The organism is Allobosea sp. TAF32 (assembly GCF_052113585.1).
In the GTDB taxonomy this organism is placed as follows: Bacteria; Pseudomonadota; Alphaproteobacteria; order Rhizobiales; family Beijerinckiaceae; genus Allobosea.
The window spans coordinates 399,129-456,270 of sequence record NZ_JBFRDM010000001.1; the positions used below are offsets into that span (position 1 = coordinate 399,129).

Sequence of the window (57,142 nt, forward strand, 5' to 3'; positions counted from 1 at the left end):
ACCGCGTCGAGGTCCGAGCCGAACTGGGCGAAGGCAGCCATCTCGCGATACTGGGCGAGCTCGCCCTTGATCTTGCCGGCGACCTTCTTGGTCGCCTTGGTCTGCGCCGAGGAGCCGACGCGCGACACCGAGAGGCCGACGTTCACTGCCGGACGGATGCCCTGGTAGAACAGGTCCGTCTCCAGGAAGATCTGGCCGTCGGTGATCGAGATCACGTTGGTCGGGATGTAGGCCGAGACGTCGTTCGCCTGGGTCTCGATGACCGGCAGCGCCGTCAGCGAGCCGAGGCCGGCGGCCTCGCCCATCTTCGCCGCGCGCTCGAGCAGGCGGGAGTGGAGATAGAACACGTCGCCCGGATAGGCTTCGCGGCCCGGCGGACGGCGCAGCAGCAGCGACATCTGGCGGTAGGCGACGGCCTGCTTGGAGAGGTCGTCATAGATGATGACGGCGTGCATGCCGTTGTCGCGGAAGAACTCGCCCATGGCGCAGCCGGCGAAGGGCGCCAGGAACTGCATCGGAGCAGCGTCCGAGGCGGTGGCCGCCACGACGATCGAGTACTCGAGCGCGCCGCGCTCTTCCAGAACCTTGACGAACTGGGCGACGGTCGAGCGCTTCTGGCCGACGGCGACGTAGACGCAGTAGAGCTTCTGGCTCTCCGGGGCGCCTTCGCCGTTCAGCGACTTCTGGTTCAGGATCGTGTCGAGCGCCACGGCGGTCTTGCCGGTCTGGCGGTCGCCGATGATGAGCTCGCGCTGGCCGCGGCCGATCGGGATCAGGGCATCGATCGCCTTGAGGCCGGTCGCCATCGGCTCGTGCACCGACTTGCGCGGGATGATACCGGGGGCCTTGACATCGACGCGGGCGCGGGTCTTCGCCTTGATCGGGCCCTTGCCGTCGATCGGGTTGCCGAGCGCGTCGACGACGCGGCCGAGCAGCTCCTTGCCGACGGGAACATCGACGATGGCGCCGGTGCGCTTGACGGTCTGGCCTTCCTTGATCTCGCGGTCGGAACCGAAGATCACGACGCCGACATTGTCGCTCTCGAGGTTGAGCGCCATGCCGCGCACGCCGGACTCGAACTCGACCATCTCACCGGCCTGGACCTTGTCGAGGCCGTAGACGCGGGCGATGCCGTCACCGACGGAGAGAACCTGGCCGACTTCGGTGACCGAAGCTTCCGAGCCGAAATTCGAGATCTGAGCCTTCAGAATGGCGGAGATTTCAGCGGGGCGGATGTCCATCAGCCGACCTCTTTCATGGCAAGACGAATTGAATTGAGCTTGGTTTTCAGCGAGGCGTCGACCATCCGCGAAGCCATCTTGACGATGAGCCCGCCGATCAGCGTCGGATCGACCTTGATCGAGATGTCGACATCCTTGCCAGCAACGCCCTTGAGCGCCGCGCGGATCTCGTCGACGCGCTTGGCCGTCGGCTCTTCGGCGACCGTCACCTCGGCGGAGACGATGCCCTTGGCCTCGGCGACCAGGCGCTTGTAGCCGGCGATCATGCCCGGCAGCGCGAAGAGGCGGCGCTTGCTGGCGACCAGCCCGATGAAATTGGCGGCGATGCCGGTGATGCCGGCCTTCTCGAGCACGGCCTTGATCGCGGAGACCTGCTCCTCGGCGGTGAAGGCCGGACTCTCGATCAGGCGAGTGAGATCGGCGCTCTCAGCGAGCAGGCCGTTGAAAGCATCGAGAGCCGCAGCGACGGTATCGATCGCACCCGTCTCCTCAGCCAGTTCGAACAGAGCGGTGGCATAGCGCTGAGCTACGCCCGACACCAATGTCCCCTGCGATCCGCCTTCAGCCACGCTTCCCGTCTCTCGTTTCAAGGGACTGCACCGGCGACCTTCCAGAGAAGGTGGAGTGCATCGTCCCGGCGCTGCGAGTATCTTAGGCGCAAAGTCGGCAAGACGACTTCGCGACCGAAATGTGGCGGTGCACTAGCATGCGGTTCCGGGCCACGCAATCGCTAGTTCGCCATCGTAAGCGGCGATTTTGCCACGGCTTTCAGCAATTCAAAGGAAGCTCTGTGGATCGACGTCGACTGCGACCCTGACCGAGCCCTTGGGGCGCGGCGCCCGTTTCAGCCAGCCGCGCAGGTAATCCTGCAGATTGATCTCGCGCGTCGTTTTGACGATCAGACGCACGCGATGGCGCCCCCGCAACACCGCAAGCGGCGCTTCCGCCGGCCCCAGCACCATGATTCCGTCTCCGGCCTCCGCACAGCGCGCCAGGGCACGGGCATGGCTTTCGGCCTCTGCTTGCGCGCTCGCGGAAACGATCAGCGCCGCCAGACGGCCGAAAGGCGGCAGCCCTGCCGCCTCCCGCGACGCCTCCTCTGCGGCATAAAAGCGCTCCGGGTCGCCGGAGATCAGCGCCTTGAGCACGGGATGCTCGGGGTCATGCGTCTGAAGCAGAGCGCGACCCGGCTTCTCGCCCCGTCCTGCGCGGCCCGTGACCTGCCGCAACGCCTGAAAGGTCCGCTCGGCCGCGCGCGGATCGCCGGAGGTGAGGCCGAGATCGGCATCGATCACCCCGACCAGCGTCATACCGGGGAAATTATGGCCCTTGGCGACGAGCTGCGTGCCGATGACGATGTCGAATTCGCCCTCGGCCACCGCCATCAGCTCCTGCTTCAGCCGTTCGGTCCCGCCGGGGAAATCGCTGGAGAGCACAATCGAACGTGCCTGTGGAAAAAGTGTCGCGACCTCCTCGGCCAGCCGCTCGACGCCCGGCCCGCAGGCGATCAGGCTCTCCGGCTTTTGGCAGGCGGGGCATTCATGCGGCCGGCGCTCGACATGCCCGCAATGGTGGCAGACCAGCGCGCGCCGGAAGCGATGGTCGACCAGCCAAGCCGTGCAGTTCGGGCATTGGAAGCGATGGCCGCAATCGCGGCAGAGGGTCAGCGGCGCATAGCCGCGCCGGTTGAGGAAGAGCAGCGACTGCTCCTTCGCTTCCAAATTCGCGTCGACCGCCTTGATCAGCGCACCCGACAGCCAGCGCCCGCGCTCCGGCTTGTCGCGGCGCAGGTCGACGAGGCCGAGCTGCGGCAGTTCGCGGCCGCCGAAACGCTCCGGCAGCTTGAGATGGGCATAGCGGCCGCGCTCGGCATTGACCCGCGTCTCCAGCGAAGGCGTCGCTGAGGCAAGCACGACAGGGGCATTCTCGATCCTGCCGCGCACGACCGCCATGTCGCGGGCGTGGTAGGAAACGCCGTCCTCCTGCTTGTAGGCGCTCTCGTGCTCCTCATCGACGACGATGAGGCCGAGATCGCTATAGGGCAGGAACAGGGCCGAGCGCGCGCCCGCCACCACCTTCGCCTCGCCGCTCGCGATCGCCGCCTGGAGCCGCTCGCGCCGCCGGCCGCTCACGGCCGAATGCCAGAGCCCCGGCTTGACGCCAAAGCGGGCCTCAAACCGGTCGATGAACTGCGCGGTGAGCGCGATCTCCGGCATCAGGATCAGGCTCTGCCTGCCCTGCCGGATCGCCTCGGCGACTGCCTCGAAATAAACCTCCGTCTTGCCCGAGCCGGTGACGCCTTCGAGCAGCGAAACACCGAACGTCTTCGCCTGCACCGACGCGACCAGCGCCTGCGCCACCTCCGCCTGTCCTTCGGAGAGTTCCGGCACAGCGTGTTCAGGATCAGGCCGCGCCGCGATCGCCTCGCGCGGCAGCGGCTCGACCACGAAGGTGCCGGCATCGACGAGGGAATCGATTACGGCAGCGCTGACCGAGGCGGCCTCGGCCAGCGCCGATTTCGCGATCAGCAATCCGCCCTCGGCCGCGGCGATGGCCCGCGCCCGCGCGGGGGTCATCCGTCCCGGCGGCGGCCCGGCAAGCCTGACGCCGAGCTTGGGCCGCTCCGGCGTATCATCAGGCTGGCGGCGCAACGCCAGCGCCAGCACCGAGCCCTTGGGCGCCAGCGTGTACCAAGCGACCCAGTCGACGAGCTTGCGCAGCGCCGGATCGAGCGGCGGCATGTCGTATTTGCCGGTGACCTTTTTGAGATTGCCGCCGCGCCCGCTGCCGATATCCCAGACCACGCCGACCGTCTCGCGGGGCCCGAGCGGCACCTGCACGACATCGCCGGGCTTTAGCGAGAGCCCTGCGGGCACGGCATAGCTATAGGCCTGGTCGAGCCCGAGCGGGATCAGCACGTCGACCGTGCCGCCTGCGATCATGTCCGCCGTCTCGTCCATGGCGGCAGTGTCTAGCATCGATTCGGCTGCTGTTAAGGCAGGAGCGTCATGCTCAGCTCGACCGACATGTTTCTGCCGAGCGGATTTGTGAAGCTTCACGCAAACGAAATGACGCAGGCGCCGATAAGGAGCGCCGGGAGCCCTTCCCCCGGATGGGAGAAGGGTAGGGATGAGGGCCTGCCGGCTCCGAAATGGTCTGCGGCGGTCCCGCTGCGCCTCCTGAAGAGGCCGCCTGCCCTCACCCCTGCCCTTCTCCCATCCGGGAGAGGGGTTCCCCGCGCCCTGACGGTTTCCGGGAGGATGGAAGCGACTGAGACAGAGGTCGGTCACATCCGGGCATGACGAGCAGCACCATGACCGATCTCGACAGCTTCCGGCGCGACTGGCTCTCCCACCTCTCGGCCGAGCGGCGTCTCTCGCCGAAGACGCTGGAAGCCTATGGCCGCGACCTCGGGCAGTTCACCGCCTTCCTGACGGAGCATCTCGGCGGCGCACCGGCGCTCGCGGAAATCGCCGCGCTGAAACCCGCCGATCTGCGCGCCTTCCTCGGCCAGCGGCGCCGCGACGGCGTCGGCAACCGCACGCTGATGCGCCAGCTCGCGGCCCTGCGTTCGTTCGCCCGCTTCGGCGAGCGCAGCGGCAAGCTCACCGCCGCCGCCTTCGCCGCGACGCGCGGCCCGCGCCTCGGCAAATCGCTGCCACGCCCGCTCGAACCCTCCACCGCCCGCGCCGTCACGCAGGCCGACACCCGCGCCGGCGAAGAACGCGAGCAATGGATCCTCGCCCGCGACGCCGCCGTGCTCGGCCTGCTCTATGGCAGCGGCCTGCGCATTTCGGAGGCGCTCTCGCTCGCCCGCGCACAGGCCCCGCAAAGCGCCGGCGAGACGCTGACCGTCATCGGCAAGGGCAGCAAGACGCGGATGGTGCCGGTGCTCCCCGTCGTCGTCACGGCGATCGCCGAATATCTGAAGCTCTGCCCCTGGCGCCTGCCGCCAGAGGGCCCGCTTTTCGTGGGCGCCAAGGGCGGCCCGCTCTCGCCCCGCATTATCCAGCTCGCTGTCGAGGGCCTGCGCGGCGCGCTCGGCCTGCCCTCCTCCGCCACGCCGCACAGCCTGCGCCATTCCTTCGCGACCCATCTGCTCGGGCGCGGCGGCGATCTGCGCGCCATCCAGGAACTGCTCGGACACGCCTCGCTCTCGACGACGCAAATCTACACGCGCATCGATTCGGCCCGGCTGATGGCGGCCTATGACGCCGCCCATCCGCGGGCCCGCGGCGGCTGACATCTTGCTGCCTTAACGGAAAGCCTTAAACAGCGCCGCCATATCGGCCCTGCAAGGTGATTCGTGTCCGGCTCCATCGAAACGCCCGAGGGCGGCAACAAGCGCATCGCCCTGCTGATCGCGCTGCTTGCGCTCACGCTCGCCTTCTCCGAGATCGGCGGCAAGAATGCCGAGCAGGAAGCCGTCGCCAAGAATATCGAGGCCTCCAATCTTTGGGCCTTCTTCCAGGCCAAGACCATCCGCGCCACCACCGTGCGCACCGCCGCCGAGGCGATGGAGGTCGAGCTCGCCGGCATTGCCGACGAGGCCGCCCGGCAGCGCCTGAGCAAGCGCATCGAAAGCTGGAAGCAGACCGTCGCGCGCTACGATTCCGAGCCCGAGACCAATGAGGGCCGCAAGGAACTCGCCGCCCGCGCCAAGGCGGCCGAGGCGCAGCGCGACATCGCCGCCGCCCGCGACGACAAGTTCGACATCGCGTCCGGGCTGATCCAGATCGCGATCGTGATCTCGTCCGCCGCGATCATCACCGGTGTCACCCTGCTCGCCTTCACCGGCGGCCTGCTCGGCCTCGCCGGCGTCGCGCTGATGGCGCTGGCCCAGTTCGCGCCCACCGCGCTGTTCTGAGGCTGCCGCGCCTCAGTAGTGGATCGCGCCGCGGATGCCGCCGCCGCAGGCGATGGCATCGCCATTGATCGCGACGCTGCGCGGCGAGGCCAGGAAGGCGACGATATCGGCGATCTCCGACGCGTCGACCAGCCGCCCGATGGTGTTGTTCGCCGCCATATCGGCTTCGACCTGCGCCTCGCTCTTGCCGCGGGCGGCGGCCCGCGCCGCGACGATGGAAGCGGTCCGCTCCGTCCGCGTCGTGCCGGGATGGACGACGGTGACGTTGATGCCCTGCGGACCCAGCTCATCGGCGAGGTTCTTGGTCAGTGCCGCCACCGCGACATTGCGCATCGAACCGATGGTCGAGCCGGTCAGACGGGCGGCGAGCCCGCTGATGTTGATGATGCGGCCCCAGCCATTGGCCGCCATATGCGGCGCGGCCTCCCGCGCCATGCGCAGGTAGCCCATCACCTTAACGTTCACATCGTCCCAGAACAGCGCGTCGGTGATCTCGGCGAGCTTCGGCGGCGGCGCCTGCCCGCCGGGCTTGGCCGCCGCATTGACGAGAATGTCGAGGCCGCCCAGCACCGCCACGGTCTCGGCAACCAGCGCCTTCACGGACGCATCATCGCTGGTGTCGACCGTACGGCCGACCACCTTGCGCCCGGTCTCCGCCGCGAGCGCTGCCGCTGCCTCGTCCAGCTCCGCCTGATTGCGTGCAGCGATGACGACGTCGACGCCCTCCAGCGCGAGCTGCCGCGCGATGGCACGGCCGATGCCCTTGCTGCCGCCGGTCACCAGCGCGCGCTTGCCTTCGAGCTTCAGGTCCATGACGTTTCTCCCTCTCCGCTCCAGTCTCAGGCGGACGGCCAGCGGATCGCCCCGCCGCGCATTTTTTCCCAGGCGCGCGCTATCCTGAGCACGCCGAGATCGTCGAAGCGCCTGCCGGTGATCTGCAGGCCGATCGGCAGGCCGCCCTTCGTCAGCCCGGCATGGACCGAGACCGCGGGCTGGTCCGACATGTTCGCCGCTACCGTGAAGCAGATATGCTCGAAGGGCTGCGCGGGATTGTTGACGGGCGAGGCCCATTCGGCCGGGAAGCTCGGCACGGGCGAGACCGGCGAGAGGATGAAGTCGTAAGGCGCTATCGCCTTCAGCGCGGCGTCGCGCATCGCCATCATCTGGCTCATGCCGCGATAGACTCGGGCGCCCGGCAGCGCCTTGCCGCCCTCGGCCCACTGGAAAATATAGGGCAGCACCTTGGCCTGCTTCTCCTGCGGCAGCGCGCCGATATCGACCCAGGCGCGCTGGCGCCAGAAATCATCGAGCCCGTCGAGCATCTCGCGGGTCAGATAGGGCTCGACCGGCTCGACGATGGCGCCCGCATTGGCGAAGGCCCTCGCTGCCGCATCGATGGCCGCTCTCGTCTCCGGCTCGACGGCGAGCCCGATCCCGGCATCGAGCTGCAGGCCAATGCGCAGCCCCTTCAGATCGATGTCGAGCGCCAGCCAGTCGATCTCCTGCGGTGGCAGGCTCATGCCGTCACGGGCATCGGGCCTCGACAATTCCCGCATCAGCAGCGCGGCGTCCTCGACCGTGCGCGTCATCGGCCCGGCGACACGGCCATAATAGGTCGGGTCGATCGGCACCCGCCCGAAGCTCGGCTTCAGGCCGACGAGCCCGCACCAGCCGGCGGGCAGGCGGATCGAGCCACCGATATCGGTGCCGACATGCAGCGGCCCATAGCCCGCCGCTCCCGCCGAGCCGGCTCCGGCCGAGGAGCCGCCGGGGTTCTTGCTGACGTCCCACGGATTGCGCGCGGGCCTGTGGAAGCTCGACACCCCGGAGGAGAGCATGCCGTAATCCGGCATCGTCGTCTTGCCGAGGATGACGAGACCGGCTTCGCGCAGCCGCGCGGCCGGCGGGGCATCATCGGCAGCGGGAGAGAGATCGTTCGCGGCCGTGCCGAGAGGCACCGGAACGCCCTTCGTCCTGATGTTTTCCTTGATCGTGCCGGGCACGCCGTCGAGCGGCAGCGCCTGCCCGTTCCGCCAGCGCGCCTCGGAAGCCCTGGCCTGCGTCCGCGCGCAATCCGGATCATAGGCATAGAGCGCATCGAGCTTCGGCTCGCAGGCCGCGATCCGCGCGATCACAGCCTCCGTCACCTCGACAGGCGAGAGCGCGCGTTTCCCGTAGGCGGCGAGAAGCTCCGTGGCGCTCAGATCGGCAAGATCGGTCATTCCCATGTCCTCGAAGTCACCGGCTGCGGCGCAGGCGCGGATCGACGGCATCGCGCAAGCCGTCGCCGAGCAGGTTGAACCCCAGCACGGTCAGCGCAATCGCGGCACCCGGAAAGATCGCAAGCCAGGGCTGCGTCGCCATGAAGGTCTGGGCTTCGTTGAGCATACGCCCCCAGGACGGGTTCGGCGGCTGCGTACCCAGCCCGAGATAGGACAGCCCGGCTTCGGCCAGAACCGCGAGCGCGAACTGGATCGTCGCCTGCACCACCAGGATGCCGGCGATATTGGGCAGGACATGATGCAGCGTGATCTGCCGGTTGTTGAGCCCGGCCGCCCGCGCCGCCTGGATGAAGTCCTGCGCCCAGACCTGTAGCGCCGCCCCACGCGAGAGCCGCGCGAAATAGGGCAGGTTCAGCACACCGATGGCGACGACGGCGTTGAGCATGCCGGGCCCGGCGATCGCGGTCATCATGATCGCTGTCAGCACGGCCGGGAAGGCGTGGGTGAAATCGGCCGTGCGCATGATGACGTTGTCGAGGAGGCCGTCGCGCCTGACCGAGGCGATCAGCCCGAGCGTCGTGCCCAGCACCATGCCGATGCCGACCGCGCCCAGCCCCACCGCGAGCGAATTGCGTGCACCGACCATGATCATCGAGAAGACATCGCGGCCGAACTGGTCGGTGCCGAACCAGTTGGTGGCCGAGGGCCCCTTGAGTCGATTCAGAATCGCCATCTGCGTCGGCGGATAGGGCGTCCAGACGTAGGAAGTCAGCGCCGCGGCGACGACGAGCACGGCCAGTACCGCCCCGATCACGAAGGAGGGCGCGAGCCACCAGTGCCGACGGCCGCCCGGCGCCTTGCCCTGAACCGCGCTCATGCCTGCCTCAAGCGCGGATCGATCAGCCCGTAGAGCAGTTCGACCGCGAAATTGATCAGGATCGCCAGAGCGGCGAAGAGCATGACGAGGTCCTTGACCACGATCAGATCGTGCTGGGCGATGGCCTGGAAGACGAGCCGGCCCAGCCCCGGCAAAGCGAAGACATTCTCGATGATGATCGCACCGGCAATCAGCACCGAGAACTGCAGCCCCAGGATCGTCACCACCGGGATCAGCGCGTTGCGCAGCGCATGCCGGCGCATCGTCACGCCTTCGCTGAGGCCCTTGGCGCGGGCGGTGCGGACGAAATCCTCCTGCAATGTGTCGAGCATCGCGGAGCGCGTCACCCGCGCGATGATCGCCGCCTGCGGCAGCGCCAATGCCAGCGCCGGCATGAGCAGCGCCTTCAGCGCCGTGCCGAAGCCTGCCTGCCAGCCCGGAAAGCCGCCGGCCGGCAGCCAGCCGAGCCCGACCGCGAAGACGAGCACGAGCAGAAGGCCGAACCAGAAATTCGGAATGGCCAGCCCGGCCTGGGCGAAGGCCATCACCCCGGCATCGGCCAGCTGACCGCGGCGGGAGGCGGCGAGCATGCCGAGCGGGATGCCGATTGCCATCGCGAGCCCGATCGCCATCAGCGCGAGCGGCAGCGTCACCGCCATTCGTTCGGCGATGAGTTGCGCCACCGGTACGCGATAGGTGTAGCTCAGGCCGAGATCGCCGCTGACGAGCCCGCCAAGCCAGAGGAAGAAGCGCAGCACCGCCGGCTTGTCCAGGCCCATCTCGGCATGCAGCGCGGCAAGAGCCTCGGGCGAGGCGTTGAGGCCGAGCGTCACCGCCGCCGGATCGCCCGGCAGCACCTCCAGCACGATGAAGATGACCAGCGCCGCCGCGAGCAGGGTCAGGGCCAGCGCGACGAACCGGCGCAGGATGTAGCCGATCATGGCGTTCTGCCGCCTGCCGCCGGCCTCACCGCCAGCGCAGCTCCGCCAGCGGCGTCACGGGCAATGGCCAGTCGGTCCACATGCCGTCGAGCGCGGCGTTCGCGACCGTGATCTTCGGCAGGATGAAGAGGAAGCCGTTGACCGCGTCCTGAGCCAGCATCCGCTGCGCCTGCTTGTAGAGTTCGTTGCGGGCCCCCTCGTCCAGCGTCCCGGATATCTTGGCGATCAGCGCCTTGAACTCGGGATTCCGGTACTGGAAGTAATAATCGTCCCGCGCATAGATATCGATGTCGAGCGGCTCGGTATGGGCGATGATGCTGAGATCGTAGTCCTTGTTGCGGAAGACGCGCTCCAGCCATTGCGGGAATTCGAGCGGCTCGATCGCCGCGTTGATTCCGATCTGCGCCAGCAGCGCCGCGACGATCTCGCCCGAGCGGCGGGCATAGGAGGGCGGCGGCAGTTTCAGCGTGCAGTTGAACCCGTTCGGGAAGCCAGCTTCCGCCAGCAGCGCCTTGGCCTTGGCGGGGTCATAGGGGTAGGTGCCGGTGAGATCGACATAGGCCGGATGCAGCGGCGAGAAATGGCTGCCGATCAGGCTGACGTCGAAGCCGTAGACGCCGAGCGCGATGGTCTTGCGGTCGAGCGCGTGGGCAATGGCCTGTCGCACCCTAGGCTTGTCGAAGGGCGGCTTGGCGTTGTTGGTGGCGAGGATGGTCTCGCCCTCGGTGCGGCCGATCGTGACCTTGAGCTTGGGGTCGGCCCTGAGCTGCGGCACCGCCTCGGGCGCCGAGAGATTGGTGTGGGCGTCGACATCGCCGGCCCGGAGCGCCGCGACCTGCGCCTGCGGATCGGACATGAAACGGAAGATCGCCTTGGCCAGCGCCGGCTTCTCGCCCCAATAGCCGTCGAAGCGGGCGAGTTCGAGCCGGTCGCCACGGTTCCAGCGCACGAATTTGAACGGGCCGGTGCCGACCGGATTGGTCTTGTTGTTGGAAGCCGTCGCCGGCGCGACGATCACGGCATCGCCCCAGCTGAGACCGTAGAGGAAATTCGCGGTGGGCTGCTTGAGCTTGATCACCACCGTCGCCGGATCGGGCGTCGCGATCTCGGCGATCGGCGTGAAGAGCTGGCGCTGGGCGTTGGTGGAATCCGGCGCGACAGCGCGCTCGAAGGAGAACTTCACCTGCTCGGCGGTGAAGGGCGTGCCGTCATGGAAGGTCGCGCCCTGCCGAAGCTTGAAGCGATAAGTGACGTTGTCGTCCGCGATCTCCCAGCTCTCGGCGAGGCAAGGCTGGAGCTTGCCGGTCCGGTCCATCTTCACCAGACCCTCGAAGATGTTCTGCAGGGTTACCTCGCGGATCGCCTGGGCGGCACCGGAGGTCGGATCGAGCGTCGGCGGCTCCAGCGTCTGGGCGACGGTGACGCTGTCCTTCGCCTGCGCCAGCGCGACGACGGGAAGCTGCGCCGCCAGCGCCGCCAGCCCCGCGCCAGCCAGGAGTTCACGCCGCGTCGTCATATCCATCGCTCCGATGCCGTTGCGGCGCGAGGATGGCGCGGGAGGCGCGGCGAGCGCAAGCCTGCTTCAGGCACAATCCCCGCTGGGCAGAAACCAGATCTGGCGCACTAGTATACCAGACGATTGACCCCCGTCGCAGCCGGCTCTAGAGCGGGATATGAAAAAGTGGGAAGCGGTCTTTCACATCGATCCCGCTCCGACATTGCGAAATCGATCACGCGACCGATGGAGACACCCATGTTGCTGCACGACGATCGCCTCTTCCCCGCCGATCCGGTGACGCGCGGCATTGCGCGCCGGCTCTTCGCCACCATCCGCGACCTGCCGATCATCTCGCCGCACGGCCACACCGATCCGCGCTGGTATGCCGAGGACAACGCCTTCCCCGATCCGGCCACGCTCTTCGTCAAGCCGGACCATTACATCTTCCGCATGCTCTATTCCCAAGGCATCCGGTTGGAGCAGCTCGGCATCGCCCGCAAGGATGGCGGCGAAGTCGAGAGCGACCCGCGCAAGATCTGGCGCCTCTTCGCCGATAATTGGCATCTCTTCCGGGGTACGCCGACCCGGCTCTGGTTCGAGCACGCGGCCTCGACCGTCTTCGGCGTCAACGAGCGCCTGACGCCTGAGAGCGCCGACCGGATCTACGACAAGATCGCCGCGAAGCTGGACGAGCCCGAGCTTCGGCCCCGCGCCCTGTTCGATCGCTTCAAGATCGAGGCGATCAGCACCACCGAAGGCGCGCTCGACGATCTCAAATGGCACGACATGATCCGCTCGTCCGGTTGGGGCGGCAAGGTCGTCACCGCCTATCGGCCCGACAGCGTGGTCGATCCGGAATTCGAGGGCTTCGCCGACAACCTCGAGAAGTTCGGTGAGCTGACCGGCGAGGATATCAGCAGCTGGACCGGCTATCTCGCCGCCCACCGCCAGCGGCGTGCCTATTTCAAGGAGCGCGGCGCCACCTCCTCCGACCATGGCCATGCGACGGCGCGCACCGCCAACCTCTCGGATGCGGATGCCGAGAAGCTCTACGCCAAGATCCTCAAGGGCAAGGTCTCGGCGAAGGACGCGGACCTCTTCCGCGGTCAGATGCTGACCGAGATGGCGAAGATGAGCCTTGATGACGGCCTCGTCCTGCAGATTCATCCAGGCTCCCATCGCAACCACAATGCCGCGCTGTTCGAGCATTTCGGCCGCGACATGGGCTGCGACATCCCGACCGAGACGAATTACGTCGAAGCGCTGAAGCCGCTGCTCGACGCCGTCGGCAACGAGCGCAATCTCACCGTGATCGCCTTCACGCTGGACGAAACCGCCTATTCGCGCGAGCTCGCGCCGCTCGCCGGCCATTATCCGGCGCTGAAGCTCGGACCGGGCTGGTGGTTCCTCGATGCGCCCGAAGCCATGCTGCGCTTCCGGGAACTGACGACCGAGACGGCCGGTTTCTACAACACCGTCGGCTTCAACGACGACACCCGCGCCTATCTCTCGATCCCGGCCCGGCACGATGTCGCGCGCCGCGTCGACTGCGCCTATCTCGCCAAGCTCGTCGCCGAGCACCGGCTGGAAGAGGACGAGGCGGCCGAAGTCGCCCATGATCTCGCCTACCGCCTCGCCAAGGAGGCCTACAAGCTGTGACCCGCCTCTCCGCTTCCACCCTCGCCGGCCTGCCGGCTTCCATCCGCCGCCCCGCCTATGACCGCGCCGCGCTCAAGCCCGGCATCGTCCATCTCGGACTCGGCGCCTTCGCCCGCGGCCACCTCGCCGAGTACACCGAGGACGCGCTGGAGAAGCGCTTCGGCGCGTGGGGCATCGTCGGCGCCAGCCTTCAGCGCCCCGACCAGCGCGACCGGCTGAAGCCACAGGACGGGCTCTATACCCTCCTCAAGCTCGCCCCGACCGGACCGGAGTTGCGCATCATCGGCTCGGTACTCGATGTGCTGGTCGCGCCGGAGAGCCCTTCCGTCCTCATCACGCGGCTGGCCGCGCCCGAAACCCGCATCGTCTCTCTGACGGTGACGGAGAAGGGCTATTGCCACGATCCGGCGACCGGCCGCCTCAAGGCGGATCATCCCGACATTCTGCACGATCTCGAAAACCCCGACGCGCCGCGCTCCGCAGTCGGCATCCTCGTGGCCGGCCTGCGGGTCCGCCGGGCCGAAGGCCGCGGCCCGTTCACCGCGCTCTGCTGCGACAATCTTCCCTCGAACGGCCATGTGCTGCGCGGCCTCGTCCGCGACTTCGCCGCGCTGCAGGATGACGAGCTCGCCGCCTGGATCGAGGCCAACGGCGCCTTCCCGGCGACGATGGTCGACCGTATCGTGCCGGCGACGACGGATGCCGACATCGCCGAGGTCGCCAAGCTGATCGGGCTGGACGATGCCGCCCCGGTCATCGGCGAGCCCTTCCGGCAATGGGCGATCGAGGATGTCTTTGCAGATGGCCGGCCAGATTGGCACGAGGTCGGCGCGCAGATGGTCTCGGAAGTCGCGCCCTTCGAGTTCATGAAGCTCAGGATGCTGAACGGCGCGCATTCCTCGCTCGCCTATCTCGGCTATCTCGCCGGCCACGAGACCGTTGCCGAGGCCAGCGGCGACCCGGTCCTCGCCCGCTTCCTCGAAGGCCTCTGGGCCGAGATCATCCCGACCGTGCCGGCGCCGCAGGGCGTCGTGCTGGCGGACTATGCAAAGGCCCTGCTCGCGCGCTTCCAGAACCCGGCGATCCGCCACCGCACCTGGCAGATCGCCATGGACGGCTCGCAGAAGCTGCCGCAGCGCCTGCTCGGCACCATCCGCGAGCAGCTGAAAGCCGGCGGCGGAATCGACCATCTCGCGCTCGGGGTGGCCGCCTGGATGCGCTACGTCACCGGCACCGACGAGAAGGGCGGCGCCATCGACGTCCGCGATCCGCTGGCGGCGGAGTTCAAGCGCCGCAGCGAGGCGGCCGGGCGCGATGGCAAGGCGTTGGTCGAAGCGCTCGTCGGCATCGAGGCGATCTTCGGGAGCGACCTGCCGGGCGACACGCGGTTTACAAAACCGGTCACCGCACATCTCGCTTCACTGTTCGACAAGGGCGCGAAGGTTACGGCGGCGAGCCTCGGCTGATCAGAAAAGCCCCCGGAAGCGCGGGAACCCCTCTCCTTTAAGGAGAGGGGTAGGGGTGAGGTACCGGCCGCTGGACCCGTTGAACGAAAGCCAGGCTGCGACAGCGGAAAGGAAACAGTCCAAACAATAACCGCCCTTGTCTGACTGCAAGAGCAGTAGAATCAGCTGACTACCCGCTGCTACACTCGGCGGCGATCTACATGCACGGGTTCATGACGGGCTCACGTGGGATAGACAACAGATTAGTCGTCTGTACGTTCAGCGTTTCCGGGCCCTTCTTTCGTAGGTCTTCGTACATTCTCGGCCCATACCCTATGCACATGTACCAACCGGATCGGAGTTTTTGAAGATTCTGCGCTCGTTCGGCCTCGATTTCGGCCCTTGTGACAGGGTGCTTGCTGTTCTTGATAATGAACTCATCGATGCGTTCCATGGACCGGTCAAGCTCCGCTTGAAACGCGGTGTCTTGTCCCTTGTAGCATTCCTGACCGACGGCTCTGATTGTTTCAAAGATACTCCAGGTGCAGAGAATCGCGCCTTTTCCCGAGTTATCGTAGCGGAGGACGCGATCGCCCTGCTGGAACATTTGGATGCCACCGGGTGAGGTAGCCGGCACTTCTTTCGACTTTTCGCCCTGGCTTTCCGGTGCGGCATGCGCAGGCGGCACTGGCAATAGAATGGCGGCAAGCACCAGAGCGAACATTGATCGTTGGCGCATAGGCATGTCCTTCTTCGCGGGCACCAGCATAGCGTGTAGCAGACTTGAGCCGCGAGTTGCATTTCTCACCTGCGCGATTGCCATTTCTCAAGCTCGCGGCCTCGCCCAAGGCTAACACCAAGGGCCAACGACGCGCCGCCGGCGCCCTCTCCCCTTGATCCGCCGCCCCATCCGGCGCCAGATGCGCAGGATGCTTCGCGCGCTGACCGCCCTCGCCGTCTCGATCCTGCTGGCCGCGACCGCCATGGCGCAGGAGCCGCCGCGCATCGCCATTCCCAACCTCTGGGACCCGCGCATCCGGCTCGACCGGCCGGAACCCGGCCCGCCGCGCGTGGTGCGCTTCCTCACCGACGACGACTATCCGCCCTTCCATTTCGCCGGACCGGACGGGGCGCTGACCGGCTTCTCGGTCGAGCTCGCCCGCGCCGTCTGCGACAGGCTCGCCTGGACCTGCACGATCCAGCCGCGCCGTTTCGACACCTTGCCGGATTCGCTGGCCGAGGGACGTGGCGACGTGCTGGCAGCCGCGATGAACCTGACGCCGGCGCTGCGGCAGCGCTTCGCCGCGAGCCATCTCTATTTTCGCGCCCCGGCCCGGTTCGCCACCACGCGCGGCAATGCGCGTTCGACACTCGACAGCGCCGGCCTGCAGGGCCGCCGCGTCGCCGTGGTCGCCAACTCCGCGCATCAGGCCTTTCTCGAAAGGCTCATGCCCTTCGTGCAGCGGCGCGAGAGTGCCGATCTCGGTGCGGCCATCGCCGCCTTGCGCAGCGGCGAGGCGGAATATGTCTTCGCCGATGGCGTGGCACTATCGCTGTCTCTCGCCGGCAGCAGCGGGGAGTTCGCCTTCTCGGGCGGGCCTTATCTGGAGAGCCGCTATTTTGGCGAAGGCGTCGCCTTCCTGCTGCGCAAGGACGATCCCGCCCTGAAGCGCGCGATCGACTACGCGCTGCAGGGCCTGTGGGATGACGGGACCTATGCCCGCCTCTACCTGCGCTTCTTCCCGGTCAGCCCGTACTGAACTCCGATCCCCCGAGCCCTCATCCTGAGGAGCCATTCCCCAGGGAATGGCGTCTCGGGCGCGCTCCTCAGCATGAGGGCTCAGATGGACGAAACCGCTGTTACGGCGCGTTGCTGGCCAGCGCCTGCTTCGCCACCGCCGCGAGCCAGCCCGAGGTCGCGGGCAGGATCGCGTCGTTGAAGTCGTAGCGGTCATTGTGCAGTTCGCCGCCGTCCACGGCAGGGCCGTTGCCGATCCAGACATAGGCGCCGGGCCGATCCTGCAGGAAGTAGCAGAAATCCTCGGAAGTGGTGCTGGCGGAGATGTCGCGGCGGACCTCCAGCCCGGCGGCCTTGCCGGCATTCGCCGCCATGTCTTCCTCTGCCGGCGTATTGATCGTCGCCAGCCCGCCGAGCGAGAAATCGACATCCGCCTTCATCTCGAAGGTCGCGGCGATGTTGTTGGCGATGTCGCGGATGCGCTGCACGACGCGTTCGCGCACCGGAACCGTGAAGACGCGATAGGTCCCCTCGATCCAGACATGGGTCGGGATCTGGTTCGAGGCGAGCCCGCCATGGATCTGGCCGATCGTGACGACGGCGTTGTCCATCGGGCTGACATTGCGCGAGACGATGGTCTGCAGCGCCACGATCAGATGGGCCATCGCCGTGATCGGATCATGTGTCAGCTCGGGCTTGGCGGCATGACCGGCGGTGCCAGACAGGGTGATCTTGAACTTGCCGGGCTCGGCCATCACCGGGCCGCGATGCACGGCGACGGTGCCGGCTTCCAGCCCCGGCCAGTTGTGCAGTCCGAAGACGCGTTCCATCGGGAAGCGCTCGAACACGCCGTCCTGGATCATCGCCTTGGCGCCGCCATAGCCTTCCTCGGCCGGCTGGAACAGGAACTGCACCGTGCCGCTCCAGCTCTCGTCGTTCTTGAGCAGCGCCGCCGCGCCGAGCAGCGAGACCGTGTGGCCGTCATGGCCGCAGGCATGCATGACGTTGGTCTTGCCGGATTTGTAGGGGAGGTCGTTCACCTCCTGGATCGGCAGCGCATCCATGTCGGCGCGCAGGCCGACAGAGCGCTCCGAGGAGCCGCGCGACAGCGTCGCGACGACACCGTGGCCGCCGACATTGGCGGCGAAGGGAATGCCGAGCTCCTTCAGCTTCTCCTGCACGAAGGCGCTGGTCTGCGCCTCCTGCAACGACAACTCCGGATTGGCGTGGAGATGTCGTCGCCACGCGGTCAGCTTGTCGAGCAGGTCGCGGTCCAAGGCGGCATCCTTTCAAGGCATGGTCTAAAGAATAAGGCAGGGGCGACCCTATACCGCCATGGCAAGCCGGCAAGCCGCTTCGGCGAGGGGCCGCACCCTCGTTTGCCGCATTTCAACCGTGTTCGCGCATTGACGGCGCCCTTGGCAATCTGCGAAAGCCCCTCTTTCGCTTTTGCGATATGGCTTTCCCGTTCAGGAGAGGACACCGCCGCTCATGCCCGCCTTCGACGCAGCCCTCGTTGACGCCGCCCAGCGTTCGGCCTCCTGGCCGTTCGAGGAGGCGCGCAAGCTCGTGGCCCGCATCGAGAAATCCGGCAAGAAATCGGTGATCTTCGAGACCGGTTACGGCCCCTCGGGCCTGCCGCATATCGGCACCTTCGGCGAGGTCGCGCGCACCTCAATGGTCCGCCACGCCTTCCGCGTGCTCACCGGCAACACCATCCCGACGCGGCTGATCGCCTTCTCGGACGACATGGACGGCCTGCGCAAGGTGCCGGAGAACGTGCCGAACAAGGAGTTGCTCGCCGCGAATCTCGGCAAGCCGCTGACCGAGGTGCCGGACCCGTTCGGCACGCACGACTCGTTCGGCCGCCACAACAATGCGCGGCTGCGCGCCTTCCTCGACAGCTTCGGCTTCGACTACGAGTTCAAGTCCTCGACCGACGCGTACCGTGCCGGCGAGTTCGACGCGACGCTGCTCATGATGCTCGCCCGCTATGATGCGGTGATGAAGATCATGCTGCCGACGCTGCGCGAGGAGCGGGCCGCGACCTATTCGCCCTTCCTGCCGATCCACCCGAAGACGCGCGTCGTCATGCAGGTGCCGATCGACGAGATCGATGTCGAGGCCGGCACCATCGTCTGGGCCGATCCGCAGACGAAGGAGCGCTTCGTCACCCCCGTCACCGGCGGCCATGTGAAGCTGCAGTGGAAGCCGGACTGGGCGATGCGCTGGGTCGCGCTCGGCGTCGACTACGAGATGGCCGGCAAGGACCTGATCGACTCGGTCAAGGTCTCCTCGCAGATCGCCCGCGCGCTCGACGGCACGCCGCCGGAGGGCTTCAACTACGAGCTCTTCCTCGACGATCTCGGCCAGAAGATCTCGAAGTCGAAGGGCAACGGCCTGACCATTGAGGAATGGCTGACTTACGGGCCGCCGGAGAGCCTGGCGCTCTATATGTTCCAGCGCCCGCGCGAGGCCAAGAAGCTCCATTTCGACGTCATCCCGCGCGCCGTCGACGAATATCTCCAGTTCCTCAACGGCTATGAGCGGCAGGACTGGAAGAACCGCCTCGGCAACCCGGTCTGGCACATCCATGCCGGCAATCCTCCGGCACCGGAGGTCATCGCTTCCGGCGAGGGCGAGAACGCGGTCAGGACGCAGGTCACCTTCGGGCTGCTGATGAACCTCGTCGCCGTCGCGAATTCCGAGGACAAGGCCGTGCTCTGGGGCTTCCTCCAGCGCTATGCGCCGGGCATGTCGCCGCAGACCCATCCGCGCCTCGATGCGCTGGTCGGCTACGCGATCGCCTATTTCCGCGATTTCGTGAAGCCGGCGAAAAGCTATCGCCCGGCCGACGAGGTCGAGCGCGATGCGTTCACGAAGCTCGACGCGGCGATCGCCGCCCTGCCCGCGGACGCTACGCCCGAAATGGTGCAGGACACGGCGCTCGACATCGCCCGCGCCATCTCGCGCTACCAGAACCTCACCGCCAAGAACGCGACGCCGGAGCGTCCCGGTGTTTCCGGCGATTGGTGGAAGGCGATCTACCAGGTGATGTTCGGCGAGGATCAGGGCCCGCGCTTCGGCTCCTTCGCGGCGATCTACGGCCTGCCCAACACCCGCGCCCTGATCGCCAAAGCGCTGGCCGGCGATCTGGCGAGGGAACATGCCGCCTTCCTCGCGGCGCGCAAAGCCGACTGACGAGCCTACGGAGCCTGCCATGACCTTTCCCGACGACGCGCTCGCGGCGCTGGCGGAGGTGGTCGGCCCCAGTGGCCTGCGCAGCGGCGAGGCGATCCCCGCTCGCAATCGCAAGGACGCCTCCGATACGCCGGAGGGCCTGCCGGCCGTGCTCGTCACGCCGCGGACGACAGAGGAGGTCGCCGCGGTGCTGGCGATCTGCTCGCGCTTCTCGCTGCCCGTCGTCGTCCAGGGCGGCATGACCGGGCTCGCCGGCGGCGCCACGCCGCAGGCAGGCGAGGTTGCCCTCTCGCTCGAACGCATGAACGGCGTCGAGGAGATCGACCCGGTAACGCGGACGATGACCGTGCTCGCCGGCACGCCGCTCGCGGTCGTGCAGGAGAAGGCTGCGGCGGCCGGCTTCCTCTACGGCGTCGATCTCGGCGCGCGCGGGACCTGCACGATCGGCGGCAATGTCGCGACCAATGCCGGCGGCGTGCAGGTGCTGCGCTACGGCATGACCCGGCGCAGCGTGCTCGGCCTCGAAGCGGTGATGGCCGATGGCCGTATCGTGGGCCACCTCAAGAAGGTGGTGAAGAACAATGCCGGCTACGACTGGACGCAGCTTTTCATCGGCAGCGAAGGCACGCTCGGCGTCGTCACCCGTGTGCTGCTGGCGCTCCAGCCAGCGGTGACCGGCACGCAGACGGCGCTTTGCGCCGCCGGCAGCGTCGCCAACGCGCTCGCGGCGCTCAACCGTCTCGAAGCCCGGCTCGGCGGCGGCCTGCTCGCCTTCGAGGCGATGTGGTCCGAATACATGAAGGCCGCGATTGAAAAGGGCGGCCTGCCCGCTCCCTTCGCCGGGGAACCCGAGGTCACGCTCGTCGTCGAGGCGGCGATGGGCTCGGGTAACACGGGCGAGGAGAGCTTTGCGGAAGCGCTCGCCGAACTTGCGGAAGAAGGCCTGCTGGACGATGTGCTGATTGCCCAGTCGGGCCGGGACCGACAGCGTTTCTGGGCCTATCGCGAGGCGAATTACGAGTTCTACCGCGACCTGCCGCCCGGAATCCATTTCGACGTCAGCATTCCCCTGGGCGCCATGGCGGATGCGGTCGCCTTGCTGCGCCAGCGAGTCGAGACGCGTAGCGGCACGGCCTTCCCGATCGTCTTCGGCCATCTCGCCGACAGCAACCTACATCTCTCGATCCATGACGAGACTGGGGAGCTCTCCGGCTTCGCCGACATCGTCTACACACTGGTCCGGGAGAAGCAGGGCAGCATCTCGGCCGAGCATGGCGTCGGCGTGCTGAAGCGGCCCTATCTCGGCATGAGCCGCTCGGATGCCGAACTCGCCCTGATGACATCGCTGAAGCGGACGCTGGACCCCGGCAACATCCTCAACCGCGGGCGCATCCTGCCGGCCTGAGCCACGACGATCGGTCTCTGGCGCACGGCCGGCGGCTCTGTCACAACGCGGTGGAGCAAGCAGCCGGAGACGCGGAGCATGATCGCGGCGATGACACCTATCGAAGCCGTCGAGCACGCCATCCGCTCGCGCCGGGCCGTTCGCGCCTTCCTGCCCGATCCGGTCGAGCCCGATCTCGTCCGCCGCCTGATCGATCTGGCGGCGCAGGCCCCTTCCGGCACCAACATGCAGCCCTGGAAGCTCAGGGTGATCGGCCCGCAGTCCCGAGCAAGCCTCGAAGCAGCGCTGCTCACCGCGCTCGAAACCGGCGAGCGCCCCGGCGTCGAGGAGTACCGCTACTATCCCGAACGCTTCCGCGAGCCCTATCTCTCGCGACGCCGCAAGGTCGGCTGGGATCTCTACGGCCTGCTCGGCGTGGCGAAGGGCGATAGCGAAGGCATGAAGCGGCAGACCGCGGCAAACCTGCGCTTCTTCGATGCGCCGGTCGCGCTGATGCTGACGATCGACCGCGATCTCGAAATCGGCTCCTGGCTCGATCTCGGCATGTTCATCCAGAACCTGCTGATCGCCGCGCAGGGCCACGGCCTCGATTCCTGCCCCCAGGCGATCTTCGCGCAGTTCCATCCGATCGTGCGGCGCGAGCTGGCCATCCCCGAGGACGAAGTCGTGGTCTGTGGCATCGCCATCGGCAAGGCCGATGCGGATGCGCCGGCCAACCGCCTCGTGCCGGAGCGCGAGCCGGTCGAGAGTTTCACCAGCTGGCTGGATTGAGGCTGGGTCAACCGCTCGTCATAGTCGGGCTTATCCCGACCATCCACGCCTTCCTCCGGCGAGGGCGGTGTTCAAGACGTGGATGCTCGCGGCGAGCGCGAGCATGACGGCGAAATCCCGCTACGATTCGCGCCTGGCATCGGGTGCAGGCCTGCCCGCACCCTTCCTGAACAGTTTCAGCACCGGCTCGACGAGCCAATGCATCGCGACGATCGCGATGCCGCCGACGATGAGCCCGAAGACCGCCGACAGCACCGCCCCGGCCAGCCACTCCCCGGCTCCGGCGACCGCGGACGGCAAGGCGCGGCCGGCCGCCACGGCAAGGTCATGGACGCCGTGGCCGAGGCCCGAGAGGGCGTACCCCTCCAGCCCGTGGATGATGATGCCGCCGCCGACCCACAGCATCGCCGCCGTACCGACCGCACCGAGCACATTCAGGAAATGCGGCATGCCGCGCACGAGGCCGCGCCCGAGCGGCTGCGTCAGCCAGCGCAGCGCACGGTCGAGCCTGCTCGCTTCACCCGGCTTCGGCCGCCTGAGGCCCAGCAGACTCGTGCCGGGGCGCTGGTTGGCGGCAAGCGCAACACCGACATCATCCGCCTTCACGATCAGCGCGACGACGCCATAGACGGCAACGGTGATGCCGATACCGACGATGGCGAGCACCGCCGCCTTCATCCAGAACGACTGGTCGGAGACGCCGGCGAGCGTGATCGCCATGATCTCCGCCGAGAGGATGAAGTCGGTCTTGATCGCACCGGCGACCTTCTGCTGTTCGAGGGCCGCGGGGTCTCCCGCCGTCTCGCCCGCCTTCGCGGCGCCATGCGCGCCATGCGGCAGCACCAGCTCCAGCACCTTCTCGGCGCCCTCGAAGCAAAGAAAGGCGCCGCCTGCCATCAAGAGCGGCGTGATCGCCCAGGGCGCGATCAGCGCGAGCAGGAGCGCGCCCGGCAGCAGGAAGATGAGCTTGTTGCGCAGCGAGCCCAGCGCGATCCGCCAGATGATCGGCAATTCGCGCGAGGCGGCGAAGCCCACGGCATAGCGGGGCGTCACTGCCGCATCGTCGATGACGACGCCCGCCGCCTTGACCCCCGCCTTGCCGGCCTGGGCCACGACATCGTCGACCGACGCCGCCGCGACCTTGGCAATGCCGGCGACGTCGTCGAGCAGCGCAAAAAGTCCCGAAGCCAAGCAGCTTCTCCAAATGGTGTCGCTGCGGCCAAATTAGCTTGGGCTGCGTGAAGATGGAAAGACGCCGCCATTCCGGACAAGCGGCAAGGCCGCGCCGATCCGGAATCCACCGGAAGACGATGTGCTCTGCGATGAATTCCGGGCCTCCGCTTCGCGGCGCCCGGAATGAAGGCTGAGGATCGGGGGTTTCCGTCAGCCCTTCAGGCTCGCGAAACCCTTACCCTCGGCGGCTAGGCGCTTCAGCAGCGGCGCCGGCTCCAGCGCCTTGTCGCCAGTCTCGGCGGCCTGTGCTTCCAGCCGCTTCGCGATGACGTCGAGCCCCACCGTATCTGCCCAGTACATCGGACCGCCCCGCCAGGCCGGCCAGTTGTAGCCGTTGATCCAGACCACATCGATATCGCCCGGCCGCGCCGCGATGCCCGCTTCCAGAATGCGTGCGCCCTCGTTGACCATCGGGTCGAGCAGACGCGCCAGGATCTCCTCCTGGGTGAAACTGCGCCGCGTCACGCCCTGCTCGGCCGAGATGCGGGCGATCAGGGCCTCGACCTCGGGGCAGCGCTGGCCGCTGCGCGCACCCTGCGGATAGAGGTAATATCCGCGCCCGGTCTTCTGGCCGAACCAGCCGGCCTCGCAGATCGCATCCGCGACGGGCGCCTTCAGACCGCGCGCCTTGCGCGAGCGCCAGCCGATGTCGTTGCCGGCAAGATCGGCCATGGCGAAGGGCCCCATCTTGAAGCCGAAACCGACCAGTGCGGCGTCGACCTCGTGCGGCAGGGCGCCCGCGATCAGCAGCCGCTCGGCGGCGCGCGTGCGCTGCTCCAGCATGCGGTTGCCGACGAAGCCGAAACCGTTGCCGACCACGACCGGCACCTTGCCGAGCTTTCGGCCGAGCGCAACGGCGGTGGCGATCGCATCGTCAGCCGCGCCCTTCGGCAGGACGACTTCGAGCAGCTTCATGACGTTGGCCGGGCTGAAGAAATGCATGCCGATCACGTCCTGTGGCCGCTTGGTCGCGGCCGCGATGGTGGGCACATCGAGATAGGAGGTGTTGCTGGCCAGGATCGCGCCGGGCTTGGCGACCTTGTCGAGCTCGCCGAAGATCTGCTGCTTGACGCCTATCTCTTCGAAAGCGGCCTCGATGACGATATCGGCGCCGGCAGCCGCAGCGAGCCCGACGGCTGGCCTGATCAGCGCCATGCGCCGGGCCTTCGCCTCCGGCGTCAGCGACCCCCGCGAAACCGAGATGTCGTAGATCGCGCCGATACGGTTGATGCCGTTGTCGAGCGCAGCCTGCGCCGTCTCGATCAGCGTCACCGGGATGCCGGCATTGGCGAAGCACATGGCGATGCCGCCGCCCATCGTTCCCGCCCCGATCACGGCGGCGCTGGCGATCTCCCGAGGCTTCACCTCCGGCCCGATGCCCGGCACCTTCGCGACCTCGCGTTCGGCGAAGAAGACATGGCGCAGCGCCTTGGAGCGCTCGTCGGCGATCAGCGACAGGAACAGCTTGCGCTCGACGGCCACACCTTCCGCGAAGGGCATGGTGAAGGTGCTGCGGACCGCCTCGACCAGCGCCGGCACGTTCGGCATGCCGTCGGCCTTCTTCAGCGCGTCCTTGGCAAGCGCCTCGAAAGCCTCGCGATCCGCCTCGGTCAGCCTGTCGTCCTCCGCGCTCGTGACCGGACGGCGCCCCTCGGCGGCAAGCCCCTCGGCCAGCCTGATCGCCGCCTTGACGACATCGCTGGAGACGACCTCGTCGAGGAGCCCGTATTCCAGCCCCTGCCCCGCCGAGATCGGCTCCCCGGAGAGCATGATCGGGAAGGCCTTCGACGCACCGATCAGCCGCGGCAGGCGCTGCGTGCCGCCGGCGCCGGGGATGAGGCCGAGCTTGATCTCGGGCATGCCGAGCTTGGCAGCGGGCAGCGCGACGCGGCCATGGCAGGCGAGCGCGACCTCGAGCCCGCCGCCGAGCGCGATGCCCTGGATCGCCGCGACCACCGGCTTGGCCGAGGCCTCGATCGCGTCGAGCAGGTCCGGCAGCAGCGGCGGCGCGGGCGGCTTGCCGAACTCGCTGATGTCGGCGCCGGCGATAAAGGCCTTGCCGGCGGAGGCGATCACGATCGCGACCAACGAAGGGTCGGCGTTCGCCTGCTGGATTGCGCTCGCGAGCCCTTCGCGCACCGCGGCGCCAAGCGCATTGACCGGCGGGTTGTCGATGGTGGCGAGCGCGACCGGGCCGCACATCTCAAGTTGAACCTTCGTCATCGACGCTCTCCGCAATTCCTGTCCCGCGCCCGACTCGCAAACCAAGGCAGCGAAGGCGTCTGGCGGGCAAGGGAGAATCGGGACCGCGCGATGTCAAGCACAGGGCGACGACGAAAGACGCATCCGGCCTCGCTTGACCCTGTCCGAAGGGCCATGTCATCCGGGCTGGGCAATCAGGAGCGGACCGATGAGCGAAGTGCTGAGCGAAACCGTCGCGGCCGGCGTGGTGCAGGTCACCATGAACCGGCCCGACCGCAAGAATGCGCTGGATCGGGCGAGCTATGCCGGGCTGATCGCGGCGATCGGTACCGCCGAGGCCGACGCCTCGATCCGTGCCATCCTGCTGACCGGCGCCGGCGGCTGCTTCACCAGCGGCAACGACATCAAGGATTTCGCCATCGCCGCCGCCTCCGGCGAAGGCCCGCGCATCGCCATCGACTTCCTCGAGGTGATCTCGGCAACCCGGAAGCCGATCGTCGCGGCCGTGGAAGGTTTCGCCGTCGGCATCGGCACGACGATGCTGCTGCATTGCGATCTCGCCTTCGCCGCCCGCTCCGCGACCTTTCGCCTGCCCTTCGTCACGCTCGGCCTCTCGCCCGAGGGGGGGTCGAGCTACCTGCTGCCGTTGGTCGCCGGCTCCAAGAAGGCGGCCGAATTGCTGATGCTGGGCGAGGCCTTCAATGCGGAGACGGCCGCCGAAACTGGTCTCGTGAATGCCGTGGTCGAGGACGGCACGGCGCTGGAAGCCGGTCTTGCCAAAGCCAAGGCACTGGCGGCTCTGCCGCCGGAATCGCTCGCGCTCACCAAGATGCTGCTGAAGCGCGGCTCTGCCGAGGCCGTGGCCGAGACCATCGCGACGGAAGCTCGCCATTTCGGCGAACGCCTGCGCTCGCCGGAGGCGATGGCGGCCTTCGCCGTGTTCTTGAAGAAGTGAGGGGTCGGCGCCGCTTCAGGGCGGCGCCGTGTCCCCAGCCAGCGCCCCCGCGGGACGGCGCCCGAAGGGCAGCAGCCGCCAGACCATCAAGCCCCAGATGACGAGCGTGCTGACGCCCAGAACGCCGGCGATCGGCCGTTCGAAGAACACTAGGAACGAACCGTCCGACTTGATCATCGAGGTCATGAAGTTCTGCTCGAGCATCTCGCCGAGCACGAGGCCGAGGATCAGCGGCGCTACCGGCACGCCGTGCTCTTCCAGAAGCCAGCCGAAGACCCCCATCACCACCATCAGGACGACGCCGTAGAGCGAATTGGTCATGGCGAAGGAGCCGACCATGCAGAAGATCAGGATGATAGGCAGCAGGATGTTGCGCGGCACCCGGAGGATCTGCTTTGCCGACTTGATCGCCGCCCAGCCAAGCGGGAACATCAGGATGTTGGCGAGGATGAAGATGATGAAGACGGCATAGATCAGTTCCGGCGTCTGCAGAAAGACGCTGGGACCGGGATTCATGCCCTTCATGTAGAGCACGCCGATGACGATAGCGGTGATCGAATCGCCCGGGATGCCGAAGACGAGCGCCGGTATCCAGGCACCGCCGAGCGCGGAATTGTTGGCCGAGGTCGAATCGACGATGCCCTCGATATGGCCGGTGCCGAATTTCTCCGGCTCCTTCGAGAGCTTCTTCGAGACGGCGTAGGAAACCCAGGCCGCGATGTCCGCGCCGGCGCCAGGCAGCGCGCCGATGACGGTACCGAGGATCGAGCCGCGGAAGAAGTTCCGCCAGTATTTCCGCCAGACGGCCCCGACGCCGGCCAGCATGTTGCCGACCTGCTGCTTGACCATCGTCGCGCCGGCCTCCATCGAGACCGCACCGCGCAGGAGCTCGGACACGGCGAACATACCGATCAGCGTCGGAATGAAGTTGATGCCGGAGAGCAGATCGACATTGCCGAAGGTGAAGCGCGGCTGGCCGGCCGCAGGGTCGATGCCGATGCAGCCGATGGCGAGGCCGACGAACAGCGACAGAAGCCCCTTCACCGGATCGCCCGTGCCGATGAAGACGGCGCAGGTCAATCCGAGACAGGCCAGCCAGAAATACTCGAAGGACGAGAAGTTGATCGCCACCTCGGCCAGAACCGGCGCCAGCAGGATCAGCACGATAACGCCGAAGATGCCGCCAAGGACCGAAAAGACTAGGTTGACGCCCATGCAGAGGTCGAGCTGACCCTTCTTGGTCATCTCGTAGCTTTCATCCGCATAGGCGGCCGAGGCCGGCGTTCCCGGCATGCGCAGCATGGCGGCGGGAATGTCGCCGGCGAAGATCGCCATGGCCGTCGCGGTGACGATGGCGCCGAGCGCCGGCACCGGAGCCATGAAGAATGTGACGGGCACGAGCAGCGCGGTCGCCATCGTCGCCGTCAGGCCCGGCATGGCGCCGACGAACATGCCGAACATCGCGGAAGCGAGGATGACGCCCAGGACCTGGATGTCGAAGACGAGCCCGAAGGCAGTCGTGATCGCTTGCATCGCCAACTCCTCAGAGCACGCTGTCGAGGATGCCGCGCGGCAGGGGAACGAGCATCATGCTGCCGAAGAACCACTGGACGAGCGCTGTCATCGCCGCGGCCACGATCAGCGCCGTCAGCGGGCGGACGCCGAACCACAGGAACAGCACGAGCTGGATCAGGAAGGCGCAGGGAATGAAGCCGAGCGCCTCTGACGCGAGGAGATAGAACAGCATCGCAGCCAGCATCAGCGCGAAGGACGCGATGTGGCGCGGCTGCCTGACCCAATCGGCGAGGACCAGCCATGGCACCGCCGCAGGCAGACGCCGTTCGCGCAGGATCAGCAGCAGTGAGCACAGGATGATGCCGGTGCCGAGGATGCGCGGGAACAGGCTCGGGCCGTAGTTCTGGCCCGGAAACGCCGGGAAGGAAAATGTCAGCGCGATCATGATCGCGGCCAGCACGATGAACGTGGCGCCGACGATGGTGTCGTTGAAACGCATCGGTTCGACCTTGTCCGAGCGGCCTGCCCGCAACGCGGAACGCAGGCCTGAAAGGCATTGCGACGGACGGCCGGGCCGCCCGTCGCGCTTTGGCTGCGTCGGTTCAGCTCGCCTTCTTGGCGAGGCCCGCGGCGGCCATGGCGGTACCCATCGCCTTGTCGCCATCGGCCATGAACTTGGTGAAGCCAGCCCGGTCGGCAAAGGTCATGCCGAAGCCGCGCGCATTCATGAAGTCCTGGAATTCCTTCGATTCATAGGCCTTCTGGAGCTCGGCGATGAGGATTTTCTGAACGTTCTCGGGCAAGCCCTTCGGCCCGGCGATGCCGCGCCAGGCGCCGACGGAATAGTTGACGCCCAGTGTCTCGTTCAGAGTCGGCACATCCTTGAACTGCGGGTTGCGCTCCTTAGCCATGATCGCCAGCGACTTGGCCTTGCCGGCGTCGAGCATGGCGCGGGCTTCCGGCACGGAGCAGGTGACGATGTCGATGCCGCCGGCAGCGAGATCCTGCATCGCCGGCGCGGCACCGTTCGATGGCGCCCAGGCGACATGGTCAGGCTTCAGTCCCATCGACACCAGCCAGCCGATCAGCGCGAGGTGCCAGATGCCGCCCTGGCCCGTGCCGGAAGCCTTGAGCTTGCCGGGAGGAGCGGCCTTGATCGCCTCAGCCAGCGCCTTGATGTCCTTGTGGGGGCTCGACGCGCTGACCTGCACGCCCGGCGGATCCTCGTTCATCAGGGCGAGCGGCGTATAGCTCGCAGGGGTCAGATCGGTCAGTCCCTGATGGTGCATCATGCTGATCTCGACCGTCAGCATGCCGATGGTGTAGCCGTCGGGGGCGGCGGTCGCGATGGCGGAATGGCCGACCACGCCCGAGCCGCCGGTCCGGTTCACCACGTTGACGGGCTGGCCCAGCCCTCTCTCCAGCATAGCGGCGACGATACGCGCCGTTGCGTCCGTGCCGCCGCCGGCGCCCCAGGGGCAGATCAACGTAATCGGACGGGCCGGCCACTTCGCCTGCGCGATGGCTGGCGCCGCAATCAGGCTGGCAGCGCCGGCCGCGGCCGCGCCCTTGAGCACAGTTCGCCTGTCGATGAAATCACTCATTCCCCATCTCCTCCGCTAAATCGATTTAGTATACGGGCGCTCCTCGTCCGCGACGGGGCTCCCTTGGTACGACGGCTTATCTGAGCCGATCGCGCGGCGGGTTACAACCAGCGATTTAGTCGGATGCTACAGGCCGCAGATGACAGGCAGAACGCTGCCCGATACCCGCTCGACCACCGCGCCGGTGCTGAGCTCGGTGCCCCCCGCAACCGGCGGCAGCGAGGCGCCGGCCTTGCCGAGCATCGCCTGGATGGCAGCGGCATCGGCCAGCGCGTAGCTGCGTTGCGGCGCGACGCCGGCGATCAGCACCCTGTCTGAGGGGTTGTCGGTGACGATCCCGACCAGACGCCCCTGCCGGTCGAAGGCGGGGGCGCCCGCCTGTCCGGGCTGCAAGGGCGCCCGCAGCGCAGGCTTGGCGTCGGCCGCCTGCACGCTTTGCCCCGGCAGTGCCAGAGCAACCCTTTTGCCGGCATCGTTGCCATAGGCGACGAGCACCAGCGCCTCATCGGCACGCGGCGCCTCCGCGCGCAGGCCGGGCGGCTTCGTAGCACCCGTGCCGTCGAGATCGAGCAGGACGAGCCCGCTCGCATCGTCCTTCAGGCGCAGCTTGCCGGCGCGATTACCGACGCGCAGGCTGCGGCAGCCATCGACCGCTGGCGCGACACTCAGGGCCATCCGCTCATTGAGCGCGATCGCGACGCCATAACGTTCGTTGCTGCGCACGGCCGGCACCGCCTGCGAGGGCAGCCCGGCCTGCGGGCTGGCCGCACCGGCGACCGACGGAGGCGCGGCGGGGACCGCCCCGGTCGGGAAGGGCTCGAAGCTCGCGGCGATCGCGATGACCAGCCTGTCGACCGTCGGCGCGACCGCCTTGTCGTAGCCGATCGAGAAGCCGCGCAGCCCCTGCGGCCCGGCCGCGAGCCGGCGATAGAACCGCCCGGTCGGCGTCTCGCCCGTCACCACGAAGAACTCCGGCCGGAGCAGCTTGTAGGTGATCTTGCGGGGACTGTTCGGGTTGACGGCGGTCGCCTTCTCGAAGAGCGCGGCGAGGTCCTCGCCCGGCGGCGAGGCGGAAGTGTCGAGCGTGACCTTCTCGTCGGCGCTCTGCCAGCGGCTGCCGCCAGAGGGCGTCGCGTCACGCCTCGGCAGGAGTTTCGTCGGGATGCCGATCTGAACGCCAGTTTTCTCGTCGACCAGAATGCGGAAGCCGGCCAGATCGCGCGCGACCTGCGCGGTCCTCGCCAGGGCGACCCGCTCGGTGGGAAGGAGCATACCGTCAGCCAACCCACGCGCGCCCTTGAAGGTGTTGATCGCCCGGAAGGTCAGGGGACCAAAGGCGCCGCTGACCGCGCCGTTGAACTGGCCGGCCCAGATCAAATCGCTCTGGATCGCCTTGCGCTCGGCCTCGGGCAGAGCCTCGAAGTTCGCCTGCGCCGCCGCCATCTGCGGATTCGGCGCCTGGGCCTGCGCCTGCGCCCAAGCGCCTGCATGCGGCGCGGCCAGCATCGCCAACGCCAGCGCTGCGGCGCGGGCTCGTCCGTTTCGCAGGCGGGTCTGGCAGGCGCGCGGCATCATCTCGTCCTCAAGGCGGGGGCAGAGCGGCTGCATTGAGCGTCAGAACGCGCCGCGCCGCAACCATGGCAAAGCAGCTCCGTCGGAAGTTGTGGCGGCTTGCGTCCCGCCGGTGCGACCTGCATTCGCATGACTTGAACGCGCGCCGGGCGGTGATAGCCTGCCGGCCCCGTCTCAGGCCGTCATCGGCCTGAAGCCTTTGCCGCCGACCCTGGCGGACCGGCCGACGAAGAGGAACGACGATGACCCTGCTTTCCCGTCTCGCGCTCGCCCTCTGCCTGACCTTCTCGGCCGCACCCGCCTTCGCCCAGAAGGCCTATGTCCGCAACGACCTGCTCTCCGACGGGCAGCGGCTGGAGGAGCGGCTGAAGCGCGAGGTCTCGGCCGGGAACCGTTCCGCAGCTGACGCCGTCCGGGCCGGCGAGATCGCGCTCGCCCGCGGCGATGCCCGCTCCGCCCTGCCCCAGGCCAATGCCGCGATCGTCGCGGATTCCACCAATTCCGCCGGCTGGCGCCTGATGGCCCGCGCCGCCAACGCCATCGAGCCGCGCGACTATCGCGAGCGCTGGGAGCTGCGCGAGCGCGCCATCGCCGCCGCTTATCTCGCCTATCAGCGCTCGACCAACCGCAACGACGAGGCGGCCTCGCTCGGCGTGCTCGCCCAGACCTTCGAGAAGAACGAGCTGTGGCGCCCGGCGCTGACCACCTATCGCCTCAGCCTTGACCTCGCCGCCAACCCTGCGCTGCAGAGTTCCTATGAGAGCCTGCGCGAGAAGCGTGGCTTTCGCCTGATCTCCAACAAGACCGATTCCGACGCCGCCTCCCCGCGCGCCTGCTTCGAATTCTCGGAAGCGCTGGCACGCGGACGCGTCGATTTCGCGCCCTATGTCGCCATCTCCGGCGGGAAAGGCGATTTCGCGGTCAGCGCCGAGGACCGCCAGATCTGCGTCGACGGACTCAAGCATGGCGAGCGCTATGCCATCGTCATCCGCCAGGGCGTCCCCTCCGCCATCCCCGACGAGACGCTGCTGAAATCGGCCGATTACGAGATCTATGTCCGCGATCGCACCCCCTCGGTGCGCTTCACCGGCAAGAACTACGTGCTGCCGCGCACCGGCCAGCAGGGCATTCCGGTCGTCTCGGTCAATTCCGGCAAGCTCGACCTCGAGGTCATGCGCATCGGCGACCGCAACCTGATCAACTCCGTCCATTCCGACGACTTCCTTGGTCAGCTCGGCTCATGGTCGGCAAAGCAGATTTCGGGCGATAAGGGCCAGAGCGTCTGGACCGGCACGATGGACGTGAAGTCCGAGCTCAACCAGGACGTCGTCACCGCCTTCCCGGTGACGGAGGCGGTCGGCAGCCTCAAGCCCGGCGTCTATGTGATGTTCGCCAAGCCTTCGGGCGGGCCGGCCTCCGCGCCCGTCAGTGACGATAGCGATTCCTATGACGACGGCTCGACCCGCGCGACGCAATGGTTCGTCGTCTCCGATCTCGGCCTGACCTCCTTCACCGGCCCGGACGGCGTGCATGTACTCGCGCGCTCGCTTGCGGATGCGAAGCCCGTGGCCAATGCGGAACTGCGCCTCATCGCGCGCAACAACGAGGTGCTCGGCACGGCGAAGACCGACGCAAACGGCTATGCCCGCTTCGATGCAGGGCTTGCCAAGGGCCAGGGCGGCAATGCGCCCGGCCTCGTCACCGCCTCGCTCGCCGAGGATTACGGCTTCCTTGACCTGAAGCAGACCGCCTTCGACCTCTCCGATCGCGGCGTGAAGGGCCGCGTCGCGCCTGCCGGCCTCGACGCCTATCTCTACACGGAGCGCGGCGTCTACCGTTCGGGCGAGACGGTCTATCTCACCTCCCTGCTGCGCGACGCCAAGGGCGCCGCCGTCACGGGTCTGCCGCTGACCATCGTCGTCAAGCGTCCTGACGGCGTCGAGTATCGCCGCCGTCAGGTCGAGGATCAGGGTGCAGGCGGCCGCGCCCATTCGATCCAGCTCGTCTCCGGCGCCGCGACCGGCACCTGGCGCGTCCTCGCCTATTCCGATCCGAAGGGCCAGGCGATCGGCGAGACCTCCTTCCTCGTCGAGGATTATGTGCCCGAGCGGCTGGAGCTGACGCTGACGCCGAAGGCCCCGCTGCTCCAGGCCGGCCAGCCGGCCGAGCTCGACGTCGCCGCCCGCTATCTCTACGGCGCGCCTGGCTCCGAGCTCGATGTCACCGGCTCGATGACCATCCGTGCCGCGGGCGCCAGCGCCATACCCGGCTTCAAGGACTATCAGGTCGGTCTCACCGACGAGGCCTTCGAGCCGGTCCAGAGCGAGTTCGAGGAGAGCACCACGACAGACGCCGCCGGCAAGGCGGTGATCACCAACCCGGTCCAGCAGCCCGACACCAACCGCCCGCTCGAGGTCGAGATAACCGTGCGCGTCGGCGAGCCCGGCGGGCGCGCCATCGCCCGCTCCGTCACCTTGCCGATCGTGCCGAAGGGCGCCGCCATCGGCGTGAAGAAGCTGTTCAGGGACGGCGATCTCGGCAACGGCCAGACCGCCAATTTCGAAGTGATCATGGCGACCGGCGACGGCAAGCGCCTCGCACGGCCCGGCGTCAAATGGGTGCTGTCGAAGGTGCGCCGCAACTATCAGTGGTTCTTCCAGGACGGCCGCTGGAACTATGAGGGCGTGAAAACCACCCGCCGCGTCGCCGATGGCGAGATCGCGGTGGCGGAAGCCGCGGGCGCGAAGATCGCCGCGCCGGTCGAGTGGGGCAATTACCGGCTCGACGTGACCTCTGACGGCGTTGAAGCGGCCGAAAGCTCGGTCTCCTTCAGCGTCGGCTATGAGAGCGACAAGACGGCGGATACGCCGGATGTGCTTGACGTCGCGCTGGACAAGGCCGCTTACGCCGATGGCGAGAGCCTGCAGGTTCGCCTCTCGCCGCGCTTCGCCGGCAAGGCGACGCTCGCGGTGATTACCGACAAGGTCGCGGATATCCGCACCATCAACATCGCCGAGGGCGGCACCAGCGCCTCGATCCCGGTGAAGGCGGAATGGGGCGCCAGCGCCTATCTCGTCGTGCTCGCCCATCGTCCGATGGATGCTGCCGCCAAGCGCCTGCCCGGCCGCGCCATCGGCCTCTCCTGGTTCCAGATCGGCAAGGAGCAGCGCGCGCTGGCTGTTGATCTCGGCGCGCCGCAGATGGTGCGCCCGCTCTCGACGCTGTCGCTGCCGGTCAAGGTCACCGGCATGAAGCCGGGCGAGGAGGCCTATGTCACCCTCGCGGCCGTCGATATCGGTATCCTCAACCTCACCCGCTATGAGAGTCCTGACCCGAGCAAGTTCTTCTTCGGCCAGCGCCAGCTCGGCCATGAGCTGCGCGATCTCTACGGCTATCTGATCGACGGCATGCAGGGCACGCGCGGCGCGATCCGCACCGGCGGCGACGGGGCTCCTCAGCTTGAAGGCGAGAAGCCGACGCAGGAGCCGCTCGCGCGTTACTCCGGCGTGGTCAAGGTCGGGCCGGACGGCACGGCGAAGATCGATTTCGACATGCCGGCCTTCAACGGCTCGGTGCGCGTCATGGGCGTCGCCTGGTCGGCCGGGCGCACCGGTCAGGCCAGCGCCGATGTGATCGTGCGCGACCAGATCGTCGCGCAGGCGACGCTGCCGCGTTTCCTCGCCATCGGCGACCAGTCGCGCTTCCATCTCCAGGTCGACAATGTCGAGGGGCCGGCCGGCGCCTATACCGTCGATCTCGACGTGAAGGGCCCGGTGCTCGTCGCGGCCGACGCCACCCGCCGCACCATGCAGCTTGGCGCCGGCGCCAAGACTCAGATGACGATCCCCGTCACCGCCGCCGGACTCGGCCGCGCCGAGTTCGACGTGCGCGTTTCCGGACCGAACGGTATCGGCACGGTGCAGAACCTCGCGGTCCGGGTGCAGCCCTCGACTGCTACGATCGCACGCCGGATCGTCCGGGCCATCCCCGGCAATGGAGGAGCGATCACCGTCTCCGCCGATCTGCTGGCCGATCTCGTGCCGAATTCGGGACAGGTCTCGGTGAGCGTCTCGCCCTTCGGCTCGCTCGACGTGCCCGCTCTGCTCAAGGCGCTCGACCGCTACCCCTATGGCTGTACCGAGCAGACCGTCTCGCGCGCGCTGCCGCTGCTCGCCGTCAACCAGCTCGCCTCGCTGGAGCAGCTCGCGCTCGACGACAAGGCCGACGAGCGCGTCGTCAACGCGATCGAGCGCGTACTCGCCCGCCAGGGCGGCAACGGCTCCTTCGGTCTCTGGGGCGTCGGCGGCGACGATCTCTGGCTCGATGCCTTCGTCACCGACTTCCTGACGCGGGCCCGCGAGAAGCAGTTCGCCGTGCCGCAGATCGCCTTCAACCTCGCGCTCGACCGCCTGCGCAACCAGGTCGTCAACACCAGCGAGATCAACAAGGAAGAGGCTGCCGGTATCGCCTATGCGCTCTATGTGCTCGCCCGCAACGGCCGGCCGGTGATGGGCGATCTGCGCTACCTCGCAGACAACAAGCTCGGCGATTTCGCGAGGCCACTCGCCCGCGCCCAGATCGGCGCTGCGCTCTCCGCACTGGGTGATCGTGGCCGCGGCCGCGCCGCGTTCGGCAGCGCGCTCGGGCTGCTGCAGCAGGCTGGTGATGACGGCCTGTCGCGGCCCGATTACGGCTCCCGCCTGCGCGACGGCGCCGGCGTGCTCGCCCTGATCGCCGAATCCAACGGCGAGCGCGCCGATATCAGCCGCGCCGTCTCGATCCTCGACGCCACCCGCAACAGCGCCCGCTACAGCTACACCTCGACGCAGGAGCAGATGTGGATGGTGCTGGCGGCGCAGGCCATGGCCAAGGACGCCGAGGGCATGACGCTGACGGTCGACGGCACCGCTCGGAAGGGCGCCCTCTACCGCACGATTCCCGCCGAAGCACTGGAGGGGAAGCCCCTGACCATCGCCAATCCCGGCGCGGCCAGTGCGCAGGCGGTCATCACCGTGGCGGGCATCCCGACCGCGCCGGAGCCGGCCCTGAACCAGGGCTTCGGGCTGGAGCGCGTGATCTACACGATGAAGGGCGAGCGCGCCGATCCCGCCCGCCTGCGCCAGAACGAGCGCTATGTGGTGGCGCTGACCGTCTCGGAAGGCGCGCCGCGCTACGGCCGTTTGCTGCTGGTCGATCCGGTCCCAGCGGGCCTTGAGATCGAGAACGCCAACCTGACGGAGGGCGCCTCGGTCGCTGGGCTGGATTGGCTGAAGCAGGAGGTCTCGCCGGTGCATACCGAATCGCGCGACGACCGCTTCGTCGCCGCCTTCGAGCGCTCGGGCGCGAAGAGCGACAAGCTCGCCTACACCGTCGCCTATATCGCGCGGGCCGTCTCGCCCGGCCGCTACGTCTCCCCCGCCGCCGTGATCGAGGACATGTACCGGCCGGATCGCTTCGGCCGCACCGGCTTCGGGACGGTGGAGATTACGTCGGTGCGGTGATGATCGGCCCCGGACCAGAACGCCGGTCATTCTCGGGCGCAGCGCAGCGCAGACCCGAGAATCTCGATCAGGAGATGCTCGGGTCAAGCCCGAGCATGACGCCGTGCCCTGGCCGCTTCCGCAAACTGAGGATCGCTGCCGGTGTCTGCGTACTCGCGTTCGTTGCGGCAGCCACCGCCCTCGCCGTCTACGCCCGCTCGCTCCCCCCGCTCGACCTCTCCGCCGCGGCCGATCGCTCGACCGTGGTGCTCGACCGCGAGGGCAAGCTGCTGCGCCCCTTCCTCACCGCGGACGGGCGCTGGAAGCTGCCGGTCACCAACGGCGATGTCGACCCCCGCTACCTCGCCATGCTCAAGGCCTTCGAGGATAGGCGCTTCGACAACCACCACGGCATCGACCCGCTGGGCATGCTGCGCGCCGCCAGCCAGATGCTGGCGAATGGCCGCGTCGTCTCCGGCGGCTCGACCCTGACCATGCAGGTTGCCCGTCTGCTGGAGCCGCGCGAGGAGCGCACGCTCGCCGCCAAGCTCCGGCAGGCCGTACGCGCTGTCGAACTGGAGCGGCGCTTCGACAAGGCCGGGATTCTCGACCTCTATCTCACGCTCGCCCCCTTCGGCGGCAATCTCGAAGGCGTGCGCGCCGCTAGTTTCGCCTATTTCGGCAAGGAGCCGAAGCGGCTCTCGACAGCGGAAGCCGCCCTGCTCGTCGCGCTGCCGCAATCGCCCGAGACGCGCCGGCCGGACCGCTTCGTCGAGGCCGCCCGAAAGGCGCGCGAGCGCGTGCTGGAGCGGGTCGAGCAGGCCGGGCTCGCGACACGTGACGAGGTCACAGCCGCCCGCAACGAGCCGATCCCGACTGCGCGCCGCCCGTTCCCCAGTTTGAGCCCGCATGTCGCCGAGCAGGTCGTTGCGGAAGCACCGACAGTGCGGGTCCACAAGCTTGCGCTCGACGCAAGGCTGCAGGCCTCGCTCGAAGGCCTCGCCCGCGAGCGCAGCCTGGGGCTGGCCCCGCAAGTCTCGATCGCGATCCTCGCAGTCGACAACGAGACGGGCGAGGTCCGCGCCTCGGTCGGCGGCGTCGACTACTTCGCGGCCGAACGCGCCGGCTCGCTCGACCTGACACGGGCGCTGCGCTCGCCGGGATCGGCGCTGAAGCCATTCATCTACGCGCTCGCCTTCGACAACGGCATCGCCCATCCAGAGACGATGCTGGAGGACCGGCCGGCGCGCTACGGCATCTATATCCCCGAAAATTTCGACATGACCTTCCAGGGCATGGTCAGCGCCCGCAAGGCGTTGCAGCTCTCGCTCAACGTGCCGGCCGTCGAACTGCTCTCGGCGCTGGGCCCGCAGCGCTTCCTCTCGCGGCTGCGCGATGCCGGCATCGCCATCGCCATGCCCAGGGACAGCGGCGCACCCGGACTTGCGGTAGGCTTGGGCGGGCTCGGCATCACCCTGCAGGACCTGACCCGCGCCTATGTCGGCCTCGCCCGCGGCGGCGAGATGCTGCCGCTGAGCTTCAGGCCAGTATCCATCCCTTCCCCCAATCCTCATCCTAAGGAGCCGCGCAGCGGCGTCTCGAAGGATGCTCCAGCGCGCTTTGCGAGCGCTCCTCAGGATGAGGGCTCGCGTGGTGGTGCGCGCCTCGTCGATCCCGTCGCGGCTTGGTATGTCGCGGACACCCTGCTCGGCGCGCCTCCGCCGCTCAATGCGGTGCCCGGACGCATCGCCTACAAGACCGGCACCTCCTATGGCTATCGCGACGCCTGGGCAGTCGGCTTCGACCGCAAGCACACAATCGGCGTCTGGGTCGGCCGGGCCGACAATGGCGCCGTGCCCGGCCTCGTCGGACGCGCGGTCGCGGCGCCGATCCTGTTCGACGCCTTCGCGCGGCTCGGCATCGATCCACGGCCCTTCCCGCAGCCGGCGGACGCGATCGTCGCCAGCACCGGCCATCTGCCGCCGCCGCTCCGGCATCTCCGGCAGGACGTGCCCAAGACCGTGACGGCTATGACGACGCCGACGCTCAAGCTCGCCTTCCCACCAGACGGCGCGCGTATCGACCTCTCCGCCGCCGCCCTCGACGGCAAGGGCCAGCTCAATCTCAAGGCCGCCGGCGGGGCGCCGCCCTATACCTGGCTGGTCGACGGATCGCCGGTGACCGAGCCGCAGCGCCGGCGCGAGACGCAATGGCAGCCGCCGGGCAAAGGCTTCATGCGGATTTCGGTGATCGACGGCACCGGCGCGAGCGAGAGCGTGTCGGTGCGGCTGCAGTAGCGAGCCGGCATCGCAAGCGGTATCGGCCCGGTGGTACCCGCACCGAAAGCCCCGTACAGGACTGGCCTGCGGGGTTTTCGGGCAAGCGTATCCGAGGGGATGCGCGGAGCCTTGCGGCGTTCGCAGTCGACGGCTGCGTGCCGATGTCGAGTCGATGTCGATGGTGTCGAACAGCGACGACCTCGCGCTGCCCGGCTCCGCGCACGGGTATCTGGGGGTCCGCCTCGCTTCGACGCCCGGCGAGGGCGCGGGCCTGCCTGTTTCGGCCCGTGCGAAGTCGGCACCTCCACGCCTGACAGGCCCGCAACGGCCCGGGGCGTGAAGCCCGCAATCCCCTCCGGCCCACGATACCTCGCGAAGCCCCTCGGTCGGGTGGGACGCGCGCAGCATAGGCATGGGTTGGACAGGCGGGGATAAGTCAGGCGGCAGACGCCGTCACGCTCGGGCTCAACCCGAGCATCCCCTCGAGGAGATTCTCGGGTCGACGCTGCGCGCCGCCCGAGAATGACGCCGGAGGGTTCTACTCCGCCGGATGCAGCTGCGCCCCGTGCGCCTCTTCATCCGCGCCGTGGCGCGAGCCATGGACCTTGCGGGCGAGATAGCTGTAGGCGACCGGCACAACATAGAGCGTCAGCAGCGTGCCGAATGTCATGCCGCCGACGATGACCCAGCCGATCTGCGAGCGGCTTTCCGCGCCGGCGCCATGGGCGATGGCGAGCGGCACGGCGCCGAGCACCATCGCGCCCGTGGTCATAAGGATCGGCCGCAGACGCAGCTCCGCCGCCTCGACGAGGGCGTCGATCATTTCCTTGCCCTCCTCGCGCAGCTGGTTGGTGAACTCCAGGATCAGGATGCCGTGCTTGGTGATCAGGCCGACGAGCGTGATCAGGCCGATCTGGCTGTACACGTTCATCGTCCCGCCCGTGTAGTAGAGCGCTGCGAGCGCGCCGGTGAGCGAGAGCGGCACCGAGACCATGATCACCACGGGATCGACGAAGCTCTCGAACTGCGCCGCCAGCACCAGATAGATGAAGCCGAGCGCCAGCAGGAAGACGAGGAAGATGCTCGCGCCCGACTGCTTGAACTCGCGGCTCTGGCCGGAATAGTCGACCTGGACCGAGGATGGCAGCACGCGTGCGGTCGCGTCCTCCAGCACCTTGAGCGCATCGCCGAGCGAATAGCCGGGCGCAGGCAGCGCCGTGATCGTGGCCGAGCGCAGCTGATTGAAGCGGACCAGCTCCTTGGGCGCGACGGTCTCCTCAATCTTGACCAGGCTCGACAGCTGCACGACTGCGCCGCTGCGGCCCATCAGATAGATCGATTGCAGCGCCTGCGGCGTGTTGCGCTCGGAGCCCGCGACCTGCAGCATCACGTCGTACTGCTTGCTGTTCATGTTGAAACGCGTGACCTGTCGCCCGCCGAGCAGCGTCTCCATGGTGCGGCCGATGACATCGACACCGACGCCGAGGTCGGCGGCGCGCTGGCGGTCGATCGTGACCCGGATCTGCGGCTTGTCGAGAATGAGGTTCGTCTCGACGTTCGAGAGCGCCGGAGAGTCTGCGACCTCCCGCATCAGCTGATCGACATAGCTCTTGAGCTGCGCGTAGCTCTCCGAAGAGCGCAGCACGAACTCCACCGGCTTGCTGTTGGCGTTGCCCTGGCCGAGCGAGGGCGGGTTGTTGGCGAAGAGGCGGATGCCGGGGATCTGCCCGAGCTCGCGGGTGATGTCGGCGACCAGATCCTGCTGCTTGCGCTCGCGCTCCTCCCAGGGCTTGAGCCGGGCTATGGCGATGGCGCGGGTCACGTCGGGGAAGCCGACGATGACGAGATAGGTATCCACCTCCTGGAGCTTGCTGAAATATTCCTCGACTCGGCGGGCATAGCTCGCCGTGAAGGACATGGTCGCCCCTTCCGGCGCAACGCCGATCACGTTGATCGTGCCGCGATCTTCGACCGGCGCCAGTTCCGAGCGCAGATGGGTGAAGAAGTAATAGCCGCCGCCCGCGACGCCGACCGCCAGCAGGACGATGAGCGGACGCACGGTGAGCGCAGCGCGCAGCGAGGCCCTGTAGCCCCGCGACAGCCCCTCGAAGCCACGCTCCAGCACGTTGTACAGCCAGCTATGCTTGTCGTGGTGACGCAGGAGCTTGGCGCACATCATCGGCGTCAGCGTCAGCGCGACGAAGCCGGAGACCAGCACCGCGCCGGCGAGGGTGAGCGCGAACTCGATGAAGAGCTTGCCGGTGCGGCCGGTCGAGAACGCCATCGGCGCATAGACCGCCACCAGCGTCAGCGTCATCGCCACCACGGCGAAGGCGATCTCGTTGATGCCGCGGATCGCCGCCTTGTTCGGCTCCATGCCGTCCTCGATATGGCGGTGGACGTTCTCCAGCACCACGATGGCGTCGTCGACGACGAGGCCGATGGCGAGCACCATCGAGAGCAGCGTCAGCGTGTTGACGGTGAAACCGAACGCATACATCAGCGCGAAGGAGCCGATCAGCGAGACCGGGATCGTCACCAGCGGAATCAGCGTCGCCCTGAGCGAGCGCAGGAAGACGAAGATGATGAGAACGACGAGGACGATCGCCTCGATGATCGTCTGGAACACCGCCTTGATCGAGCGGTCGATGAAGATCGAGCTGTCGTAGGAAACCGCGATCGACATGCCGTCGGGCAGGTCCTCGATGATGCCGGGCAGCGCCGCGCGCACGCCCGACGAAACGTCGAGCGGGTTCGCGGTCGCCTGCTTCACGATGCCGACGGTTACCGAGGGCGAGCCCTTGAACCAGGCCGCGTTGCGCTCTTCGAGCGCGCCGAGCTCGACGCGCGCCAGATCCTTCAGCTTGATCGGGAAGCCGGCGGCATCCTTCACCACGATCTCGCGGAACTGCTCCGGCGTGACCAGGCCGGTCTGCGACAGCACGGTGAACTCGCGGTCGCTGCTCTCGATCCGGCCCGACGGAATCTCGATGTTCTGGGCGCGAACCGCCGCCTCGATCTGCTGGACGGTAACGTCATAGGCGGAGAGGCGCGAGCGATCGAGCCAGATGCGCATCGCATATTGGCGCTGGCCGAGAATGCGGACCTCGGCGACGCCCGTGATGTTCTGGACGCGCTCGGCGATGAAGCGATCGGCAAAGTCGGTCAGCTCGAGCGGGCTGTGCCGCGTGCTGGTCAGCGACAGGTAGAGGACCGGCTGCGAATCCGCCTCGACCTTGGCGATGATCGGTTCGTCGATCTCTTCGGGCATGCGCCCGCGCACGCGGCTGACGCGGTCGCGCACGTCGGAGGCCGCAACGTCGGGATCGATGTCGGGGCGGAAGCGCACCGAAATCTGGCTGCGCTCCTGGCGGCTGGCCGAGGAGATGATCTCGATGCCCTCGATGCCGGCGATCGAGTTCTCCAGGATCTGCGTGACCTGTGTCTCGATGATCTCGGCCGAGGCGCCGCGATAGATCGTCTGCACCGAGACGATCGGCTCGTCGATGTTCGGGTATTCGCGGACGGTGAGGCGGCCATAGCAGACGATGCCGATCAGCATCACCAGCAGGCTCAGCACCGTCGAGAGGACGGGCCTGCGGACGAAGAGCTCGAACAGGCTCATCAGAGCTGGCTCGTCTGGACGGGCTTTTCCTTGACGGAGATGGTGCTGCCGTCACGCAGCCGCATCTGACCGGCGGTGATGATCTGCATGCCGGGCTTCAGCCCGCCGACCACCTCGACCTTGCCGGGCAGGCGCTTGCCGAGCTCGACCGCGACGCGGCGCGCCTTGCCGTTCTCGGCGACGTAGATCATCTTGCCGACGCCGTCGGGCACCACCGCCATCTCGGGGATGACCATGGCGTTCTCGCGCTGGTCGACCGTGATCGACAGCCGGGCGAACAGGCCGGGCTTCAGGGCGAGATCGCCGTTCGGAACGTTGGCGCGCAGGCGGATCGCGCGGCCGTTGACGTCAACGACCGGGTCGATCGCGAAGATCTGGCCCGTGAAGGTCCGGTCCGGAACGGCATCGACGCGCACCTGGACGGGCTGGCCGACTTTGACGCGGCTCAGATAAATCTCCGGCACCCGGAAATCGACCTTGATCGGGTCGATGCTGGTCAGCACGATCAGCGGCTTTCCGACGGAGACATAATCGCCGATGCCGACCGAACGCAGGCCGACGACGCCGCTGAACGGCGCAACGATGGTCGATTGCGCGAGCTTGGCCTTGGCAAGCTGGACGCGCGCCTCGCTGGACGCGAGCCGCGCCGTCGACTCGTCGAGCGCGACCTGCGTGCCCGAGCCGCGCTGCACCAGCGCCCTCAGCCGCTCGTTGGTGTCGCGCGCCAGCCCGAGATCGGCCAGCGCCTGCTTCAGCTCGGCATCGAGGATGGCGGTATCGAGCTTAACCAGATCCTGACCGGCCTTGACCCGCTCGCCCTCCTTGAAGCCGAGAGCGACGACGCGGCCGGCGATTTCGGAAGCGATGATCACGGATTCATCCGCGGCGAGCGTGCCGAGAGCCTCGACCTCCTCGTTGACGGTCATCGTCTCGACGGAAGCCACCTCCACCGGCACGGCGCGCGGCCCGGAAACGGCGCTGGCCTGGGCCTGCTGCGTGCCGGCGCGCTGGTTGCGGTAGGCGTAATAGCCGCCGCCCGCGAGCCCCGCGACCACGACGAGGAGAACAAACCGCTTCATAAGACTGGACGCTCCAATACCGCGCGACTATCTTAGACTGGACAGTCTAGTTTGATAAGAGGCCAAGTGTGCGGGAGCATGGCTGACACCCCCCTCCGTCGACACCGGGCAACCCCTCTCACCGAACCGGCAGGCGCCGAGGCAAGACCCGTGCCGAAACCCCTCCGGCGAAACGGCGCCAAGACACGCCTGCTCGATTCCGACCAGACCGAAACGAACCCGGCCAAATCCCTTTCCGCCGAACGCGCGCGCCCCGACAAGCACGACGCCATCACCCGCGCAGCCGCCGAAACCTTCCTTGCGGAGGGGTTCGAGCGCGCGAGCCTCGACCAGATCGCCCATCGGGCCGGTGTTTCGAAACAGACGATCTACAGCCATTTCGCCGATAAGGAGGCGCTGTTCAAGGCGATTTGTGCCGGCCTCACGGAAACGTTGACTCTGCCGCTCGAGCAGGCGTCGCCCGCCGCCGATCTGCGCAGCGCCCTGACGCAGCTGGGCGAGGACATGCTCAAGCTCATGCTGCGTCCGGCCTCCCTCGATCTGCACCGGCTGGTGGTCAGCGCCTCGCCGCGCTTTCCCGAGCTCGGCCGCGCTGCCTATGAGGCCGGCGCCAAGAGAATGAGCGCCGCCATCGTGACGCTGCTCATCGAACGGTCACGCGTCGACCACGGCGTTGCCCGCCCGCTCGGCCTTGCCGAAGCCGATCTCCTCGCCGAACAGTTCGTCGGCATGCTGCGCGGCCTGCACCAACTGCGCGGCCTTCTCGGGGTGAAGCCGATGCCGGCCACCCAGCGGAAAGCCTATGTTCGCGCCTGCGTCGACGCGCTGCTGAACGCCCTCTGACGAGGCCATCCAAGGTCACTGGATCGCGCTTTCGGCCACTGTCACGCCGCTGTCATCAGCCGCCGCTAGCTCTCGTCGCCATGGAGATGAGTTGCCCCACGGTCAGGGCCGGACGGGGCTGCGCTCATGCCCGCATCGTGCGCGAGAACCCATCACATGCTGCGTATCGAAGGTCTGACCAAGCGCTTTGGCGACAAGAATGCTGTCGACAATGTCTCGCTGTCGATCCCCAAGGGTGAGATGGTCGGCGTGATCGGCAGGTCAGGAGCCGGCAAATCAACTCTGCTGCGCATGCTCAACCGGCTGGCGGAGCCGACATCCGGCCGGATCGCCTGCGAGGAGCAGGAGGTCACCGCGCTGAAGGGGGCTTCGCTGCGGCGCTGGCGCCGCGACACGGCGATGATCTTCCAGCAGTTCAACCTCGTCGGCCGCCTGGACGTGCTGACCAACGTGCTGCTCGGGCGCCTGAACCACCGCTCCGCCGCCCTGACGCTGGTCAAGAGCTTCTCCCAAGACGACAAGATCCGCGCCATTGCGGCGCTCGAACGTCTCGATATGGGGCATCTGCTGGCACAACGCGCCGAGACCCTGTCCGGGGGCCAGCAGCAGCGCGTCGCCATCGCCCGCGCCCTGGTCCAGGAGCCGCGCATCATCCTCGCCGACGAGCCGATCGCCTCGCTCGATCCCCGTAACACGCAAGTCGTCATGGACGCGCTGTTCCGCATCAACCGCGAGGACGGCATCACCGTGATGTGCAACCTGCACGACCTCGATATCGCGGCAAAGTATTGCGACCGGCTGATCGGCATGGCGGCCGGCAAGGTCGTGTTCGACGACGTGCCGCAGGCGCTGACGCGCGAGGTCGCAGCCGAACTCTACGGCATCGAAGCCAAGGATGCCGGCGCCGAGGCGCTGGACGCGCTCGATGCCATCGCCGCCTCCGAGGCGAAGCGCGCCCGCCAGAAGATCGCCTGACAAGCGAAGGATCGCCGGCGCGGCCAAAGGCCGTCGCCGCGAAAAGAGCATCCCGACAGCAACCAGGAGCAGACCCAATGCTGACCCGTCGTCATACCCTCAAGCTCGCCGTCGCCGGCCTCGCCGCCACCGCTGCCCCGGCCTTTGCCCAGGACTGGAAGGCGAAGTATCCGGAGCTCGTCTTCGCGATCATCCCGGCCGAGAACGCCTCGGGCGTGGTCGAGCGCTACACCCCCTTCGTGAACTACCTCGCCAAGGAACTCGGCACCAAGGTGACGCTGCGCATCGCCAATGACTACGCCGCGATCATCGAGGGCCAGCGCGCCGGCAACATCCATATCGGCATGTACGGCCCGGCCTCCTTCGCCCGCGCCCGCATGACCGGCGCCAAGGTCGACGCCTTCGCGATCGAGACCAACCTCGACGGCACGAAGGGCTATCACTCCGTCTTCTACGTGAAGAAGGACTCGCCCTATCAGAAGGTCGAAGACCTCAAGGGCAAGAATCTCGGCCTCGTCGATCCGAACTCCACCTCGGGCAACAACGTGCCGCGCTTCGTCCTCAACCAGATGAAGATCGAGCCGGAAACCTTCTTCTCCAAGGTCGTCTACACCGGCAGCCACGAGAACGCGGTCATCGCCCTGCAGCAGGGCACCGTCGACATCGCCGCCAACTGGTGGAACGACGAGCAGGAGTCGAACCTGCAGCGCATGGCCCGCAAGAACATGGTCAAGGCCGACGACTTCCGGATCATCTACAAGTCCGAGCAGATCGTGAACTCGCCGATGGCCTATCTCACCGACCTGCCTGATGACCTCAAGGCCAAAATCCGCGACGCGGTGCTGAACCTCGCCACCAAGGACAAGGCCGCCTTCGACAAGATCTATGAAGGCAAGCAGGGCCCGCTCGTCGCCGTCGACAACAAGGCTTACGACCCGATCATCGAGCTCAACAAGTTCGTCGACGACCTCCGCAAGAAGAAGTCGTCGTAATCATCAGCACGTCATGCCCGGGCTTGACCCGGGCATCTCCCGACAGAGATTCCCGGGTCTGCGCTTCGCTTCGCCCGGGAATGACGCCCTTGTCCGGGATCGGCTCCAGCCGGTCCCGAGACGGAGTGGAAGCGCCCCCGCCATGACTCTCGCGATCGACCGCAACGACCCGGCCATCCTGGCCCATGCCGAGACCTATCGGCAGGCGGCCGTGGCCAAGCGCCGCCAGGCGCTCATCGGCGCCGCCGTCTTCATCGTCTGCGTCCTGCTGGCCGCGCGCGGCTCGGAGGTCGATCTCGCCAAGTTCTTCGCGAACATCCACCGCTTCCCGAAATACATCTACGAGACGCTGCCGACGCTGCGCCTCGCCAGCCTCGGCTCAGACCTTGCGGAATGGTATTGGGGCCTCAAGAACTGGCTGAAGCTGCTCTGGCAGACCATTCTGATCGCCTATGTCGGCACCGTGCTCGGCGCCGTCGGCGCCTTCCTGTTCTGCTTCGCCGCCGCCGCCAATCTCGGCCGGTCCGCATGGCTGCGCTTCACTGTCCGCCGCTTTCTCGAATTCTGCCGCACCGTTCCGGAAATCGTCTTCGCGCTGATCTTCGTCATCGCCTTCGGTCTCGGCCCGTTGCCCGGCGTGCTCGCCATCGCCATCCATACCATGGGCGCGCTCGGCAAGCTGTTCTCAGAGGTGGTCGAGAACATCGACCTGAAGCCGGTAGACGGCGTCACCGCCTCCGGCGGCAGCTGGTGGCAGATCGTGCGCTTCGCTGTCGTGCCACAGGTGCTCTCCAATTTCGCCAGCTATGCGCTGCTGCGCTTCGAGATCAATGTCCGCGGCGCCTCGATCATGGGCTTCGTCGGCGCCGGCGGCATCGGCCAGGATCTGATCGAGGCCATCCGCAAATTCTACTTCACCGATGTCAGCGCCATCCTGCTGCTGATCATCGTCACTGTGATGCTGATCGACTACGGCACCGAGCGCCTGCGCCACGCCCTCCTCAGCCTGGAGCACGGTCGATGAGCCTCGCCTTCACCCCGGCCGAGCGCGCCGACATCGTCAACCGCCACCAGGCCGCGATCCGCGGCTCGCTCAAGACGAAGCTCGCCACCATCGGCACCATCGCCGTGCTGCTCGGCCTCTTCGTCTACGGGCTGACGACCCTTGAGACCTCGCTCTGGAAGATCCTCGCCGGGCTCGGCAATCTCGGCTCCTTCGTCGGCCTGATGCTGCCTCCCAACCCCGGCTCCTGGGCCCGCGCCCTGATCTTCGTGCAGGCGCTGTTCGAGACGATCGCCATCGCCTTTCTCGGCACCGTTCTGGCGGCGACACTCGCCCTGCCGCTCGGCTTCATCGCGGCGCGCAACGTCGTCGCCAACCGCGTCGTGCATTTCCTGGCCCGCCGCTCGCTCGACACGGTGCGCGGCGTCGACGCGCTGATCTGGGCGCTGATCTGGGTGAACGTCGTGGGCCTCGGCCCCTTCGCCGGCATGCTCGCGATCATGACCAGCGATCTCGGCGCCTTCGGCAAGCTCTATTCGGAAGCGATCGAGGCCGCCGACCGCAAGGCGGTCGAGGGCGTCGCCTCCGTCGGCGGCGGCAAGGCGCATGAGATCCGCTTCGGCCTGCTGCCGCAGGTGCTGCCGGTCATCGCGAGCCAGGTGCTCTATTTCATCGAATCCAACACCCGCTCCTCGACGATCATCGGCATCGTCGGCGCCGGCGGCATCGGCCTCTATCTCGCCGAGACAATCCGCACGCTGGAATGGCAGCAGGTCTCCTTCCTGATCCTGCTCATCCTCGCCGCCGTCTCCGCCATCGACTTCCTCTCCGGCAAGCTGCGCTTCGCCATCATCGGCAAGCGGGCGAGCTGACCTCCTGGGCCGTCGTTCTCGGGCGTAGCGAAGCGAAGACCCGGGAATCTCCCGCGGCAAGAGGCGGCTCTTCATCCTGAGATGCTCGGGTCACGCCCGAGCATGACACTCCTCAACGATCCCCGAACGGCTCGATCACCATTTCCATGCGTTCGGCGGCGAAGACGCTCGAGACCAGATGCACCGGCGTCAGGTCCGGCAGCGCATCCACCGCCGTCGAGATCATCACGGCAGCCTCGGGCGCGATCTCCAGCAGTTCTGCCTCCCGCTCATCGGCGAGCCGCGCCGTCAACCGTGTCGAGAGGCGCACATAATCCGTGATGCCGTAGACCTTGAAGGCTGCCGTGATCGAACCGGCCGCCTCACGATAGGCCTTGTCGAAATCCGGGAAGCGCTCGACCGAGAGCCAATGCGTGCCCGTGCCCATCGGCACGCCATCGGCGAGGCTTACGCCCCGCACGCACCAGAGCGGCGTCCCGAACTTCAGGCCCAGCGCCGTGCAGGCCGCCGCCTCGCCGACGACGATTTCAGCCGACAACATGCGGCTCGTGCCGGTGATGCCGAGCTTGCCCATATTGGTGCGCATGCTGACGCGCCGTCCGATCGGATAAGGCAGGCGCGGCGCTGTCACCTGCGTGCCGCGCCCGCGCGAGACAGTGACTAGCCCCTGCTCGGCGAGATGCCGGAAGGCCTGCCGCACGGTGTGGCGATGCACGCCGTAGCGTTCCGCCAGCGCGACCGAGGCAGGCAGCGTGTCCCCGAGCTTGTATTCGCCGCGCCCGATCGCATCAGCCAGCTCATCGGCGATGCGCCGCCAGGCTGTTCCGCCATCCCGTTCCGCGATTGCCGCATCCGTCATCAAAATTTCATCCGAAAAGTATAGACCTTTGGCATCAACTCTCCTAGCATAGTCTAGACATTCGGAACTGACCAGCGAGCCCGCGCCGATGAGCCAGAAAACCGCGAGACAAGGCTGGATGGCGACGCTGGCGCGCGCCTCCCGCACCGAGATCGAGACCCTGTTGGGCGATCCACCCGACCATGAAGTGCTCAAGGCCCCCGAAACCGGAACCGTGATGGTCGAGGGCCGCGCCGGCGGTGCCGGCCGCCGCTTCAATCTGGGCGAGGCCACCGTGACGCGCTGCGTCGTGCGCCTTTCGACCGGGCGGATGGGCTTCTCCTATGCGCTTGGCCGCGACGGCCGGAAGGCACGGCTGGCCGCGTTGCTGGACGCCCGGCTTCAGGACGAGGCCGAAGGCGGCCTGCATGAGGGCGTCGCAGCTCTCGCAGCGCAGCAGGCGGCCGCCCGAAATCTCGCCTCGCGCAAGGCGGCGGCCACGAAGGTCGATTTCTTCACGCTGGTCAGGGGCTCGTGATGTCGCCGCAATCGATGATCGCTCCCGGCTTCTCCGATCCGGTCTTCCAGTCCCAGGCGGCCTTCCGCGCGCTGCTCGCCGCCCTCTCCGAGCCCGGCACGCTGCAGCGTGTCGCAGCCGAGATCGCACCGCCGGAGGGTCTTGCCGCTGCTACGGCGACCGCGCTGCTGTCGCTCGCCGATTACGAGACGCCGGTCTGGCTGCCCGCAGCCCTGCGCGACGGCGCGGCCGGCGCGTGGCTGCGCTTCCACTGCGGTGTCGCGCTGGTCGACGATCCCGCCAAGGCCGCGTTCGCCGTGCTCGACGGCGCGGCAAATGAACCGAAGCTTTCCGCCTTCAATCTCGGCAACGACCAGTTCCCGGATCGCTCGACCACCGTGATCGTGCAGGTATCAGGCCTGGAGGGAGGCGACGCCTTCACCCTCTCGGGCCCAGGCATTCCCGGCACGCGCACGGTCGCGCCGCAGGGCCTGCGCCCCGGCTTCGTCGAAGAGCTGCGCGAGAATGGCGCGCTCTACCCGCTCGGTGTCGATGTCGTGCTCACTCATGGCGACGGCATGATCGGCCTGCCGCGCTCGACGCAAATCGAGGAGGCCCGCTGATGTATGTTGCCGTCAAGGGCGGCGAGGCCGCCATCCTCGCCACGCACGACCTCGTCGCCGAGGCGCGCCGCGGCGACCCCGCCGTTCCGGAAATCAGCGTCGCCCAGATCCGCGAGCAGCAGGCGCTGGCTTGCGCCCGCGTGATGAACGAGGGCTCGCTTTACGATCAGGAGCTCGCCGCGCTCGCATTGAAGCAGTCGCAGGGCGACGTCATCGAGGCCGCCTTCCTGATGCGCGCCTATCGCACGACGCTGCCGCGCTTCGGCTCGTCCGAGCCGCTCGACACCGCCGCCATGGCGATCCGCCGCCGGGTGTCAGCGACCTATAAGGATCTGCCCGGCGGGCAGGTGCTCGGCCCGACCTATGACTACACGCATCGCTTGTTCGACTTCGCGTTGATGGATTCTCCCGCCGTCATGGCCGGGCTTGACCCGGCCATCTCGGGACAAGAAGGCACCGGAACCTCCGTGTCCGGAGATGCTCAGGTCAAGCCCGAGCATGACGGCCTGAAAGCCCCTCTCGACGCGACCATGCCCCGCGTGCCGGATATCCTCGGTGCCGAGGGTTTGATGGAAGCCGAGGAGCCGCCGGAAGGCGATCCGCGCCCCTTCGACCTCACCCGCGATCCCGTCTCCTTCCCGGCCGACCGCGACGTGCGCCTGCAATCGATGGCGCGCGGCGACGAGGGCTTCCTGCTCGGTCTCGGCTATTCCGTGCAGCGCGGCTTCGGCGGCACCCACCCCTTCGTCGGTGAGGTCCGCGTCGGCGAGGTCGCGGTCGAGTTCGTGCCGGAAGAGCTCGGCTTCCCGGTCGATCTCGGCGACGTCACCCTGACTGAATGCCAGATGGTCAACCAGTTCCAGGGCTCGAAGGAGGTTCCGCCGCAATTCACGCGCGGTTACGGCCTGGTCTTCGGCCATAGCGAGCGCAAGGCGATGTCGATGTCGCTGGTCGATCGCGCCCTGAAGGCGCGCGATTTCGGCGAGGCGACCAACTATCCCGCGCAGCAGGACGAGTTCGTCCTCTACCACGCCGACAATGTCGAAGCGGCCGGCTTCGTCGAGCATCTCAAGCTGCCGCACTATGTCGATTTCCAGGGCGAGCTCGAACTGATCCGCCGCATCCGCCGGGAGCGCGAGGAGCGAATCGCACGCGAGCGGGACAGCATGCCGGAGGCTGCGGAATGACCATTCACCAGATTCCGGCCGATGATACGAAGCCGGCTTATAACTACGCTTATCTCGACGAGCAGACCAAGCGGATGATCCGCCGCGCCTTGCTCAAGGCGGTCGCGGTGCCCGGCTATCAGGTGCCGTTCGGCTCGCGCGAGATGCCGCTCGCCCGTGGTTGGGGCACCGGTGGCATCCAGATCACCGCCGCGATCATCGGCCCGGCCGATACGCTGAAGGTGATCGATCAGGGCGCCGACGACACCACCAACGCCGTCTCGATCCGCAAATTCTTCGAACGCACCGCCGATGCACGCACCTGCGAGGCGACGGAGGAGGCGACGATCATCCAGACCCGCCACCGCATCCCGGAGGCGCCGCTGAAGCCCGGCCAGGTCATGGTCTATCAGGTGCCGATGCCGGAGCCGCTGCGCCGTCTGGAGCCGCGCGAGGCCGAGACCCGCAAGATGCACGCCTGGGCCGAATACGGGCTGATGCAGGTCAAGCTCTACGAGGACATCGCCCGCTATGGCGAGATCACCAAGACCTATGACTATCCGGTCATGGTCAATGATCGCTACGTGATGGCGCCCTCGCCGATCCCGAAATTCGACAATCCGAAGATGCACATGTCGCCCGCGCTCCAGTTGTTCGGCGCCGGCCGCGAGAAGCGCATCTACGCGCTGCCGCCCTATACCAGCGTGCGCAGCCTGGATTTCGAGGATCATCCCTTCCGCATCCAGAGCTGGACCCAGCCCTGCGGGCTCTGCGGTGCTGCCGACAGCTATCTCGACGAGGTCGTGATCGACGATCGCGGCGGGCGCATGTTCGTCTGCTCCGACAGCCATTACTGCGAGACCCGCCGGACTGAGGGCCATCGCGGCACCATGCTGGGCGATGCCGCCGCGAGCGGGCTGGTCGAGGAGACGACACCATGACCCTTCACGTCGCTCCCGCCGAGCTCGATCTCGAACCCGCTCCCCTGCTCTCGGTCGCAAATGTCAGCCGCTTCTATGGCGAGCGCATCGGCTGCGCCGATGTCTCCTTCGATCTCTGGCCGGGCGAGGTGCTCGGCATCGTCGGCGAATCCGGCTCGGGCAAATCGACCCTGCTGCGCTGCCTCGCCGGCATCGACAAGCCCGACGAGGGCGAGGTGCTGTTTCGCGGCGGGTCTGAACCGCTCGATATCTACTCTGTCTCCGAGCAGGAGCGCCGCCGCCTGATGCGTACGGCCTGGGGCATCGTCCACCAGAACCCGCGCGACGGCCTGCGCATGGACGTCACCGCCGGCGGCAATGTCGGCGAGCGGCTGATGGATCGCGGCGACCGGCATTACGGCCAGATCCGCGAGCGCGCGCTCGACTGGCTGAGCCGCGTCGAGATCGCGGGCGCCCGCATCGACGACCGGCCGCGCCAGTTCTCCGGCGGCATGCAGCAGCGCCTGCAGATCGCCCGCGTCCTGGTCTCGGAACCGCGCCTCGTCTTCATGGACGAGCCGACCGGCGGCCTCGACGTCTCCGTGCAGGCCCGCCTGCTCGATCTGCTGCGCGTGCTGGTGCGCGATCTCGGCCTCGCCGCGATCATCGTCACCCATGACCTCGCCGTCGCCCGGCTCCTGACCGACCGGTTGATGGTGATGAAGGACGGCAACGTCGTCGAGCAGGGCCTGACCGATCAGGTCCTCGACGATCCGCACCACGCCTATACGCAGCTTCTCACTTCGGCGGTGCTGAGTGTGTGAGCTGTACCTCTGTCATTCCGGGGCTTCGCAAAGCGAAGAACCCGGAACCCACGACCGGGCGAGACCTTTGCCAATGGCACTCAGGCTCGCTCACCCAGTCGTGGTTTCCGGGTTCGGGCCTGACGGCCCACCCCGGAATGACAACGGCGCACCCGTCACATCCTCGTCACCGCGAATCGGCAAGGCACTGACACCATGACCACGATGATTCAGGTCGAGAACGTCGCCAAGACCTTCACCCTGCACAACCAGGGCGGAGCGCGTTTGCCCGTCTTCGACAACGTCAATTTCCATGTCGAGGCCGGCGAGGCGCTGGTGCTTGCCGGCGCGTCGGGCGCCGGCAAGTCGAGCCTGCTGCGCATCCTCTACGGCAATTACAAGCCGACGGCGGGCGCGATCCGCATCACCCATGCCGGCCGCCCCGTCGACATCGTCGCCGCCGTGCCGCGCACCGTGCTCGATGTCCGCCGCCGCACGCTCGGCTTCGTCTCGCAATTCCTGCGCGTCATCCCGCGCGTCTCGACGCTCGACATCGTGCGCGACCCGCTGCTGGCGCGCGGCGCTCCGGCGGAGACCGCAACCGCGAAGGCGAAGGCCATGCTCGCCCGCCTCAACTTGCCGGAGCGGCTGTGGAACCTCGCGCCCGCCACCTTCTCGGGCGGCGAGCAGCAGCGCGTCAATATCGCCCGCTCCTTCGTCGATCCCTCGGCGATCATGCTGATCGACGAGCCGACCGCCTCGCTCGACGCCAATAATCGCGACGTCGTCGTCCAGCTCATCTCGGAGGCGCGCGCCGCCGGCTCCGCCATCGTCGGCATTTTCCACGACGAGGCGGTTCGCGAACGTGTCGCGACGCGCTATCTCGACATCACCGCTTTCCGGAAGGCCTGACGATGCAAACCGTTCTCACCAACGCCAAACTCATTCTCGAGAACGAGGTCGTCACCGGCACCATCGCCTTCGACGCGAACGGCATCGTATCGGTCGATCAGGGCGGGTCATCCCTGCCTGGCGCCATCGACGTGGGCGGCGACTATGTCGCGCCCGGCCTCGTCGAGATGCACACCGACAACATGGAAAAGCACTTCATGCCGCGCCCCAAGGTCTTCTGGCCGAACGGGCTGGCGGCGGCGCTCGTCCATGACGCGCAGATGGCCGCGGCCGGCGTCACCACCGTCTACGACGCCGTCTGCGCCGGCACGCCCTTCTCGGCCAAGGACTACCGCAAGGACATCTTCGCCGACGTGATGAAGGCGCTCGCCGAAGGCAAGCGCGAGAACGTCTTCCGCATCGACCACCGCATCCACATGCGCTGCGAGCTGACGAGCCCGGACCTGATCAAGGACATCGAGCCCTATCAGGACGACGAACTCGTCCAGCTTGTCTCGTTGATGGATCACACGCCGGGCCAGCGCCAATGGCGCAACATCGAGCATCTGCGGACCTATGCGATGGGCAACGGCAAGACGCAGGAAGAGTTCGAGGAGGACGTGGTGATGCGCCAGCAGGAAGGCGCCACCAACGTCTCGAAGAACTGGTCGGCGGTCGTCGACGTCTTCCGTTCGCGCGGCATCCCGCTCGCGACCCATGACGACACCACGCCCGAGCATGTCGCAGATGGCATCGCGTCGGGCGCCGTGATCTCCGAATTCCCGACCACGATCGAAGCGGCCGGAGCCGCCAAGATGCATGGCCTCGCGACTGTCGCGGGCGCGCCCAACGTCGTGCGCGGCGGCTCGCATTCCGGCGGCGTCTCGGTCTCCGAACTGGCCGAGAAGGGCCTGCTCGATGGGCTCTCCTCGGACTACGTTCCGGCGAGCCTGCTGCAGGCCGTCGTCAAGCTCAATGCCGGCCACGGCATCGCGCTGCCGGAGGCGATGGGCATGGTCACCTGGAAGGTCGCCGACATCCTGGGCCTCAAGGATCGCGGCCATCTCAAATCCGGCCTGCGCGCCGACCTGCTGCGCTTCAAAGTGCTCGGCGCCACGCCGGTCATCGGCGCCGTCTGGTCGAAAGGCGAGCGCGCGTTTTGAGCAAGCCGCGCTACGCCGTCTATTACGCTCCCGCCGCCGAAAGCCCCCTCTGGCGCTTCGGCAGCGCGACGCTCGGCTATGATGCGCTCACCGGCGAGGATCTGTCCTTCGCCGTTCCACCCGGCTGCGATCCAGCTCAATGGCCGGCTCTCACCGAGGAGCCGCGCCGCTACGGCTTCCACGCCACGCTGAAGGCGCCTTTCGAACTCGCCCATGGGCGCAGCGAAGAGCAGCTGCGCGCCTTCGCCCGGAACTACGCCGCCGGCCGGGAGGGCGTGACGCTGGCGGGGCTGAGCGTCACGGCGCTCGGCTCCTTCGTAGCGCTGACGCCGTCGGAGCCCAGCGAGGAGCTGCAACGCTTCGCCTTCACGCTCGTGCAGGCCTTCGAGCCATTCCGCGCGCCGCTGGAGGAAGCGGACCGGGCGCGACGCCTGAAGAGCCCGCTCACCCCCGCGCAGCACGCCTATCTCGAAGCCTATGGCTATCCTTATGTGGGCGACGCCTTCCGCTTCCACATGACGCTGACCGGCTCCTTGCCGGGCGAACACGCAGCACCGGTCAAGCAGGGGCTGGAAGCGGCCTATGCGGAGGCCCTCCCGACCGGATCGGTCAAACTCGACCGTTTCGCCCTGTTCAAGCAGGACGGCCGCGCCGGCCGCTTCCGGCTGCTCGATTCCTATCCCTTCGGCTGAAATGCCTCGCGTTGCCGGCATTCCACCGTCATTCCGGGGCAGGCCTCAGGCCTGAGCCCGGAACCCATGAACACTGGACAGAAATCAGGTAGCGGCCGCACCGACAGCATTCGGAGGGTCGAAAGATGCGTTCACGGGTTCCGGGCTCATCGCTGCGCGATGCCCCGGAATGACGGCCAGCTTCGATCCCCGGATTGCCTACCGGCCGAGCCCGCGCAAAACGGCGAGCAGCTCTTCGGCGGCCTCGGCAATGCTGCGATCGTTCATGATCGTGACGATCTCGGCGCTTTCAGCCGTCAGCGGCGCCTCGCGCTTCAGGCGCGCCGCGATATCCGCCTCGCTCTCGCGCCCGCGCGCCGCGAGCCGCTGTGCCAGCACCGGCACCGGGGCGGTGATGTTGAGCACCACCACACGCTCGGCCAGCCGCTCGGCCGCAGCGATGACCGCGCGGGAAATATTGACGATCACCACCGCGCCCTCGGCGATGCCGGCGAGCTCGGCCGCGGGGATACCGTAGCTCAGACCATGCGCCCGCCAGCTCAAGGCAAGATCGCCCTTCACTTCGGCCTCGCGGAAGGCGGCCTCGTCGCAGGAATCGTGATCCTCGGCGCCGGCCATGGCAGGGCGGGTGATCAGCCGGCGGGCGAAGCGGAAGCGCGGATCGCCGGCGAGACCGGCCCGGCCCGCATCCATCAGCGTGTCCTTCCCCGCACCGGAAGGCCCGACCACGAGGACAAGCGCGCCCGCTGCTGAAACGGGGGCCGCAAGATCAGGAGACTGTAAGGACATGGCTGCGAAGAAGCTGGGACTCGAAGCGGTGATCGACCCGACCGCTCAGGTGAGGCAGGCGACGCTCGGGCGCTACACCGAGATCGGCGCGCGCACGAGTTTCGTCGAGTCGACGATGGGTGATTACTCCTATGTCGTGAACGACGCGAATGTCATTTACACGACGATCGGAAAATTCTGCTCGATCGCGGCGATGACCCGGATCAATCCCGGCAACCATCCGATGCACCGGGCGAGCCAGTCGCATTTCACCTATCGCGCCTCCGCCTATTTCGACGATGCTGAGGACGATGCCGCCTTCTTCGACTGGCGCCGGGCGCATGCGGTGACGATCGGCCACGATGTCTGGATCGGCCATGGTGCGATCGTGCTCGCCGGACGCAACATCGGCACCGGCGCGGTGATCGCGGGCGGCGCCGTCGTCACCAAGGACGTCGCCCCCTACACCATCGTCGCCGGCAATCCGGCCCGGCCGGTCAGGCGGCGCTTTTCCGAGGAGACCGCCGAGCGGCTGCAGGCGCTTGGCTGGTGGGACTGGGACCATGCGCAACTGCGCACAGGGCTGGACGATTTCCGTCATCTGCCGGTGGAGGCGTTCCTCGACAAATACGAAGCGCTGAAGGGCGAGGCCTGAGGCGGTCGGCCG

At 67.5% G+C, this 57,142-nt stretch carries 45 protein-coding genes (1 of these 45 running past the window's edge); 25 read left to right on the forward strand and 20 right to left on the reverse strand.

Going from position 1 to position 57,142, the window contains the following annotated elements; all coding sequences use genetic code 11:
• The 3 genes from atpA to AB4Z16_RS01770 all read right to left on the reverse strand — a co-directional run.
• Positions 1–1,241, reverse strand: partial view of a F0F1 ATP synthase subunit alpha gene (gene atpA, locus AB4Z16_RS01760; RefSeq protein ID WP_441509597.1) — the 5' portion only. It extends 292 nt beyond the left edge of the window; the window shows 1,241 of its 1,533 coding nt (coding positions 1–1,241); its start codon is at positions 1,239–1,241; its stop codon lies beyond the left edge, outside the window.
• The gene (locus AB4Z16_RS01765; protein ID WP_441509598.1) at positions 1,241–1,810 is read right to left on the reverse strand and encodes a F0F1 ATP synthase subunit delta; all 570 of its coding nucleotides are present in this window, start codon (positions 1,808–1,810) and stop codon (positions 1,241–1,243) included. Before AB4Z16_RS01765 ends, atpA begins: the two co-directional genes overlap by 1 nt.
• 207 nt (positions 1,811–2,017) lie before the next feature.
• On the reverse strand, positions 2,018–4,219 hold the full coding sequence (locus AB4Z16_RS01770) for a primosomal protein N' (RefSeq protein ID WP_441509599.1): 2,202 nt from the start codon (positions 4,217–4,219) through the stop codon (positions 2,018–2,020).
• A 320-nt stretch (positions 4,220–4,539) separates the two neighbouring features.
• Here AB4Z16_RS01770 and AB4Z16_RS01775 point away from each other — a divergent pair, with 320 nt between their 5' ends.
• Positions 4,540–5,484: a tyrosine recombinase XerC gene (locus tag AB4Z16_RS01775; protein ID WP_441509600.1), complete on the forward strand. Its 945-nt coding sequence runs from the start codon at positions 4,540–4,542 to the stop codon at positions 5,482–5,484.
• Positions 5,485–5,547: 63 nt separating this feature from the next.
• Entirely contained in the window at positions 5,548–6,108 is a 561-nt protein-coding gene (locus tag AB4Z16_RS01780; RefSeq protein ID WP_441509601.1) for a DUF4337 domain-containing protein, read from the forward strand.
• A 12-nt stretch (positions 6,109–6,120) separates the two neighbouring features.
• Here AB4Z16_RS01780 and AB4Z16_RS01785 read toward each other — a convergent pair whose 3' ends face one another.
• From AB4Z16_RS01785 to AB4Z16_RS01805, 5 genes are read right to left on the reverse strand one after another with little or no spacing between them, the layout of a single operon-like run.
• Complete coding sequence (locus tag AB4Z16_RS01785; RefSeq protein ID WP_441509602.1) at positions 6,121–6,921, reverse strand: SDR family NAD(P)-dependent oxidoreductase; 801 nt, start codon at positions 6,919–6,921, stop codon at positions 6,121–6,123.
• 26 nt (positions 6,922–6,947) lie between these two features.
• A complete protein-coding gene (locus AB4Z16_RS01790) occupies positions 6,948–8,330 on the reverse strand; it encodes an amidase (protein WP_441509603.1) in 1,383 nt (460 codons plus the stop codon).
• 16 nt (positions 8,331–8,346) lie between these two features.
• The gene (locus AB4Z16_RS01795) at positions 8,347–9,207 is read right to left on the reverse strand and encodes an ABC transporter permease (RefSeq protein ID WP_441509604.1); all 861 of its coding nucleotides are present in this window, start codon (positions 9,205–9,207) and stop codon (positions 8,347–8,349) included.
• Positions 9,204–10,148, reverse strand: a complete 945-nt coding sequence (locus AB4Z16_RS01800) for an ABC transporter permease (RefSeq protein WP_441509605.1) — start codon at positions 10,146–10,148, stop codon at positions 9,204–9,206. Before AB4Z16_RS01800 ends, AB4Z16_RS01795 begins: the two co-directional genes overlap by 4 nt.
• A 25-nt stretch (positions 10,149–10,173) precedes the next feature.
• Entirely contained in the window at positions 10,174–11,664 is a 1,491-nt protein-coding gene (locus tag AB4Z16_RS01805; RefSeq protein WP_441509606.1) for an ABC transporter substrate-binding protein, read from the reverse strand.
• A gap of 237 nt (positions 11,665–11,901) precedes the next feature.
• Between AB4Z16_RS01805 and uxaC the strand changes: the two genes are divergently transcribed.
• A complete protein-coding gene (gene uxaC, locus AB4Z16_RS01810; RefSeq protein WP_441509607.1) occupies positions 11,902–13,305 on the forward strand; it encodes a glucuronate isomerase in 1,404 nt (467 codons plus the stop codon).
• The gene (locus tag AB4Z16_RS01815) at positions 13,302–14,771 is read left to right on the forward strand and encodes a mannitol dehydrogenase family protein (RefSeq protein WP_441509608.1); all 1,470 of its coding nucleotides are present in this window, start codon (positions 13,302–13,304) and stop codon (positions 14,769–14,771) included. Before uxaC ends, AB4Z16_RS01815 begins: the two co-directional genes overlap by 4 nt.
• A 196-nt stretch (positions 14,772–14,967) precedes the next feature.
• On the opposite strand, the gene AB4Z16_RS01820 is transcribed toward AB4Z16_RS01815, so the two are convergent.
• Complete coding sequence (locus AB4Z16_RS01820) at positions 14,968–15,573, reverse strand: hypothetical protein (RefSeq protein WP_441509609.1); 606 nt, start codon at positions 15,571–15,573, stop codon at positions 14,968–14,970.
• A 106-nt stretch (positions 15,574–15,679) separates the two neighbouring features.
• On the opposite strand from AB4Z16_RS01820, the gene AB4Z16_RS01825 reads away from it, so the two are divergent.
• The gene (locus AB4Z16_RS01825; protein WP_441509610.1) at positions 15,680–16,510 is read left to right on the forward strand and encodes a transporter substrate-binding domain-containing protein; all 831 of its coding nucleotides are present in this window, start codon (positions 15,680–15,682) and stop codon (positions 16,508–16,510) included.
• Positions 16,511–16,610: 100 nt separating this feature from the next.
• On the opposite strand, the gene AB4Z16_RS01830 is transcribed toward AB4Z16_RS01825, so the two are convergent.
• Entirely contained in the window at positions 16,611–17,765 is a 1,155-nt protein-coding gene (locus AB4Z16_RS01830; protein ID WP_441509611.1) for an amidohydrolase, read from the reverse strand.
• Between the two features lie 214 nt (positions 17,766–17,979).
• On the opposite strand from AB4Z16_RS01830, the gene AB4Z16_RS01835 reads away from it, so the two are divergent.
• The 3 genes from AB4Z16_RS01835 (at position 17,980) to AB4Z16_RS01845 (ending at position 21,865) form a co-directional block, all read left to right on the forward strand.
• Entirely contained in the window at positions 17,980–19,689 is a 1,710-nt protein-coding gene (locus AB4Z16_RS01835; RefSeq protein WP_441509612.1) for a lysine--tRNA ligase, read from the forward strand.
• 19 nt (positions 19,690–19,708) lie between these two features.
• A complete protein-coding gene (locus tag AB4Z16_RS01840) occupies positions 19,709–21,094 on the forward strand; it encodes an FAD-binding oxidoreductase (protein ID WP_441509613.1) in 1,386 nt (461 codons plus the stop codon).
• 90 nt (positions 21,095–21,184) lie between these two features.
• Complete coding sequence (locus tag AB4Z16_RS01845; protein ID WP_441509614.1) at positions 21,185–21,865, forward strand: nitroreductase; 681 nt, start codon at positions 21,185–21,187, stop codon at positions 21,863–21,865.
• A 120-nt stretch (positions 21,866–21,985) separates the two neighbouring features.
• On the opposite strand, the gene AB4Z16_RS01850 is transcribed toward AB4Z16_RS01845, so the two are convergent.
• The gene (locus AB4Z16_RS01850; RefSeq protein ID WP_441509615.1) at positions 21,986–23,056 is read right to left on the reverse strand and encodes a DUF808 domain-containing protein; all 1,071 of its coding nucleotides are present in this window, start codon (positions 23,054–23,056) and stop codon (positions 21,986–21,988) included.
• A 192-nt stretch (positions 23,057–23,248) separates the two neighbouring features.
• Complete coding sequence (locus tag AB4Z16_RS01855; protein WP_441509616.1) at positions 23,249–25,321, reverse strand: 3-hydroxyacyl-CoA dehydrogenase NAD-binding domain-containing protein; 2,073 nt, start codon at positions 25,319–25,321, stop codon at positions 23,249–23,251.
• 187 nt (positions 25,322–25,508) lie between these two features.
• Here AB4Z16_RS01855 and AB4Z16_RS01860 point away from each other — a divergent pair, with 187 nt between their 5' ends.
• Positions 25,509–26,255, forward strand: coding sequence for an enoyl-CoA hydratase-related protein (locus tag AB4Z16_RS01860; protein ID WP_441509617.1), 747 nt, complete (start codon positions 25,509–25,511; stop codon positions 26,253–26,255).
• Between the two features lie 15 nt (positions 26,256–26,270).
• Here the strand turns inward: AB4Z16_RS01860 and AB4Z16_RS01865 are convergent, their stop codons facing one another.
• The 4 genes from AB4Z16_RS01865 to AB4Z16_RS01880 form a co-directional block, all read right to left on the reverse strand.
• On the reverse strand, positions 26,271–27,788 hold the full coding sequence (locus tag AB4Z16_RS01865; protein ID WP_441509618.1) for a tripartite tricarboxylate transporter permease: 1,518 nt from the start codon (positions 27,786–27,788) through the stop codon (positions 26,271–26,273).
• A 10-nt stretch (positions 27,789–27,798) separates the two neighbouring features.
• Positions 27,799–28,269, reverse strand: a complete 471-nt coding sequence (locus AB4Z16_RS01870; RefSeq protein WP_441509619.1) for a tripartite tricarboxylate transporter TctB family protein — start codon at positions 28,267–28,269, stop codon at positions 27,799–27,801.
• Between the two features lie 103 nt (positions 28,270–28,372).
• Positions 28,373–29,374, reverse strand: a complete 1,002-nt coding sequence (locus tag AB4Z16_RS01875; RefSeq protein WP_441509620.1) for a tripartite tricarboxylate transporter substrate binding protein — start codon at positions 29,372–29,374, stop codon at positions 28,373–28,375.
• Positions 29,375–29,500: 126 nt separating this feature from the next.
• Positions 29,501–30,949 carry a peptidoglycan-binding protein gene (locus AB4Z16_RS01880; protein ID WP_441509621.1) on the reverse strand — a complete coding sequence of 483 codons (1,449 nt, stop codon included), beginning with the start codon at positions 30,947–30,949 and terminating at the stop codon, positions 29,501–29,503.
• A gap of 239 nt (positions 30,950–31,188) precedes the next feature.
• Here AB4Z16_RS01880 and AB4Z16_RS01885 point away from each other — a divergent pair, with 239 nt between their 5' ends.
• Together AB4Z16_RS01885 and pbpC are read left to right on the forward strand one after the other, a co-directional pair.
• Positions 31,189–36,447 carry an alpha-2-macroglobulin family protein gene (locus AB4Z16_RS01885; RefSeq protein WP_441509622.1) on the forward strand — a complete coding sequence of 1,753 codons (5,259 nt, stop codon included), beginning with the start codon at positions 31,189–31,191 and terminating at the stop codon, positions 36,445–36,447.
• A gap of 95 nt (positions 36,448–36,542) precedes the next feature.
• Positions 36,543–38,723, forward strand: coding sequence for a penicillin-binding protein 1C (pbpC, locus tag AB4Z16_RS01890; RefSeq protein ID WP_441509623.1), 2,181 nt, complete (start codon positions 36,543–36,545; stop codon positions 38,721–38,723).
• Between the two features lie 520 nt (positions 38,724–39,243).
• Here the strand turns inward: pbpC and AB4Z16_RS01895 are convergent.
• Positions 39,244–42,330, reverse strand: coding sequence for an efflux RND transporter permease subunit (locus AB4Z16_RS01895; protein ID WP_441509624.1), 3,087 nt, complete (start codon positions 42,328–42,330; stop codon positions 39,244–39,246).
• Positions 42,330–43,409, reverse strand: a complete 1,080-nt coding sequence (locus AB4Z16_RS01900) for an efflux RND transporter periplasmic adaptor subunit (protein ID WP_441509625.1) — start codon at positions 43,407–43,409, stop codon at positions 42,330–42,332. The genes AB4Z16_RS01895 and AB4Z16_RS01900 overlap by 1 nt, the downstream gene beginning before the upstream one ends.
• 150 nt (positions 43,410–43,559) lie before the next feature.
• Between AB4Z16_RS01900 and AB4Z16_RS01905 the strand changes: the two genes are divergently transcribed.
• From AB4Z16_RS01905 to phnE (AB4Z16_RS01925), 5 genes are all read left to right on the forward strand, one after another.
• Entirely contained in the window at positions 43,560–44,252 is a 693-nt protein-coding gene (locus tag AB4Z16_RS01905) for a TetR/AcrR family transcriptional regulator (protein WP_441509626.1), read from the forward strand.
• 156 nt (positions 44,253–44,408) lie between these two features.
• Entirely contained in the window at positions 44,409–45,227 is an 819-nt protein-coding gene (gene phnC, locus AB4Z16_RS01910) for a phosphonate ABC transporter ATP-binding protein (RefSeq protein WP_441509627.1), read from the forward strand.
• Positions 45,228–45,304: 77 nt separating this feature from the next.
• The gene (phnD, locus tag AB4Z16_RS01915) at positions 45,305–46,219 is read left to right on the forward strand and encodes a phosphonate ABC transporter substrate-binding protein (protein WP_441509628.1); all 915 of its coding nucleotides are present in this window, start codon (positions 45,305–45,307) and stop codon (positions 46,217–46,219) included.
• Positions 46,220–46,361: 142 nt separating this feature from the next.
• The gene (gene phnE, locus AB4Z16_RS01920; protein WP_441509629.1) at positions 46,362–47,243 is read left to right on the forward strand and encodes a phosphonate ABC transporter, permease protein PhnE; all 882 of its coding nucleotides are present in this window, start codon (positions 46,362–46,364) and stop codon (positions 47,241–47,243) included.
• The gene (gene phnE, locus AB4Z16_RS01925) at positions 47,240–48,094 is read left to right on the forward strand and encodes a phosphonate ABC transporter, permease protein PhnE (protein WP_441509630.1); all 855 of its coding nucleotides are present in this window, start codon (positions 47,240–47,242) and stop codon (positions 48,092–48,094) included. The genes phnE (AB4Z16_RS01920) and phnE (AB4Z16_RS01925) overlap by 4 nt, the downstream gene beginning before the upstream one ends.
• A gap of 112 nt (positions 48,095–48,206) precedes the next feature.
• Here phnE (AB4Z16_RS01925) and phnF read toward each other — a convergent pair whose 3' ends face one another.
• Positions 48,207–48,953, reverse strand: coding sequence for a phosphonate metabolism transcriptional regulator PhnF (phnF, locus tag AB4Z16_RS01930; protein WP_441509631.1), 747 nt, complete (start codon positions 48,951–48,953; stop codon positions 48,207–48,209).
• Positions 48,954–49,041: 88 nt separating this feature from the next.
• Here phnF and phnG point away from each other — a divergent pair, with 88 nt between their 5' ends.
• The 8 genes from phnG (at position 49,042) to AB4Z16_RS01970 (ending at position 55,707) form a co-directional block, all read left to right on the forward strand.
• On the forward strand, positions 49,042–49,470 hold the full coding sequence (phnG, locus tag AB4Z16_RS01935; RefSeq protein ID WP_441509632.1) for a phosphonate C-P lyase system protein PhnG: 429 nt from the start codon (positions 49,042–49,044) through the stop codon (positions 49,468–49,470).
• Complete coding sequence (phnH, locus tag AB4Z16_RS01940; protein WP_441509633.1) at positions 49,470–50,072, forward strand: phosphonate C-P lyase system protein PhnH; 603 nt, start codon at positions 49,470–49,472, stop codon at positions 50,070–50,072. Before phnG ends, phnH begins: the two co-directional genes overlap by 1 nt.
• Positions 50,072–51,259, forward strand: coding sequence for a carbon-phosphorus lyase complex subunit (locus AB4Z16_RS01945; protein ID WP_441509634.1), 1,188 nt, complete (start codon positions 50,072–50,074; stop codon positions 51,257–51,259). Before phnH ends, AB4Z16_RS01945 begins: the two co-directional genes overlap by 1 nt.
• Positions 51,256–52,179, forward strand: coding sequence for an alpha-D-ribose 1-methylphosphonate 5-phosphate C-P-lyase PhnJ (locus AB4Z16_RS01950; RefSeq protein ID WP_441509635.1), 924 nt, complete (start codon positions 51,256–51,258; stop codon positions 52,177–52,179). The genes AB4Z16_RS01945 and AB4Z16_RS01950 overlap by 4 nt, the downstream gene beginning before the upstream one ends.
• The gene (gene phnK / locus AB4Z16_RS01955) at positions 52,176–52,982 is read left to right on the forward strand and encodes a phosphonate C-P lyase system protein PhnK (protein WP_441509636.1); all 807 of its coding nucleotides are present in this window, start codon (positions 52,176–52,178) and stop codon (positions 52,980–52,982) included. The genes AB4Z16_RS01950 and phnK overlap by 4 nt, the downstream gene beginning before the upstream one ends.
• Positions 52,983–53,177: 195 nt before the next feature.
• A complete protein-coding gene (gene phnL / locus AB4Z16_RS01960) occupies positions 53,178–53,873 on the forward strand; it encodes a phosphonate C-P lyase system protein PhnL (protein WP_441509637.1) in 696 nt (231 codons plus the stop codon).
• Positions 53,874–53,875: 2 nt separating this feature from the next.
• Entirely contained in the window at positions 53,876–55,015 is a 1,140-nt protein-coding gene (locus AB4Z16_RS01965) for an alpha-D-ribose 1-methylphosphonate 5-triphosphate diphosphatase (RefSeq protein ID WP_441509638.1), read from the forward strand.
• Positions 55,012–55,707, forward strand: coding sequence for a DUF1045 domain-containing protein (locus AB4Z16_RS01970; protein ID WP_441509639.1), 696 nt, complete (start codon positions 55,012–55,014; stop codon positions 55,705–55,707). The genes AB4Z16_RS01965 and AB4Z16_RS01970 overlap by 4 nt, the downstream gene beginning before the upstream one ends.
• Positions 55,708–55,905: 198 nt before the next feature.
• On the opposite strand, the gene phnN is transcribed toward AB4Z16_RS01970, so the two are convergent.
• Positions 55,906–56,496, reverse strand: coding sequence for a phosphonate metabolism protein/1,5-bisphosphokinase (PRPP-forming) PhnN (gene phnN, locus AB4Z16_RS01975; protein WP_441509640.1), 591 nt, complete (start codon positions 56,494–56,496; stop codon positions 55,906–55,908).
• On the opposite strand from phnN, the gene AB4Z16_RS01980 reads away from it, so the two are divergent.
• Complete coding sequence (locus tag AB4Z16_RS01980) at positions 56,495–57,130, forward strand: LbetaH domain-containing protein (protein WP_441509641.1); 636 nt, start codon at positions 56,495–56,497, stop codon at positions 57,128–57,130. The genes phnN and AB4Z16_RS01980 overlap by 2 nt on opposite strands.
• The last annotated feature ends 12 nt before the right edge of the window (positions 57,131–57,142 follow it).

What these genes read in the sequence shown, in the direction of transcription:
- phnF (WP_441509631.1), bottom strand. Translation starts at nt 48,953, where the DNA reads ATGACGGATGCGGCAATCGCGGAACGGGATGGCGGAACAGCCTGGCGG.
- AB4Z16_RS01785 (WP_441509602.1), bottom strand. Translation starts at nt 6,921, where the DNA reads ATGGACCTGAAGCTCGAAGGCAAGCGCGCGCTGGTGACCGGCGGCAGC.
- phnL (WP_441509637.1), top strand. Translation starts at nt 53,178, where the DNA reads ATGACCACGATGATTCAGGTCGAGAACGTCGCCAAGACCTTCACCCTG.
- pbpC (WP_441509623.1), top strand. Translation starts at nt 36,543, where the DNA reads ATGACGCCGTGCCCTGGCCGCTTCCGCAAACTGAGGATCGCTGCCGGT.
- AB4Z16_RS01965 (WP_441509638.1), top strand. Translation starts at nt 53,876, where the DNA reads ATGCAAACCGTTCTCACCAACGCCAAACTCATTCTCGAGAACGAGGTC.
- AB4Z16_RS01770 (WP_441509599.1), bottom strand. Translation starts at nt 4,219, where the DNA reads ATGCTAGACACTGCCGCCATGGACGAGACGGCGGACATGATCGCAGGC.
- AB4Z16_RS01880 (WP_441509621.1), bottom strand. Translation starts at nt 30,949, where the DNA reads ATGATGCCGCGCGCCTGCCAGACCCGCCTGCGAAACGGACGAGCCCGC.
- AB4Z16_RS01775 (WP_441509600.1), top strand. Translation starts at nt 4,540, where the DNA reads ATGACGAGCAGCACCATGACCGATCTCGACAGCTTCCGGCGCGACTGG.
- AB4Z16_RS01825 (WP_441509610.1), top strand. Translation starts at nt 15,680, where the DNA reads ATGCTTCGCGCGCTGACCGCCCTCGCCGTCTCGATCCTGCTGGCCGCG.
- AB4Z16_RS01790 (WP_441509603.1), bottom strand. Translation starts at nt 8,330, where the DNA reads ATGACCGATCTTGCCGATCTGAGCGCCACGGAGCTTCTCGCCGCCTAC.
- AB4Z16_RS01980 (WP_441509641.1), top strand. Translation starts at nt 56,495, where the DNA reads ATGGCTGCGAAGAAGCTGGGACTCGAAGCGGTGATCGACCCGACCGCT.
- phnK (WP_441509636.1), top strand. Translation starts at nt 52,176, where the DNA reads ATGACCCTTCACGTCGCTCCCGCCGAGCTCGATCTCGAACCCGCTCCC.
- AB4Z16_RS01875 (WP_441509620.1), bottom strand. Translation starts at nt 29,374, where the DNA reads ATGAGTGATTTCATCGACAGGCGAACTGTGCTCAAGGGCGCGGCCGCG.
- phnC (WP_441509627.1), top strand. Translation starts at nt 44,409, where the DNA reads ATGCTGCGTATCGAAGGTCTGACCAAGCGCTTTGGCGACAAGAATGCT.
- AB4Z16_RS01950 (WP_441509635.1), top strand. Translation starts at nt 51,256, where the DNA reads ATGACCATTCACCAGATTCCGGCCGATGATACGAAGCCGGCTTATAAC.
- AB4Z16_RS01900 (WP_441509625.1), bottom strand. Translation starts at nt 43,409, where the DNA reads ATGAAGCGGTTTGTTCTCCTCGTCGTGGTCGCGGGGCTCGCGGGCGGC.
- phnD (WP_441509628.1), top strand. Translation starts at nt 45,305, where the DNA reads ATGCTGACCCGTCGTCATACCCTCAAGCTCGCCGTCGCCGGCCTCGCC.
- AB4Z16_RS01860 (WP_441509617.1), top strand. Translation starts at nt 25,509, where the DNA reads ATGAGCGAAGTGCTGAGCGAAACCGTCGCGGCCGGCGTGGTGCAGGTC.
- AB4Z16_RS01840 (WP_441509613.1), top strand. Translation starts at nt 19,709, where the DNA reads ATGACCTTTCCCGACGACGCGCTCGCGGCGCTGGCGGAGGTGGTCGGC.
- AB4Z16_RS01845 (WP_441509614.1), top strand. Translation starts at nt 21,185, where the DNA reads ATGACACCTATCGAAGCCGTCGAGCACGCCATCCGCTCGCGCCGGGCC.
- AB4Z16_RS01870 (WP_441509619.1), bottom strand. Translation starts at nt 28,269, where the DNA reads ATGCGTTTCAACGACACCATCGTCGGCGCCACGTTCATCGTGCTGGCC.
- phnE (WP_441509630.1), top strand. Translation starts at nt 47,240, where the DNA reads ATGAGCCTCGCCTTCACCCCGGCCGAGCGCGCCGACATCGTCAACCGC.
- phnG (WP_441509632.1), top strand. Translation starts at nt 49,042, where the DNA reads ATGAGCCAGAAAACCGCGAGACAAGGCTGGATGGCGACGCTGGCGCGC.
- AB4Z16_RS01895 (WP_441509624.1), bottom strand. Translation starts at nt 42,330, where the DNA reads ATGAGCCTGTTCGAGCTCTTCGTCCGCAGGCCCGTCCTCTCGACGGTG.
- AB4Z16_RS01885 (WP_441509622.1), top strand. Translation starts at nt 31,189, where the DNA reads ATGACCCTGCTTTCCCGTCTCGCGCTCGCCCTCTGCCTGACCTTCTCG.
- AB4Z16_RS01855 (WP_441509616.1), bottom strand. Translation starts at nt 25,321, where the DNA reads ATGACGAAGGTTCAACTTGAGATGTGCGGCCCGGTCGCGCTCGCCACC.
- AB4Z16_RS01795 (WP_441509604.1), bottom strand. Translation starts at nt 9,207, where the DNA reads ATGAGCGCGGTTCAGGGCAAGGCGCCGGGCGGCCGTCGGCACTGGTGG.
- AB4Z16_RS01800 (WP_441509605.1), bottom strand. Translation starts at nt 10,148, where the DNA reads ATGATCGGCTACATCCTGCGCCGGTTCGTCGCGCTGGCCCTGACCCTG.
- AB4Z16_RS01945 (WP_441509634.1), top strand. Translation starts at nt 50,072, where the DNA reads ATGTATGTTGCCGTCAAGGGCGGCGAGGCCGCCATCCTCGCCACGCAC.
- AB4Z16_RS01865 (WP_441509618.1), bottom strand. Translation starts at nt 27,788, where the DNA reads ATGCAAGCGATCACGACTGCCTTCGGGCTCGTCTTCGACATCCAGGTC.
- AB4Z16_RS01805 (WP_441509606.1), bottom strand. Translation starts at nt 11,664, where the DNA reads ATGACGACGCGGCGTGAACTCCTGGCTGGCGCGGGGCTGGCGGCGCTG.
- AB4Z16_RS01835 (WP_441509612.1), top strand. Translation starts at nt 17,980, where the DNA reads ATGCCCGCCTTCGACGCAGCCCTCGTTGACGCCGCCCAGCGTTCGGCC.
- phnE (WP_441509629.1), top strand. Translation starts at nt 46,362, where the DNA reads ATGACTCTCGCGATCGACCGCAACGACCCGGCCATCCTGGCCCATGCC.
- phnH (WP_441509633.1), top strand. Translation starts at nt 49,470, where the DNA reads ATGTCGCCGCAATCGATGATCGCTCCCGGCTTCTCCGATCCGGTCTTC.
- uxaC (WP_441509607.1), top strand. Translation starts at nt 11,902, where the DNA reads ATGTTGCTGCACGACGATCGCCTCTTCCCCGCCGATCCGGTGACGCGC.
- AB4Z16_RS01820 (WP_441509609.1), bottom strand. Translation starts at nt 15,573, where the DNA reads ATGGCAATCGCGCAGGTGAGAAATGCAACTCGCGGCTCAAGTCTGCTA.
- phnN (WP_441509640.1), bottom strand. Translation starts at nt 56,496, where the DNA reads ATGTCCTTACAGTCTCCTGATCTTGCGGCCCCCGTTTCAGCAGCGGGC.